Raw genomic sequence first — 55,694 nt, forward strand, 5'->3', positions numbered from 1 at the left:
AGATTGAGGACAGCTTCCTGGTCACCCGAACCATGATCTGGGTGCTGCCGATGCTGGGCTTTCTCGGAACCGTACTTGGCATCTCCGTCTCGATCGGTGGCTTCTCTGGCTTGCTGGCCAATGTGACGGATCTGACGAAGGTGAAGGCTGGCCTCACGCAGGTCACCGGTGGCCTCTCCACCGCCTTTGACACAACCCTTCTGGGGATTGTCTGCGCCGTCGGCTGCATGGTGTTGATGAGCCTGGCTGAGCGCTCGGAGTATCGGCTGGCCGGAGATCTCGAAGCAAGCATCAACGATTCCCTCTTCCCTCGATTGGCTCAAGATGAGACGTCCACGGCGAAGCTCTAGTACCGGAGTTGATCTGATCGGCTTCCTCGACATCCTCAGCGCGGTTATGGTGATCGTGCTGCTGGTGATTTCGGTGCTGGCCCTCTCGATCGGGGAGCAGGGAACAACCCAGGCTGCACCTGAACCGTTGCCAGCTGCGGCTTCAGAGTCCAGGACATCCCCCGCTCTCGTCGAGATCACCACGGTGGGTGGCCGTGATGTCACTGCGGCCACTTCCTTCCTGCTTTGCAAGGGAGAGAGCCTGGAGCAGTTCGATCCCGGAAACGGCGAGAGAATCAAGTCTTGGTCACTCGGCACCACCAGTGCTGCTGAGGTGGCTCGGGAACTGGCAGCCCCCAACGTTTACCTGGCGGTATCCGGTTCCTGCTTCCCCTCACTTGACTCTCTGGTAGAAGCCTTCCGGGCCAGCGGGTCGCAGCTTGGTTACGAGCCCACATCAGAGGAGGCCGTCTTGCCATGGCAGTAAATCAGAGAGGTCGTCGTCGCTCTGGTGCAGCCGAGCTGAGCTTCGACAGCTTGATCGATGTCTTCATGAACGTTCTGGGCGTTCTGATGATCACGGCTGTCGTGCTGGCACTCGCGGCTCCAGGGCGGGTCAGCAACCCACAGGCACCCACTCCACAACCACCAGTAGCCCCGCCACCCATTACACAGCCGGAGCGGCCAGCAGCTCGGCTCTCATTGCCACAGGTTGAAGAAGCCGCTACGCGTCCGCTCTATCTCCTGATCACTGGTGATGGCATCCGGCCATTTTCCGGGGATGACCTGGAGACGACCGGCAGGTTCTTTACTCTTACGGACCTGGGATCTGCTCTGCAGCTGCAGCCAATCTCAGGACGTGTGATGAGCGCGGGGGAGTTGCGTTTGTGGCTGAGGCAGTACGACCCAGGATTGCGGCATCTTTCAGCAGCAATCACATCCGATGGGACGGGATACTACAAGGAGGTGCGCACCATTACCGCAGAGGAAGGCTTCCGCTCCGGATGGCTGACACATGAAGGAAGTGCTGTTGTACTTGGCAGTGGAGGTCGTACAGGTTCTTTAGTCCAGTAGGCGCCATCCACCTAAAACTGCGCAGATACAATCACCTGAGTAGAGGCACTTTCTTGCAACATACCCCCCTTCTTGGCAATTCTGCTGCTGGGAACACTTGAACACAAGCTGGAGCATAGACAAGAATCATTCTCTAACTAGCCTGAATTGAGCGATGGGTGTGGAAATCCCCCGATCAGGGGATGTGGTGAGACGTGCGCCCAGGAGATGGTGAAGAGGTCAGGGGGAAGCAGATGCCCATACCCCCACCACCCACCACGACCACCGTTCATAGCCATGAACCGCTTCCTCACCTCCGCTGCTGCTGCTGCCATCGCGATCACCGCCTCACCGGCCTACGCACAGCCGACTCCCGCGATCGTCAAGCAATGCCAAACAGCTGCTGATTTTGCTGGTTGCGTCAAAGCTTTCACTACTCCAGCTGTCGTTAAAGACGAGGTTCAGCCTCTCCGCGATGCCATGAAGCAAGTTGCGGCGCGCCTGACCACAGGCACTAGCTTGGCTGACTCAACCAGCGTTTACCAGCCTGTCGTTGACCAACTGGCATTGGTAGAAAGCGCTCACGGCTCAGACCCAGCTGTAGTAGCAGCACGCAAGGCGACCAACATGTTTGGCGTTATGCGCTCGGCATGGGGATTGCGCATTCAAGCCGACGTCAGCCACAAGCTCAACAAGTCCAACGTGTACATCTGCCCGACACTCAAGGATACTGCTGACATTTTTGATCAGCAGTTTGAAACCAGCATCAACTTCAACTATTCCACTACTTGGGCGGGACGTCTGTTTGGTGTCAAGCTCTGCACTGTCGCCGACTATCAGCTGCCTGATTACTACATGCGAAGCGAGATAGTGCAGGTCTTAAACTCTGGCGCTACCCCCACAACGTCAATGGAGAAAGGAGCACCCTCCTCCACAAAAATCTTCCCACAGCCGGTAAGCGACTACTCATCCGGCTTTCGGTGAGTCGAGCTTTTCACATCATCCCACCACCCACCCACCACCACACCCGCACCATGAAGCGCTTCTTCGATATCGCCGCTGCTGCTGTCCTGCTCTTTGCCGCACCTGTTCACGCACAGAACACCACCGCCCCGTCTACCTGGCAGCTCAGTCAATTCTGCACGATGAGGTTTGACAAGAACAACAGCGCAAACTCCAAGGCAATCCGCAACATCGACACCACCAGGGAGCGCTGTCAGGGGATCTCTGTCTCCCAGAAGGAGAACATCAATGTTCACTTCTCCCCCGTACATCCGTCACTCAGCAAGCCGCTCATCAGTTATGCCCTTGTCGAGGGTCCATTCGTTGGTAAGCATCCAGTGCAAGCCGTAGTAATCGGCTTGGGAACCCAAGACCAGACGATCCTCCCCGTTCAAGGCGGATCATGTGAAGTTCGACCAGACTCGACCGTTGCGTGTTCAGCTTTTACGGAGTCGCTGGAAAATGGTGACTACTTGTCATTCATCAGCGTGGCCTCGTTCGAGGGTCTGGTCCCCGCTATCCGCACCGCCCTTCGCTGATAGTCCGCTCGCTGCCCCGATCGCATCGGTGCATTCACCATCCATCCCATCGTCTCCAGACCAACAGAAAAATGAAAAAGCTCATTCTAACCATTGCCATTTTGACAGCTACGGCATTACCCGCAATGGCTAAACACTGCCCGAGTCTTCCCCGGACAGAAACTAAAGAAATAAAACGTAGCGCCTATATTGTCGTTGACTCAGGCCCACCGATTCACTGCATCAAAGATTCACTTAGATCATTTGCAGAAATTGGAGGCCTTGATAAAGACACTTACCGATGCGGAGGCTTGACAATACAAAGAATCTCCCCATCGACTAACGCGCTTATAAGCAATGTCCTTAGACGCGACTGGGATTCGTGCTCAAGGTATCGCTATACCTTGTTTGATAAGCAAGGAAAAGAATTCCGCCTTAACGCCGAATGCCCTTCAGGAGCAATCTCTCCTGAAGTCTTAATTACAAGATGCATCAAAGATAACGTAACAACATTTAGCGGTAGAGCAAAGCTTACCAATGATTGGGCGGCTATCTACTTCCACACAGAGAGTGTCCACAAGCCCTTCCCTGTGAAAGGGCCAAGCCTTTAGTCACCACCGCCCGCCCCGAGCGCATCGGGCATCCTTCACCACCACCCCGCCATGAAATTTGATCTCTACAAAGCAGCCCGTGCAGCATCACGTGATGCACGCGAGGCATCCGGCTGCGCCCGCACGGTCTGGAGCCTTGCTTTGACCATCCAGACGATGTTCCGGTCAGCCGACGACGACGACTTACCCGTACCCAGCCATGATGTTGCGTTCGAGCTCGACCGTGCCATCAATGACGCAGGGTATGCCATGGCCTACATGCAGGCAACGCTAAATCAACTGCAGGCAATGCGGGGTGCACTTTGCTGCTAACTCGTCCCGTACAGGCTGCAATCCTCCGCCTGAAGATGACGGATGTAGTACTGCCGCTCTTGATGGTGTTGCGCGAGGAGGTCTGCCTTGTGACAGATCACCAGCGGGGACTGATCGACGAACGCCTCAGCCAGGTGCAGGGCGGCAGCGAGATCGAGAGCCATGCCGCCTATCTCTCTCACTGATTGAGCTGCTCAAGGAGTCGCCGAAGGTGCGGTTTAACGTGCTCAGCGAGGCGCGGTCACAAAAGTCTGCGGCTGTGCGAAGAAAGGGCTTGGCGCCTGATCGGCCAAATTCTGTGCGAATCTGAGTCCCTCAGGCCGGGCAGACAACTTCGCTAGCAAAGGGGTAATGCAAGCAGTTGACGTAACTTACAATATCTGACAGTTGATCCTAGACTGCGATGCATCTTGCTGAGTTTAGGTGCTATAGCCGTTCTCCCTGGACAAGAGTATTATGAGGACTTGGATTTTTCAAGGAAACCCTTCTATTTTTGATCTTGATGGGTTTCTGCAAAGCCATCCCGTTGATTTTTCCTGGCTTGCAAAGCAGCATCGTGACAAGATCATGCCAGGAGACGATGTATATGTTTGGAGATCCGCTGGAGATGCCCGTGGCACTGCCGGTATCGTAGCGAAGGCGACGGTGATATCTGAGCCATATGAGGGCCCCGATGATCAGGTCTCGGTGCCATACTGGAAGTATGCTTCAAATGCTACATCAGTACAATGTAGAGTTCGAATACGACTAGAAAAGTCTGCGAGTTCACGCGAGATAATTAAGAGAGACTGGTTGGTTGAAGATCCTATTTGCCATGACCTGTTAGTTATCCGGCAGCCAGCAGGGACAAACTATCCCGTTAACCAAGATCAAGCTGATCGACTTGGCCAGCTTTGGTTGCGTACAGGAGTGGACTGGAGTAGAGCAGAGTCGCTGGCTGCACTTCGAACTTACGGATATACGCTTAACCAAGAGATCTCTAGGAAGAGAGGCAGCCCAGTGGCAGAGCTTGCTCTCTTGACCGGTCGCTCCGTGAGTGGGGTATATAACAAGATCATGAACTTTCGAGCAATTGATCCAAGGGACCAGCGAGCTGGGCTCAAGGGAGGAAGCGATATAGACCGTGCAGTCTGGGCAGAGTTCTTCGACAGGACTAGCCGAGAACTTAATCAAAGTGCCATAGAGAAGGAGTTTCATTCACTATGGACGAACTCATGGATTCAGAAGTCGCTTGACACTCAATCTGAATCGCTCAAATCAAAAACATCAGCATTGGCCGCGTTGAGTCAGCAGGAATTATTGCAACGAATCGCCAAGCGGGCCACCTCAGACATTCCTCGATCTGGAACCATTACAACAACTATCTTTGATCGTGATCCTGCAGTGATCGTGTTTGCCAAGACTCGCGCACAGTTCCGATGCGAAGTCCCTGGCTGTCTGTACCAGCTATTTCTTAGGTCAGACGGAGAAGCATTCATCGAGGTCCATCATATTCGGACCCTGGCTAGTGGTGGTACAGACATCCCTGATAATGTTGCATGCCTGTGTCCCTCCCATCACAGGGAAATTCACTTTGGGATGGAAGGTGGGCGTCTAACCAACCTGCTGCTTGAGCTACGAAAAAGATCAGGCTAAACTGATATGTCAGAAGCCTCAACGGGGAGAGCGTTGTTGTAGAGGCAGGCTAGTGAGTGTCACACCTTCCAATGGATCAGGGCCCAGAGGTACCCCCTTAGGCGAGTCACCAGAATCCCTGAGAGGGTCCCAACCACTAAAGCTTTCACCACACCCTGAAGTTCGTCGACCCCACCATGCTCCTGCTGCGCTGCCAAACCACCCCATACCGCACTGCATCCAATGCGTGCTGCGCCGTTCCATCAGCTACTCGCTCACAATCTGTCGGGTGGCGGGGCAGCGTCGGCACCGTGGCCATCCAGCCCTGACATGCCTTGCTCCATAGGAGCCACGGTGTCTCCGGGTCACGACTTGCTGCCTGCAGCATCGTGCGGACCAAGGCTAGGCCGTTCGCTTCTCTCACCGAGAGCTTCCCGGCACGGCGAAACCGCACACCGGCATCTTGGAAGTCACCAGCCACTGAACCCCTCGGCCCGCCGGTCGCGTTGAACACGGCATCGTCCATCACGATCTGCAGATCCCTTGGCTCCAGTCCCCATCTGCTCAGCCATTCCTTGAGCGCCATGGCTTGCTCGGCATTGCTCATGTAGGAGCCACGGGTCCAATCCCGTTGCCCACCGCTGGTGCTGGCGCAGACGTACATCTCATCGATCAGCCACAGGCTGCCCTTGGGGGCGCTTGGTGGGTCCGGAATGGCCAGATAGAACACCGATGGGGCAGCACAGCCCCAGTCGCCCACCACGAAGGGCTTGTGGAGCCTCAGGTTGATCTCCCCAGGCTTCACTTCACGCATGGAGCGGCGCACCGAGAAGCTCGTCCCGAAGAACGCCCCGGCAATCTCCACGTCCAGCCGCCCTCTGAGCCAGGCATCTAGCAGCGCAGGGTCATCACCACATGCCACCCGCAGGCTGCGGATGTAAGCATCAAGGTCGATGTACTGGTTGCTGGCCGCAGTGGCACTGAAATAGACGCAGTGCTTCTCCAGGTCCTCGCTGTAGAACCGTGTGGGCTTGCCGGCTTCTGGATAGCCCGAAGGTATGCCGAATCTTGTCTGCAGCCACGCATGGCCAGCGCCTCCAGGGTTACCCAGCAGGATCACACGGGTCTGGATGCCTTCCGGTGCACGCAATGTGGCCCGTACGGTGTCGATGAAGTCACTGGTGGGATGGGTACCGACTTCGTCATGGATGTGGCAAACGTAGCTACGCCCCTGATAGCGGGAGAGTGATTTCTGCATCTCAACAGGCCCGTTGCCCACATAGCCCAGTTCCACTGAGCCGAAAGGAGCATCAGGCCCACCGAGCTTGAACAGCATCGTGGCGCCGCTCCAAGTGGTGCCTGGGAAGGCCCTGGCGTAATAGCGCCAAAGCAGGCCCTGCAGTTCAACAAGACCCTGGTAGGTCTGACGTGTGATCAGGCAACTGTACCTGCCCTTGAAGATACTGGCATCACGGGCGGTTATCAGCGGAATGGCATAGGACTTGCCAGTACCCCTTGCGGTTATGGCACAAACATCATCAGCCAGCGGGCAATCAAGCAGAATCCGCTGAGTCAGGTTTGCTTCACCAATCTCCGGGGCTGGTGCAGGCAGCCGTGGTGCGGTCTGAGTCATAGCCGGCGAGCATCCTTCCTCCAATCTAGTCGCGGCTCAATGCGCCACAGGACGGTGAAGATTGGGCGTCAAAATATTCAGCGCGGGTGAAGGTGATGAGGCGCAGATTGCCCCCCCTACCCGGGGTGGTGAATCTGGGGTGGTTGGCGCTCTGGGGAGTGAGTGGGAGACGAGACTGAAGGGTGGAGATTGCAACCATACCCCCATTCCTTATGCTTACTGGTGGACAAGGTAAGCATAGCCTACCTTGCCCAGAGACAGTATCAGCGGTCTGGATAGATCTCGCGGCATAGCTCTTGCGCTCCCCAGCTCATCGCCAGGTTCACATAAGCAGCGGTGAAATCGTCTGGGTCATCGATTGTCTGACCTTCCAATGCCTCCAGGGTAGACGTGCATCCGATGGCCTCGCAGTAGGCGTCAAACAGTGCACGAATGCTGTCTTCCTGCCGGCCCCAGCGTGCCAGCAGGTCTCGCGTGTAGCACTCCGCCAGGTTCACCCAGTCGCTGTGGTCGAAGTCTTGCAGCGACTCTGGGCAATCATCGAAGCGCTCGATGATGTCGTCGATCGCTGCGTTGTTCGGTGCGCTCCAGTTTGTATCGACCCAGCGGCTGCCGGCATCTTCCAGCATCTGGCGCAAGGTGGGCGGTTCTTGGTCGTCATCGTCGATGGGCCAGAAACCGAAGTCAGCGCCATCACCCGGATGGCTGCCGAAGAACCAGCCAGGATTGGCGGCACCGTCGAGCAGCTCAATCAGTTCTTCGATGATTTCGCTTGCGTCATCTGGCAGCTCGGGAGCAACGGGGCTCGATGCACTGCAAGCAAGCAGCTGAGCACGATCGATCAGACCATCTGGAGCACGGTCTGCGATTCGCAGATCATCGATGGTGCCAAGGAAGGAGTCAGCCAGCTGGTCGGGGCGCAATGTCCCAGCAGAAATGCTGCCGACGGCAAGAGCCGTGGAGGTGGTAGTCATGGATGGGGCTCTCAGGCGGGGGAGTTCGAAGGTCTCCGCCTGATCCCCACCACCATAACAGGCTGACGAACGTAGACGTGCTATAACAGGCGAAGAATTGATGAAGAGCTGTGGACCTTGTTGCCTATTACCGCGTCAGCACCCAGCGGCAAGGGCAGAGCGGGCTTGGGCTTGAAGCTCAAAAGGCTCGCGTGGAAGAGCTGGCACTTCAAAGAAATGCCAAGGTTGTGGCGGAATTCGTAGAGGTCGAGTCAGGGCGGAAGCCCGACAGACCACAGCTGGCTGCAGCTTTGGAGGAAGCCCGAAAGCAGCGAGCCGCCGTTGCGGTTGCAAAGCTTGACCGGTTAGCACGTGATGCTGAGCTGGTGCTTCGGCTGAGCCGTGAAGCGGAGGCCAACGGTCTGGCAGGCTTCTTGTTCTGCGATCTCCCCGACGTTGACGCCACCACCAGCGCTGGCCGGCTGATCCTGTCAGTGATGGCCAGCGTGGCTGAATTCGAATCGCGCCGGATCAGCGAGCGCACCAGGGACGCCTTGAATGCGGCCAAGGTGAAAGGCAAGGCGCTCGGTGCTCGACTTCCCAAGCAAGCTGCCGCCAATGCAGAACGTGCTGCCCAGGCTCAACAGGTGGCCGAGAAGCTGGCCGGCATCATTCGCCCCATGCGTGAACGCGGCGACTCCATGCAGACCATTGCCGAAGCTCTAACAGGCAGCGGGGTCCCCACTACCGGAGGCAAGGGCAAATGGAACGCTATGGGCGTCAAGCGTGTCCTCGCCCGTCTAGGCCTCTCTTGAATGGCAAAGCGAGAGCGTCTGAACTGGACCAATGAATGCACTCCCAGCTCCAGCGTCCTGAATTCCTTGTCGCATCAGCCACCTGCTGCAGGCCGATTCTCGTTGAATTGCTCGGTGGCAGGATCCACCATGCTCTTGGCCGGTGTCGGTGAAACTGTGGCCTCGATCTTGCGGGCCTGCTCGCTGGTCTGAATGGGCTCAACATCGAGAGTCCTCACCTCAGACGCACCAGCCCAGCGATTCTCGAAGCTGGCACCATCAGAAGGCAAATTGAGTTGAATGAAGTTGGTCTGATTGCTGCTCGTATCAGCACTGCCATCCATCAGGCCACAGAACTGAGCCCAGCGAACAAGGGAGCGTGACAACTCTCCTGCAGTGCGGGGGCTGATGCCGCGTGTGCGCCGTCTGCTGATGACATTGCCATCGGCATCAAGCTCCTCGGTGATCTGGCCATTGATGGACTGATAGCGGATATCAGCGGCCAGGGCGCCGAGCGTGTCATCGAACAGCTCGTTGATCTTGACCTTGACTGCATCACAATCAATGCCACGCTCTTTGGCGTACTTCTCGCCGCGATCAAGGGCACGCTTCAGCGCCATTGGGCTTGGATAGTCCATCTTTCGCTGTATTGATCTCCAAGAGACTCCACGCAGAGTTAGCTTGTAAGCCTCTATGTCGCGCTCGATCTTTTCTTCATCGCGCTCTTTTGGTGGCTTCCGATTAGGCTTGACTAGGGATTGTGACTGTGACACTTGATGCTAACATGTCGCTATCAATACTTTGCCATAGACTGCAGGCGATTTGCTACTTCTTTGCAGGAGATTGGCGAGGGCGGTGGTTTGTTGCCGTGGCCCAAATCGACAGGGCCGGGCCCGCCGGAGTCGACTTCGCCATCTGGTGCATCGCACCACCCCGCAGGTGCCAACTGCTCAGGAGGGGGGTGGAGCATCGGCTGGCTCCCGAGCCGCTGGCCGTCATCACCAGGCCACCGCTGGACCAGTTCACCGTGGTGTATCTGCGCCGCATGGCCCAGGCCATAGGGCTCACCCAGGTGGGTGGGGTGTGGACCTCGAAGGCCAAGCGTGCGGACCTGCTGCTGGCGCTGAAGCATGGCCTGCTGCCGTACACAACGGGTGAAACCAGCTTTAGGCTCTGGTGATCTTAGTCAGTCTTCGAGGCGCCCTTAAACCAGTGAGGTTAACTTATTTCTAATCCCCAAAGCCCGTGGAGCACATATTTTCTAGTAATTCAATGAATACAGACCCGTCATACTCTTCGGGATCGATGCAAATTTCTTCCCTGAATAAGTGCTCAAACTTTTTGAAGTATTCCTTAGGGTTAAATAGCATCTCATGACTCCTGCTGCTATGATTATCTTTGTATCTCGCGTCATAGTCTTCGTCTAAAGTGTATCCAGCATTGTCCGCGCTTTCTTCATTATCAAAGATTATAGCCACTAAAAGCGCTGTGAGCTGACCAGCTGAGATCCCCTGGATGCAATTCTCAACGCTCCCGATGAACGTTTCAGAAGTAGCACGTATCAACTGCCAAGTAGGATCCGACATTAGATGTTCATCCGCTTCCTGTAGGGCGTCAAGCAGATCCTGAACGTCCTGCTCTCCATCATATTCAGCTTCTCCAATGCGAAAGGAAGGCATGTCGCTGTTCCCTGCCTAGTCCATGGATAGCTAAGGATCTGCTCTCATGTCTCTCCCCTGCTTAAAGTTCCGTAATGGTCATACGGAAGCGCTCAGTGGGCATCGCCCCAGCTCTCGCCGACCTGGGCCGCGGCCTTCAGTGGGATGTCTCCCAGGTAGGTCTCCCGGAGCCGCGGGGATGTCATCACGGCCAGGGCCGCGGCCTTCACCTGCTCCAGCTGATCGCTGGGCACTTCGAGCAGGAACTCGTCATGGATCAGGCCGATCACCCTCACGCCAGGGTACTGATCCAGCTCCTGCCACAGGTCTCCAGCGGCATCGGCCAGCAGGTCCTTCCCTGAGCCCTGGATGGGGAAGTTCACGCCGTTCGTGCGGTAGATCGGGAAGGTGGGTCTGGTGCCGTCAGCGTTGGCGCCGTTGCCGACGTTGCGGATCCTGCGACCGCTGACGGTGCGGACCTGGTAGATGGTGCCGTCCGCGTACTGGGCCATCTCGCGGCTGATCTGGGGGTGGAACCGATGCCAGGCGTCGTAGACCTCCCTGGCCTTGTGCTCGGCCACGGGGACGCCCTGGGCGGCGCTCAGCAGCCCCTGCAGGCTCTTGGGGTAACAGCCGTAGGCCAGGGAGAAGTTGGCTGGCTTGGCGGCGATGCGCTGGGCTGTGGTGACGGCATCCTTCGTCACCAGGCCCTGGGGGCGTGGCAGATCGAACAGGGTGAGCGCCATCAGGGCGTGGGGGTCCACCCCATCCAGCAGCACCTGGCGGCAGCCGCTGTCGTTGTAGAGCCTGGGGCTGGCCTGCAGGGCGATCTCGATGCTGTCCCAATCCAGATCCAGCAGCACCGTGTCGGGGTTGCCTGTGACCAGAGCGGCCTTCGTGCGGCCCGTGAGCCCCTGGAAGTTGAAGCCGTACTGGGGGAGCTTCTCGGTCTTCCACTGGCCAGCCTTCTGGGCTGTGGGGCCATAGACCTCGGTGTCGGATGGAACGCGGCGCAGCTTGCTGCCCTCACCCAGCTGGGCGCTGGTGGTGGTCCTGCCCGTGTTGGCCCCCAGGATGCGGTAGCTGGGGTGGATGCGGCCATCACCCTGGGCGATGTCGCGGCGCAGCCAGGTGACCTCCTTCAGGGTGGCGTCCAGGTCGCGCACCTCCAGCAGCAGATCCACGGCGGGGATGCCGCGGTAGGGGGCCAGGGCCTGGGCGTCGGTGGTGGGTCGGTCCTCCCTCGCCCCCGTCTCCTTGTTCGTCTCCTTCTTCAGCAGCGGTGCACCGACCGCCGCGGCCAGGGCTGGGTGCAGCTGCTCCACCGAGCGGTAGTTCTCGATCCCCAGTAGCACGTGCAGACGTGCCACCTTCTCCGTGCGGGCCTCTCGGGCTAGCACCTCCAGACGTGCCAGTTCCTCCAGGTCCACGGCCAGGCCACGCACCTGTCCATCAGCGCAGGGGCCGATCATCTTGTTCTCCAGGTGCAGGGCCATCACCTGCCCAGTGGCCTTCAGGTGCCCCTGCAGGGCGTGCGCAAGGGGCCAGACCACCTTGGCATCGGTGGCGGCGTACTGCAGCTGCTCAGCGGTCAAGGCGTTCCCCCAGTCGCTGGTCTGGGCTTCCTTGTCCAGCTCCTCCCCCAGGTAGTGCCGCGCCACCGACGCCAGGCTGCTGCCCGCCAGGTCACCGATCAGCTGGGACGCCAGCATCGTGTCCCACCAGCCGCACAGGGGGCGGATCCCCGCGGCAATCAGGAAGGTGGCTTCGAACAGCAGGTTGTGGCCGCACAGGGTCCGCTGTGGGTTGCGCACCAGGGAGCGGAGCCACTCGATCGCAGGGGCGCCGATCACCGCCACATCCACCACCCAGGTGTGGCTGCCGTCGTGGATCTGCGCCAGGCGGATCTCACCACCCAGGGAGGGGAACAGGCCCGCCACGTGACGGTGGAGATCTGTGCGGCGGTTGAAGGTCTCCAGGTCGAAGCCGAGCCAGAGCGGCATGGCATCGGGGTCGGGGAGATCGGTGGACGCGGCCACGTAGGTGATGTCCTCAGGCAGCTCGCCCTCGAAGGGGGTGGGGATGGGGGCCGCCACCACGCGGGGTTCCACGGGGGTGGGGGCTGGCTTGGCCTTGATGACCCGCTTCTTCCTGGGGGGCTTGGGGGTGGGCACCAACTCCTGGCCCAGGGGGTCCGCTGCCGCGGGTAGGGGGGTGGAATCGTCCAGGGGTGGAGCCGAGTCGATTCCACCCTGGGGGCCTGAACGATTCCACCCCTCGCGCGGGGACGTGCGGGGGGTGGAATCGATGGAATCGTTCAGTGTTTGCAAGGGTTCTTCTGAACGATTCCACACCCCACCCTCCCTGGTCCCCCCGCATATAACGCTTGCGTCGATTCCATCGATTCCACCCTGGGTCTGTCCCCGCGCGAGGGGTGGAATCGTCCCCGCCCCATCCCCTGCGATCGGTGCCTCGGTGGCTTCCGCTTCACCCCCCACGGAGACGGCCACCACATCCACCACGGCGGGCGGCGGGTTGCCCTCACCCATGGGCCAGAACTGATCCGTGGGTGTCCCGTCAAGCGTCACCTTCAGGGACTGGACCAGGGACTTCCTCGCCAGCTGATCCAGGTTCCGCCAGACCGCCTTGTGTGCGCTCGATCCCTGGATGCCCAGAATCTCCACCACCTGCTTCACAGTGGTTCTCTCCCCCTGCTCCCGCCAGCGCAGACGCACCACGGAGAGAACATCGCCCTGGCGATCGGTCAGATCGTCCTCCACCTTCTGGCGGCGGTTGGCGGCCTCCACCGCGTCGGGGCTGCCGTGGCTGACCCATTGACCTGTGGCCTTCTCCCGCTCCACCAGGAGACGCACAGGGGCCCCGCCGCGGCCTTCGGTGACCAGAACCCTGCGGTCATCCAGGAACCAGTCCTCACCCCTTGCCGCAGGCGCCAGGTTGATGTTCTGGCTGCTCAGAGCTGGAAGGGCGGTGGTCCCCCTGGATGCGGTGCTGGCCGCCGAGTGGGAAAGCACCTTGCCGCTGTGGTGAACGATCACCGCACCCGCTCCGTGGGGGGCCAGGGCCTCCATCAGATCCGACGCTGGCTCGGCAAAGCTGGCGTCCTTCTCCTCCAACCCCAGACCGCGTGTCAGCTCGGCGTAGCTGTCACACAGAACAAGCAGGCCTGGGTGCTTCTCGGCGTAGGCCTCGATCTTCTCGATGCCGACGGTATCCAGGGTGAGCGGACGGCCCTTGTGGAACAGGCCAACGATCGGCCAGCCGAAGGTGTCGTCCTCGTTCAGCAGGCCGAAGCCGCTCAGCATCTCCACCCAGTCATTGGATGGCATATCCACCCCCACCAGCAGAACGGGCGGGCAGGGGCCGATCAGCGGCAAACCCAGGAACTCGGTGGCGCCACGGCTCCAGGCGGCGATCACTGCCACCAGAAGGCTGGTCTTCCCCGCCTTGGGGAGAGCCACCATCAGGTTCAGGCAGGCGGCCAACAGCACGCCCTCCCACAGCCAGCGGTCCTTGGTGCGGGTTAGCACCTCCCCAGGTGCCACGGCTTCGGTGTTGCCCCTTGCAGCCCGCTTGGCATCCCAGACGCACTGGAGAAGCTCCTGATCCTTCAGCAGGATGTCGAGATCACGGGCAAAGGCCCGCAGCAGGGGAACCCGCTCGGTGACGCGCACCTTCTCGGCCAGCAGGGTGGCGGCCTGCTGGCGCAGCTTGGCAATCTTCTCCGCGTGGGGCAGCTCGGTGGCGCTGGGGCGGGCTGGCAGCCTGCTGGGGGCATGGCGCAGCAGGTTCATGATCAGCCCTTGGCGCTCGTGGCCCTCGGCCACCCCCAGCACGTCATCCAGGCCCGCGGTGCCACCAGCACGGAGCAGCACGAAGCGCACCAGCAGGGCGCCAATCTCCTGGGCCAGAACGTCCGCCAGGTGATTAGCTGCCTCCCACACCCTGAGTTTGGTGGCCACGTCGGCATCGAAGGCCAGGAAGACGGTGCGGTCCTTGAGGGGGATCCGCTCCAAGCAGGGGATGGGCTTGCCGTTGCATCGCCACCCATCACAGCCGCTCACCCCCACGACGGCGACCTGGGCCCCAGCCAGAGCCGATGCCGCGGCCAGGTACTGCTTCGTACCTTCCACAATCACCAATGGCACGTCCGAGCGTGCCACCAGCTCCTGGTGACCAGGCGGCACCGCCAGCACCATCGACGCCTGGTTGGGCCAGCGGTACTCACCCTTGGGCTGGCCGTCCTTCTCCCCCTTCCACCTGACCTGATGGATTGCTGGACCGTCGAACGGCTGCCAGGTGAAAACCATGGGATCCAGCCCGCTCCCCACCAGCCAGCTGTACTTCTCAAACCCGCGCGGCAGATCCAACAGGGAGCTGATCGAGTGAACGGCGGTGGCCCTTAGGTCGTCGATTCCCGCCGCTAACAGAAAGGCCCTGTGCTCTTCAGACAGTCCCATCTGCCGCTCAGCTCCCCACGACGACTAGGGCGCTGATGAGCCAGGAACGTTCGACTAAAGCCAGCCTGCCCACCATGGAGGTGGAACATTCTTTGCAGCCAGCCATCAGCCCGCCCTCGTAGCACTCAGCTGCGATGCATGGGCAGCGTCATACGTCTCCGGTCGGCGCCGACGGGCCTGCTTTGCCGCAAGCTCCAGCAACGTTTCCCGAACACGGGGAACGCTGTAATAGAACCTGCCGCGCTTTGGCCCGACGGTGTAAAAGTGATGGCCGGGCTTGAGGATGCCCTGTTTTTTGTATTCAGCAAGCTGACGCTCAGAAGGCCCTACGGCCTCCGACAACTGTGTGATTGGCACCCAGGGGGCGCCCGCTTCTTGGGAAGACATGACATACCAGTCTGAATTGACTGGCTTCGTGCCACAAACGTGTATTACTGGTTTTTGCGTGCCTTGAACCAGGCCCGATCACGGCGTCGGCAGTAATCAACTGCTGCAAGGGCCATCTCGTAGATGACGAAATTCCCCTTGCTCCAGTCGTGCTGGCGCTGTGGTTTGCCTGGTGGCGGGTTGAACTCGTCCGCTGCCGCCATCATCTCCTGTGCGGAGAGCGTGGAGTCCTTAGGCATCTGGATGATTCCGACGCCGGACCTTCGTGAGTAGCGGTTGGGTTTGGGCACAACAAGCTCAGCAGTACAGCTTGCGGCAACCCCGACCCAATTCCTGACTGAGCGCCACCCCAGACGGCTCGGCTACGGACGCGGTTGCTAACGCTTCCACGCCATTCGGTTCTTGATGATGATCTTAATGGCTTCCTGCAGAGGGCCGCAGCAGCTTGCAGGCAAACTCGCGGACAACTCGGCTTGCAAGCGGCGTGGCGAGACGGCCTAGCAGGAAGGGTTGTCCGCGCTTTTGTCCGCGCCCCTTCTGTCTTATGGCTGAGAAGTCAATCGGGGCGACAGGATTCGAACCTGCGACCTAGTGCTCCCAAAGCACCCGCGCTACCAAGCTGCGCCACGCCCCGCCGTTATCGACCTTACCTACCGAGCTCCAGGCGAATGCGTCAATGCTTGGAAGCTCACTCGGCTCTGGTCAGGAGAGAGCGTTCATCCCTACACGCACCATCGAGCCCTGATCGCTGGAGAGCACCTCGATGCCGTCGCGGATCCGCTCCTTGAGGGCTCCCACGTGACTGATGATGCCGATCATGCGGCCGCCTTCCCGCAGCCGGTCGAGCTCGTCCATCGCCAGCTGGAGGTTGTCGGGATCTAGGGTGCCGAAGCCCTCGTCGATGAACAGGGCCTCGAGGTGCACCCCGCCTGAATGGGCCTCGACGGTGTCGGCCACGCCGAGGGCCAGGGCCAGGGAGGCCTGGAAGGTTTCGCCGCCCGAGAGGCTGCTCACTTCCCGCTCCTCGCCGGTGTAGGCATCGAGGACACGCAGGCCCAGGCCCGCCTGGCGGCCGCCGCGCCCCCCCTCATCGGTGAGCCGCAGCTGATAGCGGCCTGAGGTCATCAGCTCAAGTCGCTGGTTGGCGTAGCGGCAGATATCGCCCAGATAGGCGGAGAGCACCCAGCGCTGCAGGGATATGAAAGGAGCGGCCTTGCCAGAGCAGCGATCGGCCACGGCACTCAACAACTGTGCCCGCTCCCGCCGGGCGGCCAGCTCGCCTGCCCCGCTCCTGTGCTCAGAGCTGACCCGCTCGATCTCCGCCTGCGCTCCTCGGGCTTCGCTGTGGCGCTCGACGGCCGCCGTGCGGGCGGCATCAGCGGTGATCACCGCTTCCTGGGCAGCCGCGGTGTCTGGCCGCTCCACTGGCAGACCGGCCAGGTCGGATGAGGCCAGCAGTTCCCTCAGCCCGATCAACTCCGTCTCGTAGGCCTTGATCCGCTGGGCCCAGAGCTGGCGCACGTTCTCCTCTCTTAGAGCGGCAACGACGGCCAGGCCATCGGCAAACTCCGTTCCGGCCATATCCCTCGCCAGGCGGCCCGAAGCCTGCTCAAGCCGGGTCATGGCAGTGGTGATGGCTTGGCAGCATCCCGCCAGAGCTTTCAGTGCTTCCTCCAGGGGTTCGAAGGTCTTCAACGCCTGCAGTGGATCGACCCCCTCCCCAAGCTGGCTGGCGATGTCGGCGGTGAGGGTCTGCGCCCGTTGATTTTCGTCCGCGGCGCCCCTGGACTGCATGGCCAGCTCCGTGCTGGCCGACTGAAGGCTCGCTTGGAGTGCCTGGAGCTCCTGCTCGTGATCGTTGATCGCCTGCTCCAGGCCGGCCACTGTTTCGGCCAGGGCCTGCGCCGTGGCCAGGCTCTCCCTGGCCTGAAGAGCCGCAGTGCGCGCCGTCAACTTATCAAGGTTGGCGCCGCCGGCTTTCTCAAGGACCGCCGCCAGTTCTCCCTGTGACTTCTGCACACCAACCGCGGCTTGCTCGGCCGCCTTGGTTGCCGCGTTCAGCTGGCTCTCCGCCGCAGTGATCGCCTCATCACTGACGGCGTCCAGGGATGGCTGAGCTGGTGTCGGATGGTTCGCCGAACCGCAGACGGGGCAGGGGGCTCCAGATTCCAGTCCGGCGGCGAGCCGGGCCGCCATGCCGGCAATATGACGTCGCCGGTGATCGTTCAAAGCCGCCTTGGCCTGGCTGAGCCGACCATCGGCCCTGGTTTTCGCGGCCGTGGCCTCGTTCTCCTGCTGCTGGGCAGGGGCGATGGCCTCCACGGCTCGGGCGCGATCACGGGCCTCCTCTGCCGCCCGCTGCAACCCGTTGAGCTGGTCACGGGCCGAGCAGGCTTTGGTGAAGGCATCGGCGGCGGCCTGGCGCGCCTGTTGGCGGCTCTCTATGGCGGCTTTGCTGCTGGTAAGCCGCTCCTCCGCTCTGCTGGCCAGTCCAGCGGCGGCGGTGGCCCTGGCCCTTGCCTGGGCTGCCTCCATGGCTTGACTGGCCAGGCCCGTCAGCTCCACCCGTCGCGCCGCCAGGGCATTGCGCGCTTCGCTCAGCTCCTCGAGGCTTGGCGGTGCGATCAGATCGAGCAGGACCAGCGAAGCCGGCAGGGCCTGAGCGGCGTCCCTGGCCCGGTTAGCCCGCAGCAGCTCTGCCTTGATCCCGGCCTCAAGGCTGCTCAGGGCGTCACGGGCAGCCTGTTCAGCTTCCACGCTGGGGCGCAGCGCCTCGGCCTGCTCCGCCCTGCTCAGCCGCTGGCGGAAGTCGATGACCGCCTCCTGCTTGGCCTCCAGTTCGCTGAGTCGCGAGAGGGCCGCTGCGCGCCGATCCCAGCGGTCGGCCGTCTTCTCGATTGCCGCCATCGCATTGCGGGCGACCTCAAGGCTTGCGCCCGCCTGCTTCAGGCTGTCCTGGGTGCCCCCCACCACCACAGCGATCTGCTCCACCAGCAGGTCCAGGCCCTCCTGATCGTTGGGTACCTCCAAGGGCTGAAGGGCATAGGGGCTCCACTCATGGGCGGCCTGGTGGCACAGCACCTCCAGGGTCCGGTTCTGCTCGGCCACCTCGATGCGGGCGGTCTTGGCGCGCTCCTCCAGCCAGCTGCCTGCCTGCTCGTAGATCACCGTGTCGAAGAGGGTTTTCAGCAGCGCCTCCCGCTCCTCAGCCCTGGCCCGCAGCACTTCGGCGAACTTGCCCTGGGGCAGCAGGATCACCTGACGGAACTGGGCGGCATCGAGACCCACCAGCCCCTGCACCTCGCGGGTGACCTCCGTGGTGCGGCTGGCGATCGGCTGCCACTCGTCGCCGACCAGCCGGAACAGCACCGCCTGCGGCGCCTTCTCGGTGGTTCCCTCACCCCGGGTCTTGGGGGCGGTGTAAGCGGGCGATCGCTCCACGCGGTAGCGGGCCCCGCCGCTGGAGAACTCCAGGCTCACCCGCGGCACGGCTGAGGGCTCGGCGTGATCCGATTTCAGCGCCTTGACGCTGCGATCCCCCGACACCTCGCCGTAGAGCGCGAAGCAGAGGGCATCGAGCAGGAAGGTCTTGCCGGCACCGGTGCTGCCGTGGATCAGGAACAGTCCCTCCTGGCTAAGCGCGTCGAAGCCGATCTCCACGGGCTCGGCATAGGGCCCGAAAGCCTCGATCCTGAGCTGGTGTGGTTTCAGCGCTCCCCTCCCTTCGCGGCCGCCTCGAGCGCCTCCCGCAGCAGATCGCCCTCGGCCTGATTGGCGGCTCTCCCCTGCTGATCCGCGAAGAATGCCGAGGTCAGCTCAAACGGTGAAGCGGCCTGCCGCACCTGCTGGTTGCGCTCGCTGGCCGTGGAGCGCAGCACCTCCGGCGGACGGTGGCGCAGTTCGGCCACATGGGGGAAGCGCCGGCGCAGTCGGGCCATGGCCTGCAGGGGCAGCACCTCGTCGGTGAGGATCACCCGCACCCATGCTTTGACGGCCGACTCAAACTGCGGATCACGGCAGAGCTGGTCGATGCCTCCTTCAATGGTGCAGAGCGATCGGCCCACCCGCAGCGGCACAAGCTCAACCGTTGGCTGGCCTGCCGCGTCGAGCTCCACAATCCGCACCGACTTGGTGTGGTGCTGCTCGGAGAAGGAATAGGGCAGGGGGGTGCCGGAATAAGCCAGCCGGGGGCCATCCAGCTGCTGGGAGCCGTGCAGATGGCCCAGGGCCACGTAGTCGAAGCCGGCGAAGGCCTCCACGCTCACCCGATCGACGTTGCCGACCGTGAGCTCCCGCTCCGACTCCGAGCTCTCCCCACCAGCGACGAAGGTGTGGGCCACGAGCACAGAGCGGTGCTTCGGCCGCCCCTGGAGATCCCGGCGGATCCGCCCCAGCGCCAGCCGCGTCACCTCGTCATGGCGCAGGCGCACCGGCAGCACCTCCTCCTCCAGCGCACTGATCAGGCCAGGCCCATCCACCGCCGGCTCCAGGTAGGGGAGCGGGTAGATCGCCACCGGAGGCCCCCCCAGCCGTGGGCTCACCAGCACCGGCTGATGGGCCCGGCGCACGTCCCCGCGGATCGTCACCCCGAAGCAGGCCAGCAGGGGGTCGTACACCGACACCCGTACGTGGGAATCGTGGTTGCCGGCGATCGCCACCACGGCGGCACCGCACTGCCGCAACTGGGCCAAAGTGTCGTTGAACAGCTGCACGGCCTCGGACGGCGGGATCGCCCTGTCGTAGAGGTCGCCGGCGATCAGGACCGCATCAACAGCCCCCTCCCTGGTCAGCTCCACGATCCGCGCCAGCGCTGCCGCCTGCTCATCAAGCAGAGAGGCGCCGTGGAAAGTTCGCCCAAGGTGCCAGTCGGAGGTGTGAAGCAGGCGCATCAGCGGCAGTCTGCGCAGGGCCTTCTTCAGCTAGACGCTAAGTGGCCATCGACACCCGGCGGCGGGGGCAACCGTGATCAAGGCGATCGCAGAACTGCCTGACTGCTCAGGTCAATGGCCCGCTGAGTGGGAACGAATCAGGGCGCCCAGCCTCAGTGGTTGCCGGGGTAGCGCAGCGTCCGCCAGTCGCCGCCGGGGGTGCTCACTTCGACGCCGATGCCGATCGCGTCCTCAAGGCCGTTGCTGTTCTGCTGCCACCACTCCTGGGCTGCGTCCCAGGCGGCATCCATTGAATCGAAATGGTCGTCGAGGACGGGATGGGGGCAGCAGCGCTGGTCGACCAACCGGTACAGCCGCGCAACTTGGGCCTGCTTGCCGGTGGAGACGGTACGGAAGGAAGAAAACGCCATGGCCCCACATCGACAACCTCCCTATGGTGGTGGGTGTGACAGCTGTTGACTGTCACCTTCATTACAAGACACGGATCTCAAAGGATGCGCGCTGTGGTAGCAACGACATGGGTGACGGCTCAGCCGGTGACCACCAGCCTTCAGCTCAGCAGGGCGATGCAGTCGATTTCGACCAGGGCCCCCTTCGGCAGTGCCGCCACCTGAACGCAGGCCCGAGCCGGCGAGACCCCAGCGGAGAACACCTGCGCGTAGAGGGCATTGACCCGGGAGAAGTCGGCCAGGTCGGTGAGGAACACCGTGGTGCGCACCACCTGTTGGGCCGTGCAGCCCGCCGCGCTCAGCACCGCCTGAAGATTGGTGAGCACCTGCCTGGTTTCGGCCTCCACATCCCCGTCGCCCACCAGCACGCCCGTGGCTGGATCCAGGGCGATCTGGCCGGAGCAGAACAGCAGCCCCCCCGCCTTGACCGCCTGGTTGTAGGGACCCACCGGTGCTGGAGCAGCGGCCGTGGTGATCGCCTCGGCTGGAGTACCCATGCCCCTGGCAGGTGAAAATGGAAATCGAGTGTACGGACCAGGCTCCATCGCCCCTCCCTCCCCAGTCCCGTTGGTTGTCTCCACCGCATTCCAGGCGGATGAGCGACCAGATCCGGTGCGGCTGGAGAACGTCTGGCACCGCTACCCCAGTTCCCGTGGCGCCACCGACGCCGGCAATCCACAGAACTGGACCCTGCAGGGGGTGAACCTGCAGCTGCATCAGGGGGAATTGGTGGGTTTGCTGGGCCCTTCCGGTTGCGGAAAGACCACCCTGCTGCGCCTGATCGCCGGCTTCGAGCGTCCGGCCCGCGGCCGGGTGCTGATCCACGGCCACGAGGTGGCAGGCCCCCACGGCTGGCTGGCACCTGAGCGTCGTGGGGTGGGCATGGTCTTCCAGGACTACGCCCTCTTCCCCCATCTCGATGCCTGGAGCAATGTCTGTTTCGGGCTCAAGCCCCGCCAGGATCGCAGCCGGGCCGCCTGGCTGCTGGAGCTGCTGGGGCTGACGGGGCTGGAGCGCCGCTACCCCCACGAACTCTCGGGCGGTCAGCGCCAGCGCCTGGCCCTGGCTCGGGCCCTCGCCCCTGGGCCAACTCTGCTGCTGCTGGATGAGCCCTTCTCGAACCTGGATGTGGAGGTGCGGCTGAGGCTGCGGGCCGAGCTCCCCGGCGTGCTCAGCCGCTGCCAGGCCAGCGGCCTGATCGTGACCCACGATCCCGAGGAGGCCCTGGCCATCTGCGACCGGGTCGCGGTGCTGCAGGGGGGGCACCTGCATCAATGCAGCAGTCCGCGGGAGATGGTGCGAGCCCCCGCCTCAGCCTTCGTGGGCCGCTTCGTGTTGCAGGGAAACCTGCTCGAGGCCCATTGGAGCGGCGACCAGCTGCTCACGCCCCTCGGTGCCTTGCACCCGGAGCCGAGCGAATCCATCCCAAGCGCTGATGCCCCTGGCCCCTGGCAGGTGCTGCTGAGTCCATCGGCCTTTGATCTCAACGTCGATCCCAGTGGCCCCGCCGAGGTGGTGGCACGCGAGTTTCTCGGGCGTGAGTGGCTCTACCAGGTGCGGCTCGATGCCCTGGGCTCCGCTGCCCCGGTTGATCTCCGCTTTCGACTGCCCCTCGAGCGCGACTACCCACTCGGCCTGCGCTGCCGCCCGTGGTTGCGGCCCGGCGAGCCCGCCCGTCTCTTCCCCACAGGCCAGAGCCTCTGGCCGTCGGAGTCCCCCAGCCCCAGGGCGGCCTGATCAGCCCTGCCAGTGGTCCTTGCTGCGGCGACGGCTTGCGAACGTTTCCACATCGCTGGCCCTGAGCATCAGGTTCGTGGCCCGCTCCAGGGCGATCGTGCTGGGGATGGTGGGTTGATTCCGCCGCCGCCTCTCCTCCACGGCCGCGAGCCGCTCCTGGATCGCCTGACGCTCCGCCCCCGGCTCCGGACAGTTCGCCGCTGCCCAGCGCAGGTTGTCAAGGGTGTACTCGTGGGCGCACCAGACGCGGGTGTCCCCGGGCAGGGCCCCCAGCCGCTGCAGCGACTTGTGCATCTCCGTGGGGCTTCCTTCGAACAGCCGCCCGCAACCCGCGGCAAAGAGGGTGTCGCCGCAGAACAGCTCTCCCTTGCCATCCGCAAGCGGCGGGAGATAGAAGGCCAGGTGCCAGCGGGTGTGCCCGGGCACCGCCAGGACATTCACGCAGCGCCCCAGCAGCTCCAGCTGGTCACCGTCCTGCAGGGCCACGGTCTGAAAGGGAATGCGCGCCCGGTCGGCGCCTGAAGCCATCACAGCTGCACCAGGCCAGCGGCGCAGCAGTCCAGGGGTGCCGTCGATGTGGTCCCGGTGGTGGTGGGTCTGCAGCACCGACACCAGCTCAAGACCCTTCCGCTCCAGCCAGGTGATCACCGGCTCGGCCACGCCCGGGTCCACCACCACCGCCCGTGCACCGTCGTGGAGCACGACGACGTAGTTGTCGTGCAGAACCGGGATCAGCTCCACCTCGCTCTGACTCGCGTCCATCGGTAAAGTTCAGGTTGCGGTGTAAGTCCATGATCACCGTCGCGCTAGCCAAAGGGGCTCTGCTGAAGGATTCGGTGCGCTGCTTCGCCGCCGCCGGGCTTGATTTCAGCGCCCTGCTCGATGCCGACAATCGCCAGCTGATGGTGCCCAGTCCCTGCGGCCGGGCGAGGGCCCTGCTGGTGCGTAATGGCGATGTGCCTGTCTACGTGGCCTATGGCCAGGCACAGCTGGGTGTGGTGGGCGATGACGTGCTGCGCGAGCACCAGTTGCCGGTGGCACCACTGCTGGATCTGGGCTTCGGCGGCTGCCGCATGGCCGTGGCCGTGAAGGAAAACAGCGGCTACACCCGGGCGGCTGAGCTGCCGGCTCACTGCCGGGTGGCCAGCAAGTTCGTGCGCTGCGCCGAAACCTTTTTTGCAGGGCTTGATCTGCCCGTGGAACTGATCCATCTCACCGGCTCGGTGGAGCTGGGTCCGATCACCGGCATTTCCGAGGCGATCGTGGATCTGGTGGCCACCGGCCGCACCTTGCGCGACAACGGCCTGGTGGCTCTTGATGAGTTGTTCCACAGCACCGCCCGCCTGATCGGCAATCCCCTGGCACTGCGCTTCGATCTCGGCGAGCTGCAGCACATCGTCGACAGGGTCGCCACCTCCAGCTGCGCGACCACCACGTCCGCCTCCATCCCATCCCAGCGCTGATGGCCGCCCTCGACCGCCAGCGACTCGGCCGGCTGCTGCCCTACCTGCGCTACGACCGGCGCCGTCTGATCCTGGTGGTGCTGCTGCTGATCCCCGTGGCCCTGGCCGCTGCGATCCAGCCCCTGTTGATCGGTCAGGCCATCGCCGTCCTGCGTGGTGAGCCCAGGGCCGCCTGGCTGGCGGGGCAGAGCGTGTCGCAGGCGATCCGCACCCTGGTGTTGATTCTCTTCGGGGCGGTCCTGCTGCGACTGGCTTTGCAGGGGGCCCAGTCCTACAGCGTCCAGGCGGTGGGCCAGCGGCTCACGGCCCGCATTCGCGATGACCTCTTCCGCCACGCCCTGGCCCTCTCGCTGCGCTTCCACGACCGCACGCCGGTGGGCAAGCTGCTCACCCGCCTCACCAGCGATGTCGATGCCCTGGCCGAGGTGTTCGGCAGCGGCGCCGTGGGTGTGCTGGCCGATCTGGTCAGCCTGCTGGTGATCGGCGTCACGATGATCAGCATCGAACCTCGCCTCGGTTCCCTGCTGCTGGCCACTCAGGTGCCGGCCACCCTGGTGATCCTCTGGCTGCAGGGCCGTTACCGCAAGGCCAATTACCGGGTGCGTGAAGAGCTGAGCCAGCTCAACGCCGATCTGCAGGAGAACCTGCAGGGGCTTGAGGTGGTGCAGATGTTCCGGCGTGAGGCCACCAACAGTGCCCGCTTCGCCGTCACCACCAACGCCTACCGCCGCGCCGTCACCGGCACGATTTTTTATGAAAGTGGCGTCTCGGCCTTCATCGAATGGGTGGCTCTCACCGCCGTGGCCGTGGTGCTGGCCATTGGGGGCTGGATGGTGATCGCCGGCACCATCGGCCTGGGCACCCTCACCACCTTCATCCTCTTTTCCCAGCGCCTGTTCGACCCCCTGCGCCAGCTGGCGGAGCGCTTCACTCAGATCCAGGGAGGACTCACGGCGGTGGAGCGCATCGGTGAGCTGATGGAGCAGCCGATCGAGATCGCCGACCTGGAGCAGGGCCTGCGCAGCAGTGCCGCCCAGCGCTCGGGACTGCTGCGAGCCAGCGCCGGGGAGGTGATCTTCGAGGCGGTGAGCTTCGCCTACCGCCCGGATGATCCGATCCTCACCGACCTGAGCTTCCGCATCGCCCCGGGGGAGAAGGTGGCCCTGGTGGGTCCCACCGGCTCCGGCAAGACCACCATCATCCGACTGCTCTGCCGGCTCTATGAGCCCCAGAGCGGCCGGATCCTGCTCGATGGCATCGACATCCGCGAGCTGCCCAGTGCCACCTTGCGCCAGCGGCTGGGTGTGGTCCTGCAGGACACGTTCCTGTTCAGCGGCAACGTGGCAGACAACCTTCGCCTCGATGCGCCGATCCCCCAGGCCGACCTGGAGCGGATCTGCGCCGAGCTGGGTCTTGATCCCCTGCTGCGTCGCCTGCCTGACGGCCTGGCCACTGAATTGCGTGAGCGGGGCGGGAACCTCTCCTCGGGTGAGCGCCAGCTGCTGTCGGTGGCCCGGGTGGCGATGCGGGATCCCTCCGTGCTGGTGATGGATGAGGCCACCGCCTTCATGGATCCCTCAACCGAGGCCACGCTCCAGCGCGATCTGGAGCGGCTGCTCACCGGCCGCACCGCCATCGTCATCGCCCACCGCCTGGCTACGGTGGAGGCTGCCGACCGCATCCTGGTGCTGCGTCGGGGGCGGCTGATCGAGCAGGGCACCCACCGGGAGCTGCGGGCGGCCGGTGGCCTCTATGCCGAGCTGGCGGACCTGCAGGAGCGGGGTCTGGCCCGCCTTTAGGACTCAGGGCAGCCGCTCCAGCCAGGCGTCGATCAGGGCGGCCAGCTGGCGGGGACACTGCCGCATCGGCAAGTGGCCGCAGTCGGGGATGACGGCCAGTTCATGGCCTGGGGCATAGCCCGCCAGGTGGCGTACGTAGCGGGGAGCCATCACCTGGTCCTGGCTGCCCGCGATCCAGAGGCTCGGCACCTGCAGGGCGGCGGTGAGTGAGGGCAGCTGGCTGACGGCGCCGCGGTTGGTGCTGCAGGCCAGCAGTCCCCGGGCCGCGCGCGCCTCAGCCACCAGCGGACTGCGGATTGCCTCGGTGCCTGGCAGCCGCGCTAGCCATCCAGGGCGGTAGCGCAGGAACAGGGAACCCCCTTGCCGCACCCGGGCGAAGGCCCTGGGCTGATAGACCCCGCCGCCGGCGGCGATCTGGATCACCCCCCGCAGCCGTGGCCCCAGGAACCCGGCCGCATGCAGGGCGATGCTGCCCCCCAGGGAGTGGCCCATCAACACGATGGGTGAGTCGGGATCGATCCGGTTGCAGGCCTCGCTGACCCAGCGCCCATAGCTGGCCAGGCTCGGCTGCAGTCCAGCCGGACGCGGTTCCGCTCCGAAGCCCGGCAGATCAGGGCACCACAGTCGCCAGCGGTTCTGCAGTTCAGCCGCCAGCGGGTCCCACAGCCGGCCGGAGAGCATCCAGCCGTGCAGAGCGATCAGCAGCAGCCCAGGCTGGTGGGGTTCCAAGGCCTTGCAGCGAGCAACCAATCACTTCTGGGGGTCTGCCACCAGCCTGCCCTGTAACGCCCTCGATCGGCCAGGATCGTGCCAATGCGTTGCCTCGGCCGTCTGGTTTGGACACAGACCCGCTCCTTTCGAGCATTTACGGCCCCGGCTGGCGCCACTGCCCCAGTCCGAACCCCCAGCTGGAGCTGGTGCTCAGCCTGGAGCGGGAGATCGATCTGGTGGAACTCGAGCAGCTCTGTGATGCCGTCGGCTGGAGCCGCCGTCCGATCAGGCGAGTGCGCAAAGCCCTGCAGAACAGCCTGCTGAGGGTGGGGCTCTGGCGCCATGACCCGCGGGTGCCGCGCCTGGTGGGCTTCGCCCGCTGCACCGGCGATGGGGTGATGGAGGCCACGGTCTGGGATGTGGCCGTCCACCCCCTGTATCAGGGCGCTGGCCTGGGGCGACAGCTGATGGACTACGTGCTCGAGCAGCTCAGGCTGATGGAGGTAGACCGGGTCAGCCTGTTCGCCGATCCCGAAGTGGTGGGGTTCTATCAGTCGCAGGGGTGGGAGCTGGAACCTCACCAGCGGCGCTGTGCCTTCTGGTATTCACCCTGACCCTCCTGAGGTCCAGCCGGCCTGCTCACAGCTGGTAGTACCGGGCTGCCAGGGCCGCGGGATCAACACCGCGGCGCCAGTCGCGCCGTAACCGGGCATTGCGCCAGGCCGTGCCCCAGACCCCCAGGCGCCGCCAGCGCCGTCCATCCACCTGCACAGGCAGCCCGAGGTCGTGGATCGGGCCCAGCTGGCGCAGCCGCAGGATCAGATCGAGATCTTCCATCAGGGGCAGGGCCCGCAGGCCGCCGGCGCGCTCCAGCAGGCGCCGCGGCAGCAGCAGCCCCTGGTCGCCATAGGGCAGCTGGCCGAGGCCGCTGCGCATCCGCACGCCCAACTCCACCAGGCGCAGGACAGGACCTGCCCCCTGGATCTGCAGGCGGAAACACCAGGCGGCCTCAGGGGCGGCCATGGCCCGCTGCACCGCCGAGCACCATCCTGGCGCCAGACGCAGGTCGCCATGCAGCAACAGCAACCAGGCGGCACGGCTGCGGGCGACTCCCGCCGCCAGCTGACAGCCCCGTCCGCCTGGCGCCTGCATCACCCGTGCTCCCGCCAGGCCCGAGAGGCTGGGGCTGCCATCACTGCTGCCCCCATCCACCACCAGGCAGCTCTCGATCAGGCCGGCGGGAGCCATGGCCAGATCCGCCAGCAGGGCAGGCAAGTGCCCCGCCTCGTTCAGGGCAGGGATCACCACCGCAAGGGGGGCGCCGACGGCAGATGGTGCAGCCGTTGTTGCCCTCACCCCAGCCAGGGCTCCAGGTCCCCGGGGCGGTCCAGGTCGCTGTGAACCGCAAGCAGAGCTGGATCCAGCTCCTCAAAGGCGGCCCGCTCCAGGGTGCGGCGGAGCACGTCGTTGCTGCCCCATGGAATTCCGCTGAGCAGGCTGGAGCGGCGCGCAGTGAGCCCGATCAGCCAGTAGCCCCCATCGCTGGCCGGTCCGAGCACCAGGGGGCTTTGGGCGAACGCGGCGAAGGCCGCTTCGAGATCCGCGCTGCTCAGCAGGGGCAGGTCGGTGCCGATCAGCAGCACCTGCTGGGCACCCTCGCCGAAAGCGCGCGCCAGCTGCCTGGCCATCCGGCTGCCCAGGCCACCGATCCCCTGCGGTACGGCGCGGTGGGCGCCGAGGCTTTGGCCCCAGCGCCGGGCGCCCCGCGGGCCCAGGCCGCTCACCGCCAGCACCAGGTCGATGCCGCCCAGCTGGCGAGCTGCAGCCATGGTGTGCTCACTCAGCCGGCTTTGGATACGGGCGGCTGCCTCGGGGCCGATGCCGGCCGCCAGACGGCTTTTGCAACGCCCCGCTGCTGGCCAACGGGCCATCACCACCAGCTGCCTCCTGGGACGGATCAGCGTCAGCGGGCTCACTCGCCGGAGCGCAGCTCCGCCGGCTCGAGGGTGACGCTGCGGCTGCTGTTCCCTCGTCTGATGCTGATCGACAGGGGCTGGCCCACCTTGCCCTGATCAACGGCCACCTGCACTTCGGAAGGATTCTTCACCGCCTTGCCACCAACGGTCTCGATCAGGTCGCAGGGCTTCAGGCCCGCCTTGGCTGCCGGGCTGTCCTTGAGCACCTCCACCACCACGACCCCATCGGTTTCCGGCAGGCGGCATTCGCTGGAGGTGGCATTGATTTCCCGTGCCAGTCGAGGAGTGAGCGCCTGCAGGCGCACTCCGATATAAGGGTGTGAGGCGCGTCCCTTCTCCAGGATCTGGGCGGCGATCTGCTTACCCAGGTTGATCGGGATCGCGAAGCTCAGACCCGCCCCAGGCGCCTGGCGGATGGCGGTGTTCACCCCGATCACCTGACCGCGGTCGTTGATCAGGGGGCCGCCGCTGTTGCCGGGGTTCACCGCCGCATCGGTCTGGATGTAGGGCACCCGCTGGCCTTCGCCGATGGCATTGGTGCGCTGAATCGCGCTGATGATGCCCGCCGTCACGGTGTTGTCGAGGCCAAGGGGGTTGCCGATGGCGATTGCCCATTCACCAGGACGCACCTGACTGGAATCCCCCAGGGGCGCCACCGGCAGCTTCTGGGCGACCACCCGGACCACAGCGATGTCGGTGAGGGGATCGGCCCCAAGCACCTTGCCGTTGAAGCTGCGCCCATCCGGCAGGGTCACCGACACTTCATTGGCACCTTCCACCACGTGGGCGTTGGTGAGGATCACCCCGTCGGAGCGGGTGATGAAGCCCGACCCCTGGCCCTGCTGCTGCTGGATCGAGGGTCCCCCGCCGAACAGGCCCCCGAGGGGATTGATCACCCGTTTGACCGTGTCGATGCGGACCACAGCGGGACCGACCTTCTCGACCGCCTTGACGATGAAGTTGCTGCCCACCTGAAGCGGTGCGGCTGGCGGGGCGTCACTCACGCGCGGACCCGGGGCGGTGGGGCCACCCCTGGGCAGCCCAGGGATGTTCGGCAGCGGGATTGCGCAGCTGGCCAGGAGGAATCCACAGAGGCCGGTGGCGGCCAGGACCCGGCGACGGGGGGTCAGGAGGCCAGAGGCGCGTTGGGGAGTCATGGCTGGGGAGCGGAGCGGGGCCGCGAAGCCGAGCGGGTCCGCGAAGCGCTTCATTAAAGACGGTGCAGGTCGGGGGAGCTGCCTATATTCGGCCACTGGCTGAGTGAGGGTTGGACGGTGCAGCAGGGTCAGGAGCTGTGGCACCAAGTCCAGGAGGCACTGCAGGCCAACCTCAGCAAGCCCACTTTTGAAACCTGGATCCGGCCGGCCCGCTGCACGGGCTACGCCGACGGCCAGCTCCTGCTGGAGGCTCCCAACAGCTTTGCCAGCGGCTGGTTGCGCAAGAACTACCTGGTGATGATCGCCGCGGTGGCCACCGATCTCGCCGGCCACGCCATTCAGGTGGAAGTCGGCACCGCCGCCGTGCAGGAGCTGGATGGGGCCCTGAATGGCTCCACCCCGGCCGAGCGCCCGGGTACTGGCCAGCAGACGGCGGCCGGTGCCTCACCGGGGGCTGTGCTGCGGGCCACAGAGGGCCCCAGCGGACCCACCGCCAGCGGCGAGACACCCCGCCGTCCGGCTCCGGGGCTCAACCCCCGCTATGTCTTCAACCGCTTCGTGGTGGGACCGAACAGCCGCATGGCCCACGCGGCGGCTCTGGCGGTGGCAGAAGCGCCAGGCCGTGAATTCAATCCCCTTTTCCTCTGCGGCGGCGTCGGGCTGGGCAAGACCCACCTGATGCAGGCGATCGGCCACTACCGCCTGGAGATCGATCCGGAGGCCCGGGTCTTTTACGTCTCCACCGAAACCTTCACTAACGACCTGATCCAGGCCATCCGCAAGGACGGCATGCAGAAGTTCCGCGATCGCTATCGCGCCGCTGACCTGATCCTGGTGGACGACATCCAGTTCATCGAGGGCAAGGAGTACACCCAGGAGGAGTTCTTCCACACCTTCAACGCCCTGCACGAGGCCGGTCGCCAGATCGTGATCGCCAGCGACCGCCCCCCCAGCCAGATCCCCCGCCTTCAGGAGCGTCTGATTTCACGTTTCTCCATGGGTCTGATCGCCGACATCCAGACGCCCGACCTGGAAACGCGCATGGCGATCCTTCACAAGAAGGCGGAACAGGAGCGCATGATTCTCCCCCGCGACCTGATTCAGTACCTGGCGGGGCGATTCACCTCCAACATCCGCGAACTGGAGGGTGCCCTGACCCGGGCGGTGGCCTTCGCCTCGATCACCGGCCTGCCGATGACGGTGGAATCGGTGGCGCCGATGCTTGATCCCGTGGGCAATGAGGTGCCGGTCACCCCCCAGCAGGTGGTGGACAAGGTGTCCGAGGTGTTCGGGGTCAGCGCCGAGGAGATGCGCAGCAGCAGCCGCAAACGGGCGGTGAGCCAGGCACGCCAGGTGGGCATGTATCTGCTGCGCCAGAGCACCGACCTGAGCCTGCCCCGCATCGGCGATGTCTTCGGCGGCAAGGACCACAGCACCGTGATGTACGCGGTGGAGCAGGTGGAGAAGAAACTGGCGATGGACCCCTCCCTGGCCCGCCAGTTGCAACAGGTACGAGATCTGCTCCAGATCGACAGCCGTCGCCGTCGCTGAGATGGCAGGTCAGGTGAGCGGCAGGCTGGGATCGAGCCCTTCCACTTCCCCCTGAAACACGCGGCTGGCGGTGATGTCCTCGGCCTGGATCGTGATCAGGTCCAGCTTGGTCAGACCCCGCCCCATGTGGTTGAAGAGCCGGTTGGCCTGACGCATGCGTGCCCGGTCGATGGCATTGCGGATAGAGCGGCCATTGGCGAAGAAGGGCAGCTGCATACGCCGCTTGATATATTCGTAGAAGGCGGCTTGGGCCTCATCGCCGAAGCGGTAACTCTCGGCAGCCAGAATCAACTGGGCGATAGCCAGCAATTCTGCGGCGGTATAATCAGGGAAATCAATGTGATTGGCCACCCGTGAGGAGAGGCCAGGATTCGACTGGTAGAAGATATCCATCTTATCTTTGTAGCCTGCGAAGATCACAACCAGGTCGTCGCGATTGTTCTCCATCACCTGAAGCAGGATCTCTATAGCTTCGGCGCCATAGTCCCGTTCGTTCTCAGGGCGGTAGAGATAGTAGGCCTCATCAATGAAAAGCACACCGCCCATTGCCTTCTTGAGCATGTCACGGGTCTTGGGCGCGGTGTGCCCGATGTACTGGCCCACCAGATCATCCCGGGTTGCGGTCACGAGATGGCCCTTGCGCACGTATCCCAGCCGGTGCAGGATCTCGGAAATTCGCTCAGCCACAGTGGTCTTGCCGGTACCGGGGCGGCCCGTGAACGACATGTGCAGACTCGGCGCTGCCGTGGCCAGGCCCACTTGCTTGCGCGCCCGCTCCACCACCAGCAGCGCCGCGATCTCGCGGATGCGCGTTTTCACCGGCTTGAGCCCGATCAGGTCGGCATCGAGTTGGTCGAGCACTTCCTGCACATTGGCGGCCTCGTAGGCCTCCTGCAGGTTGACCGGGGCATCGAGGTCAGAGGGAGCGTTGCCGGCTTCGGGCTCAGGCAAGGAGGTCATCGATGGCCGCAGCGAAGGCGTGGTCGGCGGAGGCGATCGGGCTGTCGTCGCCGTCGGAGCGCAGGGTGATGTTCACGTAGGTGCGTCCGAAGCTGATATCTGGGTAGCGGCCCTGCTGTACGCACAGGTCGTTGAGGCGGTCAAGGAAGGACCGGTTGCTGGCGTAATCGGCGAATTCGATACGCCGCTCGAGCCGCTCGGCTTGTTCGGGTTTTGGGCGCGGGGTCCAGGGCTGCTCCATGGGATCCAAGCTACGGCAGGGGGTCGAGGCAGTCGGTTCGGGCTGCCGCCAGTCGGGCGGCCCAGGCGGCGGCATAGGCACGGTTGGCCTCACGGGCCGCCGGTTCGGGGCTGTTCAGGGGATGGGGGAAAGTGCCACGGATGGCTGCGTTGGTGACGCAGAACATCGACTTCTGGAAGCTCATGCAGATCTTCACGCGTACGTCGCCCTCACCCCGGGTGCGCTTGCGGTAGAGCCCATCCAGCCGTTGCGGCAGGTGACGGAACATGTCCTGCATCAACAGGCTGGGGGGTATGCCGGCTCCCATCGTGGGAAGTGGATCGGCGAACAGGGCTCCGTAGGCGAACTTGGCCTGATCCGGGGAGATCTGCTGAGCCTGGGCATTGAAGCTCACAGTGCCCAGGAACGGCAAACCTCGCAAGAAAACCGCCTCCACGTAGGGCACCGCCACATCCACCAGGAAGGTGAGCCCCGCCTCCGGTGGCAGCACCCAGAGGTTCTCACCCGCCACCTCCACCCCGTAGGTGATCGGGTTGGCGGCGGCGGCCACCAGGCCGTCCTTGATGAACTCCACCACCGCCTCGATCGAAGCCACGCTGCCGTCGGCTTCAGCGCGGGCAAGATCGAGGAACAGATCGCTCATCACCCGCCAGAACTGGCCCAGGGCGTGGGTCGTGGCCGCCGTGCGGATCATCTCGATCAGGAAGCCCGAAAACAGCGGATGCAGCAGGGCCAGCAACGGATCGCGCCGGGTCTTGCGGCGGATGATCACGGCGCAGTTCTCGGCGAAAGCCGCAGAATCAAGGTATGCATCGAGGCCGCCGGTGCCGTGCCAGAGCATCGCCTTCATGCAGTATTCGGCGTACTCGAAATTGATCCGATCGTGGTTGAGGTGGCGCCAGATCTTCGCGGGGCTCTTCTCGCCATCGAGGTACTTGAACAGCGGCACTGGCACCAGAAACTGATGTTCGGCCTGGAAGATCAGGTTGGTGCTGTAGGCATCGAGCACCTCCCCGTAGCTTTTGAGCACATCCACCACTTCGATTAGATGCTCGCGGGTGTCGGCCAGCAACGTCTGCCCCGCCAGCAGTTTCGCCTCCAGCTCAGCGGCGGTGGGCATGCCACCGCTGTGCACCAGCTCGGCCGGGATGATCGGCATCAGCCCAGTCCTCCAGGCTGAAGTCCCCATAACGGCGCTGCCGCGAGCTGAAGCGCCGACACCAGGGCAGGCAGCTGGGCGATCGCCGTGCTCGTGCTCTCACTCAGGCGCCCCAGGCCCGCGGGCAGCAGGCCGATCGCCACCACAGCCATGGCCAGTCCCGTCGCCGGAATCGTTTCCCGGGGTGCCACAGGCGCAAGCCGCACATCAAGACGACCGTGGGCCACAGGGTCAGTCGCTGGGGTGATCGCCAGCCGGCCGAAGAAGGCGCGGTTCACCAGCAGCAGGAAGTAAACCGCCGTCAGACCCGAGCCCAGCATCGAGAGCAGCGTGGCCAGCGGGTAGGCGCTGATGCTGCCGCGGAACACCATGAACTCGGAGATGAAGCCCGCCATGCCCGGCATGCCGGCGCTGGCCATGACCCCAAGGATCATCAGCGTGCCGGTGAACGGCAGGCCCCGCTCCGGGTTGAGCAGCCCGTGCAGCACCGTCAGGTCGCGGGTGCCGGTCTTGCGGTAAACGATCCCCACCAGCAGGAATAGCAGAGCCGAGATCAGCCCGTGGCTCACCATCTGGAACACCGCCCCGAGAATCGCAACCGGTGTGGCCGCCGCCGCCGCCAGCAGGATGTAGCCCATGTGGCCCACCGAGCTGTAGGCCACCATCCGCTTCATGTCCTTCTGGGCAATCGCCGCCAGCGAACCGAACAACACTGAAACCGCCGCCCAGATCGCCAGCCCTGGTGCCAGCTGCGCCCAGGCCTCCGGGAACAGTCCCAGGCAGAAGCGCAGCAGGCCATAGGTGCCGAGCTTCAGCAGCACCCCAGCCAGCAGAACCGACACCGGCGTGGATGCCTGGGTGTGGGCGTCCGGCAGCCAGTTGTGGAAAGGGAACAGCGGCACCTTGATGCCGAAGCCGATCAACAGCGCTCCAAGCAGCAACAATTGGCTGCCCATCGCCAGCTGCTCGCTGCTGACCGGTGTGAGGCTGAAATCGACCGTGCCGGTGGCCAGGGCCAACCCCAGGAAGGCACCCAGGATCAGTATTCCCGACACCGCCGTGAAGATAAGGAACTTGGTGGCCGCATAAGCACGGTTGGCACCGCCCCAGATGCTGATCAGGGCCCAGAGCGGGATCAGCTCAAGCTCATAAAAGAGAAAGAAGAGCAGCAGGTTCTCAGCCAGGAAGGCGCCGTTCACAGCGCCACTGATCACCAACAACAGGGCGAAGTAGATGCGCGGCCGCTGGCTGATGTCTCGCGTGCAGATCGCCGACACCAGCGTCAGCGCGCCGTTGATCAGCACCAGCGGCATCGACAGGCCGTCGACGCCGAGCCTGTACTCGAGCCCGAGGCCGCTCACCCAGGGCAGCGCCTCCTGCAGCTGCATGGCGCTGCTGGTGGGATCAAAGCGGGCGAGGACGATCAGGCTCCAGGCCAGTTGCAGGCCGAGCACCACCAAGGCAACCGCCCGTAGCCGTCCTGGGGGCAGCTGGCCGGGCCAGAGCACGAGGGCCAGAGCGCCGGCGAAGGGGATCAGCAGCAGGATGCTCAGCATGGGCATGGGTGGCTCCACCAGCAGCTCGGGCTATCCATGCAGCCACTCCAGCCACTGCAGCGAGGCAAGCAGCAGCACGATCGCCAGCACCACCGTGAGCAGGTAGCTCTGCAGCTGGCCGCTGACGCCGAGCTTGAGGCCATCGGCACTGGCCAGAGACAGCCGTCCGATTCCGTTCACCAGGCCGTTCACCACCCTGCTGTCGAGCCAGTCGCTCAGCCTGGCCAGGCCGGCCACCGCCGCGACGATCGTGGCCCGGTAGATGCGATCGGTGTAGAAGTCGGAGGCGAGCAGATCCTGCAGCACTCGCAGCGGCTGGAGCAAAGAGCGCGACCAGAACTTGTGAAGCGGCGCCACAGCGCCGCCGGCCACCCCAACCAGCCCGCTGGAGACAACCGCAATGGCCACCGGCAGGGAGAAGGAGGCGATGCCCGGAACAGGATCGAGGCGGCCCATCAGCGCCGGCATCAGTGCCACCAGCACCGTCAGGCTCACCATCGGCAGCGCCATCAGCCAGTTCACCTCCGGGGCGCGCTTGGTTTTGGGCATCGACGGGCCAAGGAACACGTGCCGGTAGACGCGGGTGAGGTTGAAGGCGGTGAGGGCATTAGTGAGCAGGCACACGGCCGCGAAGAAGGGCTGCTGGTGGGCAAAGGTCTCGACCAGCAGCCCAAAGCACCAGAAGCAGCCCAGGGGCAGCAGGCCTACCAGGCCGGCCGAGCCCACCAGGTAGGCGCTGGTGGTGGCGGGCATGCGTGAGCCGAGACCTCCCAGTTCGGTGAGGTCCTGGCAGTTGGTGGTGGCGATGATGCTGCCCACGCTCATGAACAGCAAGGCCTTGGAGAGGCCGTGGGCAAACAGCAGCAGCAGCGCGATCGCCGGTTGCTGCAGAGCAATCGCGATGAACACCAGCCCCAGGTAGGAGGTCGTGGAATACGAGAAGGCCCGTTTGATGTCCACCTGGGCGATGGCCACCAGGGCGCCGGCGAGGGCGCTGATCGTGCCCACCACCAGCAGCACGGTGGTGGCCAGGGGGGAGAAGCGCAGCAGTGGCATCACCTTCATCAGCACCAGGGCGCCGGCGGTGACGACCACCGAGTTGCGCAGGATCGAGGCCGGATTCGGCCCCTCCATCGCCTCATCGAGCCAGAGGTGCATCGGGAACTGGGCGCACTTGCCCATCGGTCCGGCAATCATCCCCAGCCCGAGCAGCGTGCCGGCAAGGGGCGTGAGCGCACCGCTGGCGTCGGCCTCAGCGGCCCAGACGTAGAGATCCTGGAACTCCATTGAGCCCGCCCAGGCCGAGAGTGCCACCATCCCCATCAGCAGCAGCACATCGCCCACCCGCTTGGTGAGGAAGGCGTCGCGCGCGGCCGTGACCACCAAGGGCTGGGCATACCAGAACCCCACCAGCAGATAGGTGGAGAGGGTGAGCATCTCCAGCAGGAAATAGCTCATGAACAGGCTGCTGCTCAGCACCACGCCGGCCAGAGCTCCTTCAAAGAAACCAACCAGCGCGTAGAACCGCGCCAGCGACCATTCCTTGTCGAGGTAGCCGAGGGCGTACACCTGGCCCAGCAGGCTCAAGCCCGTCACCAGCTCAAGCGCCGCCAGGTTGGTGAGCGAGAGGTCGAAGCCGATGCGCAGGTCGAGGTCGGCGGCCTGGAACCAGGGGAACTCCAGGTGCTGGGGGCCGAGCTGCCACACCTGCTGCAGGATCAGGCTGCCGTGGATCACCGCCAGCAGCGTGACCAGCAGATTCAGGTAAGCAGCTGGGCGTGGGCCGTTGCGCTTGAACCAGCCCGCCGCCCACGGCAGCGACAGCAGCATGCCGCTGAATCCGTAGAGAGGAATGATCCAGACCAGCTGGATCGGCAGGGACAGGGAGGAGGCGGACAAATGGGGGGCGCAGAGGGCCTTGCCTAGAAGGTTGCGCGCTCAAGCAGGCGGGCCGGGCCGGCGTTGAGAACGGCAAGCCATTGGTTGAGTTCCTCGCCGTGTTGTCGTTCCTCACTCCATAAATCCTGAAAGAAGGTGGAGTTGGCTTCATCACCGATCAGCAGGCAGAAGCGACTGGCCTCGGCATACAGCTCAATCAGTTCGTCCTCCAGCACGATATTCAGTTGCAGCAGCCCGAACAGGTCGCGGGCGATGCTCACCGGCTTCAGCTGGGACGCGGCAGGCGCTACGCCGAGCCGAAGCATCTGTTGCACCAGCCGCTCGGCATGCTGCATCTCCTCGACCGTTTCCTGGCGGAACCGGTCGGCGGAACCGCCATCGCCCCAGAGGGCGAGCAGGGAGGCCTGGGTCATGTACTGCTGAACCGCGGACAGTTCCAGGCTCAGAGTTCGTCCCAGATAGCCCAGCACCCGAGGGTGAACGGTCTGCATGGTGATCAGCTCCTGCGCTCAGCGCCGCTGAAGGCAAGGATCGGCTCCAGTTCGCTGTGGGGGCGGGCAATGATGTGGGCGGCCACAAGACCATCTCCCACACGCTCGCAGGCATCGGCCCCGGCGCGCACGGCGGCGTTGACTGCACCGGTTTCGCCGCGCACCATCACGGTCACGTAACCGCCACCCACGAATTCACGGGAGATCATCGTCACTTCAGCGGCCTTGGTCATGGCGTCAGCCGCCTCGATCGCGGGTACGAGGCCGCGGGTCTCGATCATGCCGAGAGCAATGCCGTGCGGAGTAGATGCCATGGCTTTGGAGGGGGAGGAGGGGGACTTGGGGGGAGGTGTGGTGCCACCGGAGCGGCCGCGGCTGGCGGCTGCCGGGGTGCTGCCGCTGGCCTTGGCCGGTGGGCTGGGGGCCGCTGCTGCGGGGGCTGAGGCAGGGGTGCTGCCACTGGTTGCGGATGAACCTTGGGCTGGAGGCGGGTCCACGGCTTTGTCCGCAGGGGAGGGGGATGAGGGTGTGGTCGAGGCGGGAAGTGCCTTGGCGGAGGCAGCTCGGCTCACACCGCTGCTGGCGCTGGTGCGCCGGGAGGAGGGCTGGCGGGAGGAGGGTGTGGCCATGGAACGAGCTGGGCTGACGGCAGGAAGGAGGTGGAGGGAGGGAGGATCAACCGTCTGGATCCCAGAGATCAATGATCCCAGCAATCGTGAGGTCGGTCTGGGTATCAGGAACGCCGGTGGCAAAGCGAGCGGCGGAGCCACTGGCGGTGAACACCCAGTTGCCTGGTGCGGCGCCCACCGGGTCGACGGCCACCATCAACTTGCCTTTGGTGGAGCGCAGGATGCGGAGTTGCCAGTGGAGCAGGCCTTCCACCCGTTGGCTGCAGACGAGGGAGCCGGTGACTTGCATGATTTCCATCAGGCTGCTCCAGAACGTGGCTGCGGAACAGGTAAGCCAGCATCCGGGTCCCAGTGGTCGATGATCCCCACGATCGTGAGGTCGCTGGGATAGGACTTGCTCCCGGCGGCTTCACGGGCGGCTGAACTGCCCACACAGATCACCCAGTCGCCGGGGATGCAGCCAACGGCGTCGACGGCCACCTTCTGGGAACTGCCATCCAGCACCACCTGGAGATGTTTGTGCTCGAATTCGGGGATTCGGTTGGTGGACACCAGGGGCTTGAGGACTTTGCAGATCAGCATCTCAATGGCCTCCAGCTTGTTCCAGCTTGATCGACGACCCGACCGTTTCGGCGGGAACGTGACGATCGCGGTCGCGCACGCTCAGCAACGTGTGCAGAAGACCGCTGCCCATCAGATCGGGATAGCGGTTGCGAATGGCGTCATCCGTCCGCTGGCAGTAGAGCACGGCCCGTTCGCGGGCCCCCGGCACACTGCCGTGGTAATCGAAACGAATCACCACCGGAATCGGCAGCCCGCGGGACACGTTCAGTCCCTTGAAGATCTTCACTCCCACGTCGAGATCGGCAGCCCCTTCTTCGACAGTGTCCATGTGGGCGAAGTAAGTGAGATTGCGCAGATGAATCTCCTTGAAACCGATGCCGACTCCGATGAAGCGCTCGGCATGGCCCGCATCGGCGTAGGCCCCATCGTGATAGGTACGCACGAAATCGATCTGGGAGATGTTGTGCTCAATCAGGCGGGCGATCAGCCGCCCCATCCCCGGATCAACGGCCCCGTCGGGAACGCCGTCCCCGTTGCCTGAGCGGGCGCCCAGCACCAGGGCCAGCACCCTGTCCCGGGCAGCCTCGGCAGGGAGATCCTGGGTGGCGCTGTACACGTCAAGGGCATCGAGCCAGCGCTCCTGATCAGTGTGGCCGCTCACATCGGGCACATGGACACGGATGGCATCGGTGTCGGTGTCCAGCCCGACCAGGAGCAGGTCAACGGAGGCCCCGCAGCAGAAGCTGTTCTCCACCGCCTGCTGGAACTCCTGCAGGCGAAGCAGTCCCCCGGCAGCGGCGGCGGAATCGTTGGAGCCATGGGCCGCACACCCCTCGTGCCTGGGGTCCCTTGAGCTGAAGTGATACACCACCACCTTCAGGTAGCGGGTTGGCTCATGGGCGCCATTGGGCCGAGCTTCCCGATAGCGCAGATGCTCGGTGCGCACCCAGCGGTCGACGGTGTTCTCCACATCGAACATCGCGCCGGCATGGGGACGGCGGCGGACTGATCCGAAGGGCAGACGCAGGGCATAGGCGATGGCATGGGCCAGACGACCATCCGCGCAGGGGCTCACATCCAGCAGATGAAACCCGCAGGAGAGCAGAAAGGCATTGAAGGCTTCGGCGCTCTCGCTTCCTTCCTGACCCTGGAGCGGATCGTCGCGGAAGAAGCTGGCACTGACCTGCTCATAGGCCTCGTACAGGCACCACGCGAACAGGCTGCGCATGTCGAGTTGGTTGACCCAGGCCGACTCCAGAATCGTGGCGGGCAACGCATGGCCGAGCTCTCTGAGGGCATGGCGCTGGGCCTGCTCCACAAAGTCATCGTCGTGTTGCAGGGCTGAGAGGCGCTTGAGCACGGGCACAATCCGGTCGAACGACTGCTTCACCTGGCTGTCGTAGGCCTGGAGGCGTTCGTTGGCCGCTGCATCGCTGAGCGGATGACGGTTCCGGACCGCGGTGATGCGGCTAGCTCTCCCCAGCGCTGAGCCGGAAAGAGAGGGGCTGGTAGCGGGACGGCGGGCTGGGGCCGTGGGAGCCAGGGGCCTCTCGGCTGAGCCGTAGCGGCGGGGGCGGGGCAAGGTTCAGTGCTGCGACAGGGAGGAACGTGGAGAGAGACTCAACCTCGGGCACCGCCTGAAACGGTGATCAGTGAGCCTTTGTCGGTGTTGCCACTGGAGCCGGTGACGCGGCTGACCGGTTGCACCACTTCGTCATTGCGCTTGAGGGGGATGGCGGCCATTGCCGTCATTGGCCCGGTGCGGGTGGGATTGCGGCGTCGGGCTGATACACCCTCGGTGCCGGTAACGCGCTTGCCCCGATCCCAGTCGTCACCGGTGATGTTCAGACCGGCGGAAATGCCTTCCCCTGTGACTCGGCTGGTGGGCCGCACGTCTTCATCAAGGCTGACCGGCGCACTGGGAAGAGGCGCCGCAGCCTGGGGGCGGGGTGGCAGCACCGAGGTCTGACGCCGCATCGGGGGAAGCGGCTGCGGCTCGGGGCTGCGCTGGTCGAAACGTGCCTGTTCGGTGCCGGTGACCTTGCCACCGGCCAGATCAAAAGGGCCGGTGATCCTGGCGCTGGTTTCGTAGCGGGTGCCGGTGACAGCGGAGCCGCGCTCCCGCTGCTGATGGGCAGCCCTTGCTGGGGATTGCACGCTGAACTCCTGCCAGGGCTGGGGGTCCAACGGTTGGGGGAAATCGGCTTCGTGACCCTGGGCGGCGCTGCAGGCTTCGTTGTATTGATCGACGCCGATGTACGGGGTGCCGGAGATGGTTTCACAGGCACCTTTGGAGGCCCCGGTCATCACCCCGCCGATACCCGGTTGCAGGCCGCTCATGCGCGGTCCGGGGGTGCCGGCGCGGGCTGGAGTCCGCTGGCGGATGCCGCGAACCGAGGAGGAATCGCACCAGGCGCTGGCTTGCTCGAGTCCGGCGTAGGGCGTGCCGGTGACGGCCTTGCAGGTACCGGGCTCATCACCGGTGACCTTGGATGAGCGACCGGTGCTGGTGCCTGAGACGATCAGCTGTTTGTTGGTGAGGCTGAACCCGACCTTTGCCGCTTCGGGCTCAGGGCGAGCACCGCAGAAATTCTGGTACTGCTGGCTGCCGATGTATTCATCGCCGGTGACACGGCGGCAGCTGCCAGGTTCATCACCGGTGACCTTGTCACTGCGACCGACAAGAGTGCCGGTGATACCGGTGCCCCTGAGGGTCTGGACGCTGGCCACCTTTGGCGGAGCCTGGCCAGGCGTGCTGATCGAATCGGAGCCCAGGTACTGGGTGCCGGTGGGCTGGATGCCTGCACCGTGCTCATCGCCGGTGACCCGCTCAGAGCGTCCCACCATCACACCCGAGACCGGCCGCCCGGCAACGGTCTGGCTGAGTCCCACCTTGCGGGGACTGACGGAGGTGATGCCGCAGTAGGCCGCCGCCTGATTCGCTGAGATGTACTCGGTACCGGTGATGGATTTGCAGGTGCCGGGTTCATCTCCGGTGACCTTTTCGGAGCGACCCACCTCATTGCCGGTGACCCGGTTGCCGTGGCTGGTGGCCGTGACGCGCACCTTGGCGGGTTGAAGGGGGGAGGGCTCGTTCTGACAGAAGCTGCGGAAAATCTCAGCTCCCATGTATTCGGTCCCGGTGATGGGACGGCAGGTGCTGGCCTCGTTACCGGTCGTCTTCTCGGAACGGTTGGCCTGGGTGCCGGTGACCACCTGACCGCGCAGGGTTTCACTGGCGCTCACCTTCCAGCTTGCGTCCTGGGCACCTTCAGGCTTGTTGGGCCCGCGGCGGGGACCCGTGGGCCGGGTGACTCCTGTGCCGCGGCTGACGGCACCCGCGCCGTTCTTGCTCTTGAGATCGCGGATGCGGTGGGCCAGTTCCCGGCTGCTGATGTCGGGGTTCGACTGGCGCACAACGGCCGCGGTGCCGCTGGAGCTGTTGGTTGAGGCCGACTTGCCGCGCTTGGAGAGAGCTTCCCGGCGGGCCATCACAATGGCGCGGCTGGGATTGAACTGGGCGGAGCGCTTCGAGGTCGGCCGGGTGCCGTTGCTGCGGCGATCGCCGAGAGAACTGGAAGGAGTGGAGCTCAAGGAGAAAGCGGGCCGGCTGACCGCTGGCGGCTGCGGGCTCACGGGCTCTGGGGTTGGGGTGGAAACGGCGCGCAACGAGCTGCCATCACGACTGCGATCCTTGCTTGTGTCAGCCCGCTTGCCGCGTTTGCTGAGGGCCTCACGCCTTGCCAGGACCAGATCCCGGCTCGGGTTGCTGATGGCGGCGCGGTTGACCGAGCGGGATGGGCTGGTGGAACCATGACCGCCGCTGCTGAACAACGGCTTGGAGGGCGCACTGACCTCGTGGCTGACGGCCGGTGCCACCGGGGTGATCGAGCGGGTGGGGCGGGCCTCAGCGGCGCTGCGGGTTCGGTTGGCGCTGTTGGCGTACCGCTTCTCCGCCGATTTCCCGGCTGTGGAGAGCGCCATCCGGCGCGCAAGGGCCGCTTCGCGACTGGATTGAGATGCCATGTCCGCCCTGTGAAGAAACAACCTGGAAGGAGACAGCTGGAAAGAACTGGTGAAGGGAGGACCCATGACCTGCCGTTCACCAGCCCCTCACGAGCTGTCGGAAGAATGAATAGTGAGGGCAGCAGGTTCCGGGTATGAGGCCGGAACCTGCTGGAGTGATCAGCGTGCTTCGAAGACCACGAAGCAGGAACCCTGACTCTGGGTGTAGGCGTCGTAGCCGACCAGACGGACGTGATGGTCGGGGTAGGCGCGGTGGCAGCCTTCGAGCTCACTGACGATCACGCCCAAATCCTTCTCACCGAAGAAGGGCAGTTTCCAGTACGACCAATAGGTCGACATCGAACGGCTGGGGTGGACGTGCTCGACAAGCGGGCTCCATCCCTGGGCAATGATGTAAGCGATCTGGTCGTAGATCTCGTCCTGTGACATCGGCGGGAGGAAGCCGAATGTCTCCAGGGTGGCGACTGTTTGGTAGTCACCCACGGTGCTCTTGAAGGGCATGGGGATCCTTGTGGGGAATCAGGTGAATGCAGGCAAACCGGATGTGACCGAAGGGAAGGAGTTTCTCCCTCCCTTAGGTCAACAGCCCCGATCAGTTGACGTCAAGTTTGTCGACGGTGTCGAACTCGAACTTGATTTCCTTCCAGGTCTCGAGCGCGATGGCGAGCTCGGGGCTGTGCTTCGCGGCTTCCATGAGGATGTCGCGGCTCTCCTTCTCGATCTCACGACCGGCGTTGCGGGCCTTGACGCAGGCTTCCAGGGCCACACGGTTGGCGGCGGCGCCAGCGGCGGAACCCCAGGGGTGACCGTGGGTACCACCACCGAACTGCAGCACGGAGTCGTCGCCGAAGATCGCCACCAGCGCGGGCATGTGCCACACGTGGATACCGCCGGAGGCCACAGCGAAGACGCCGGGCATCGAACCCCAATCCTGGTCGAAGAAGTTGCCGCGGCTGCGGTCTTCGGGAACGAAGGATTCACGCAGTTGGTCGATGAAGCCGAGGGTGGTCTGGCGATCACCTTCCAGCTTGCCCACCACGGTGCCGGTGTGGAGCTGGTCACCACCGGAGAGGCGCAGGCACTTGGCCAACACCCGGAAGTGGATGCCGTGCTTGGGGTGACGGTCGATCACCGCGTGCATGGCACGGTGAATGTGCAGCAACATGCCGTTCTTGCGGCACCACTTCGACAAGCCGGTGTTGGCCGTGAAGCCACCGGTGATGTAGTCGTGCATGATGATGGGCTGGCCCAGTTCTTTCGCGAACTCGGCACGCTCATACATCTCCTCGGGAGTGGCGGCGGTGCAGTTGAGGTAGTGCCCCTTCTTCTCGCCGGTTTCTTCCTGAGCCAGCTGTACAGCTTCGGCCACGAACTCGAAGCGGTTCTGCCAGCGCTGGAAGGGCTGGGAGTTGATGTTTTCGTCGTCCTTGGTGAAATCGAGACCACCGCGGAGGCATTCGTACACCACCCGGCCGTAGTTCTTGCCGGAGAGGCCGAGTTTCGGCTTGATCGTGCAACCCAGCAGGGGACGGCCGTACTTGTTCATCCGGTCGCGCTCGACGCAGATTCCGTTCGGCGGGCCGGGGCAGGTCTTGATGAAGGCCATCGGGAAGCGGATGTCTTCCAGACGGAGGTGGCGCAGGGCCTTGAAGCCGAACACGTTGCCCACCAGGGAGGTGAGCACGTTGGTGATCGAGCCTTCCTCGAACAGATCGAGCGGATAGGCGATGAAGGCGTAGAACGACTCCTTGTCACCGGGAACGTCTTCAATCCGGTAGCAACGGCCCTTGTAGAAGTCGAGATCGGTGAGGAGCTCGGACCACACGGTGGACCAGGTACCGGTCGAGGATTCGGCAGCCACGGCAGCGGCCACTTCTTCCTTGGGAACGCCTTCCTGACCAGTGACCTTGAAACAGGCCAGCAGGTCAGTGTCGAGGGGAACGTAGTCGGGAGTCCAGTAAGTGTCCCTGTACTCCTTGACCCCAGCGTCGTACTTCTTGCTCATGGGGAAAATCTCCTTGTTGGTCGGGTGGGAAAGATGAGAGTGCTGCGCTCCGTCAGGGGCGCGTCAGACCTCAGTCCTTGGAACCCAGACCGAAGTTGCTGTTCAGGGCCGGCTCGACTTCACGGTGGGGGCGGGCGATGATGTGGGCAGCCACCAGGCCGTCGCCCACGCGCTCACAGGCATCGGCACCGGCACGCACAGCCGCATTGACGGCCCCGGTTTCACCGCGGACCAGAACGGTCACGTAGCCGCCACCCACGAACTCACGGCCGATCAAACGCACTTCGGCGGCCTTGGTCATGGCGTCGGCCGCTTCGATTGCCGGCACGAGGCCGCGCGTTTCGATCATGCCGAGGGCGATGCCCATGGTTTCATTCGCCATTGCCTACTCCGGAAAAGGGGGGGAGGTTCGCTTAGGACCATGCTCCGCTGCATACCCCCCCGTCAAGCGATTCGGGTGCTTTGAACGATCACGGTGCCTGGGGCGGTTGATAAGCCCTGCTCATACTCGGCTACTGGCCATTAAGACGTGTTACGAGGCGCCGCCTGCGGCCTGTTAAGTATTGGATTTGCCCCCTGATCCCGAAGACTTGTCAACAGCTGACGTTTTCTGCGGCCAGGTTGGCTAGTCCGTAATGGATCAACGGTTCTCGCCCATGGCCCAGACGTCCGTCCTCCCACCCGTGCTGCGCGAAAGCGGACAGCGGGAGGTGTTCTGCGGCCTGACCTCGATTGTCTGGCTGCACAGGCGCATGCCCGATGCCTTCTTTCTGGTGGTGGGCTCGCGCACCTGTGCCCACCTGATCCAGTCGGCCGCCGGGGTCATGATCTTTGCGGAACCCCGCTTCGGCACAGCGATCCTGGGAGAGCGTGACCTGGCCGGCCTGGCGGACGCCAACGAGGAACTCGACCGGCTGGTGGGCGATCTGCTGGCCAGGCGGCCGGAGATCCGCACCCTCTTCCTGGTGGGTTCCTGCCCCTCGGAGGTGATCAAGCTTGACCTGGCCAAGGCTGCCGAGCGCATCAACACCCGCATGCAGGGGCGGGTGCGGGTTGTGAATTATTCCGGCAGCGGCATCGAAACCACCTTCACCCAGGGGGAGGACGGTGCCCTGACCTCCCTGGTCCCGCTCCTGCCCAGCAATCCTGAGCCGCAGTTGCTGATCGTGGGCACCCTGGCCGATGGGGTGGAGGAACGTTTCCTCTCCCTGTTTGCGCGCATGGGCCTCGAGACGGTTCGCACCCTGCCGCCCCGCCAGTCAACTGACCTGCCGCCGGTGGGCCCTGGCACCCGTCTGCTGCTGGCCCAGCCCTTTGTGGCCGACACGGTGCGCGCACTGGAGCGCCGCGGTGCCCAGCGGATCGCTGCTCCCTACCCGCTCGGGGTAGAGGGGAGCTGTGCCTGGATGGCGGCGGCGGCGGCGGCTTTCGGCATCGATCCCGAGCGGGTGGCTGCGGTGCTCGACCCCCTGGCCGAGCGGGGCCGGCGTGCCCTGGAGCCACTGCGACGCAAACTCGAAGGCAAACGCCTCTTCCTTTTGCCCGATTCCCAGCTGGAAATCCCCCTGGCCCGTTTCCTGCATCGGGAGTGCGGTATGGAGCTGGTGGAGGTGGGTACCCCCTACCTCGACCGCCAGCTGATGGCCGAGGAACTGCCCCTGCTGCCCGAGGGCACCCAGCTCAGTGAAGGCCAGGATGTGGAGAAGCAGCTGGAACGTGTTCGTGCCAGCCGCCCCGATCTGGTGGTCTGCGGCATGGGTCTGGCCAATCCACTCGAAGCGGAAGGCTTCGCCACCAAGTGGTCGATCGAGCTGGTCTTCAGCCCGATTCACGGCTGTGACCAAGCCGCTGACCTGGCTGAACTGTTCGCCCGTCCCCTCAATCGCCGGGAGTTGCTGCAATGGAACTGACCCTCTGGACCTACGAAGGCCCCCCCCATGTGGGAGCCATGCGCATCGCCGCTTCGATGGAGGGTGTTCACTACGTGCTGCATGCCCCGCAGGGCGACACCTACGCCGATCTGCTGTTCACGATGATCGAGCGGCGTGATCGCCGACCCCCTGTCACCTACACCACCTTCCAGGCAAGGGATCTGGGCGGTGACACGGCCGAGCTGGTGAAGCGCTCGATCCAGCAGGCGGTGGACCGGTTCAAGCCCGAGGCCCTTCTGGTGGGGGAAAGCTGCACGGCCGAGCTGATCCAGGACCAGCCGGGCTCCCTCGCCTGTGGCATGGATCTGGGGGTGCCTGTGGTGAGTCTGGAATTGCCGGCCTATTCCAAAAAAGAAAACTGGGGGGCGGCTGAGACCCTTTACCAGCTCTGCCGCGGACTGCTCAAAAGCCAGGTTCCTGCTCCCGGGACAGACAGGCCCGGGCCCGAGCGCTGGAAGGAGGAGAACCGCCGCCCTCGGGTCAATCTGCTGGGCCCGAGCCTTCTGGGCTTCCGCTGTCGCGACGATGTGCGCGAACTGCGCGGCCTTCTGGCTGATCACGGCATCGACGTGAATGTGGTGGCTCCCCTGGGAGCCAGGCCGGCCGACCTGATCCGCCTGCCCCAGGCCGACGCCAACCTCTGCCTTTATCCCGAGGTGGCCGGTCCGCTGTGCAGCTGGCTGGAGCGCAACTTCGGCACCCCGGTGGTGCGCACTGTTCCGATCGGGATCGGTGCCACAGCCCAGTTCCTTCGCGAACTCTGCGCTCTGCTGGGCCTGGAGCCACCGGAACTGCGGGAGGCTGACCAGCGCTCCAGATTGCCCTGGTATTCGAAATCGGTGGATTCCACCTATCTCACCGGCAAGCGAGTGTTCATTTTCGCCGACGCCACCCATGCGATTGCAGCGGCCCGGATTGCCTCGCGGGAACTGGGCTTCACGGTGGTGGGGCTGGGCAGCTACAGCCGCGAACAGGCCCGTGAGGTGCGGGCCGCCGCCAAGGAGCTGGGCCTGGAGGCCCTGATCTCCGACGACTATCTGGAAGTGGAGCAGGCCATGGCTCAGGCGGCTCCGGAGCTGGTCCTCGGCACCCAGATGGAGCGCCACAGCGCCAAGCGTCTGGGGATTCCCTGCGCCGTGATCAGTGCCCCGCTGCATGTGCAGGATGTGCCAGCCCGTTATGCCCCCCAGATGGGATGGGAAGGGGCCAATGTCATTTTTGATTCCTGGGTGCACCCCCTGATGATGGGCCTGGAGGAACATCTGATCGGCATGTTCCGCCATGATTTTGAGTTTGTTGATGGCCATCTCAGCCATCTCGGGGGTGCTGCCGCGCCTGCGGCCCAGCCGATGGCCGCCCCTGTCAACGAGGAGACTGAAGTGACACCACTTTCAGCCACCCCTGAGGGGGGTAGCCTGCGCTGGACTGCCTCCGGTGAAGCCGAACTCTCCCGCATTCCCTTCTTCGTGCGAGGCAAAGTGCGGCGCAATACCGAAGCCTATGCCAACGAACGTGGCGTGGCGGAGATCACCGAGGAAACGCTCTATGAAGCCAAGGCCCATTTCAGCCGATGAAACGCCAAACCGGTGATCGCTGAAGCCAGTCCAATCTCCCCACGAATCAGGCAGCCTGGCCGTCGTCCGACGAGCTAGGTCTTCATACCCATGTCATCCGGCGTAATCCTGGGCTGGCCAAGTGGTTGTCCAGAGCCAAGCCGCGGGGGTTCACGCGGCTTGAGTGAGCATTCCAAGATCCTGATCGTCTTGATGTTTCGGTTTGAGCCAGACCCGGCATCTGCCTGCCCGGCTGCACTTTGATAAGGGCAATGCCGATGTCGACTCGGCCAAGGAAGCGTTATGACCACCACTCTGCCGCCCAAGCAGACAGCAGCTACGGCCAAAGGTGCCGCCAACGGCCATGAGGATGGCGAGGGCAGCCTCCAGTTCCATCAGGACGCCTCCATGAACATTGAGGCAGGCGCCTTGGTGATTGCTGTCTATGGCAAGGGGGGAATTGGCAAGTCCACCACCTCATCCAACCTGTCGGCGGCGTTCTCCAAGCTGGGCAAGCGTGTGCTGCAGATCGGCTGTGATCCCAAGCACGACAGCACCTTCACCCTCACCAAGAAGATGGTGCCCACGGTGATCGACATTCTCGAGACCGTGGACTTCCACACCGAGGAACTCCGACCCGAAGACTTCGTATTCGAGGGCTTCAATGGCGTGATGTGCGTGGAATCCGGCGGTCCGCCGGCGGGCACTGGATGCGGTGGCTATGTAACCGGCCAGACAGTGAAGCTGCTCAAGGAGCACCATCTGCTTGAAGACACTGATGTGGTGATCTTCGATGTGCTGGGCGATGTGGTCTGCGGTGGTTTTGCCGCGCCGCTGCAGCATGCCGACTACTGCCTGATCGTTACCGCCAATGATTTTGATTCAATCTTTGCGATGAATCGGATCATGCAGGCGATCAATGCCAAGGCCAAGAACTACAAAGTGCGGCTGGGCGGTGTCATTGCCAACCGTTCGGAAGACACCGATCAGATCGACAAGTTCAATGAGCGCACCGGCTTGCGCACCATGGCCCACTTCAAGACCGTGGATGCGATCCGCCGCTCCCGCCTGAAGAAGTGCACCATCTTCGAGATGGAGCCGAGTCCCGAGGTCGAAGCTGTTCAGCAGGAGTATCTCAGCCTGGCGCAGAAGATGCTCAGCGATGTGGAGCCCCTTGAGGCCGAATCCCTCAAGGATCGTGAGATCTTCGATCTGCTCGGGTTCGACTGAAGCCGGCCGCCTCGCTCCATCTTCCCGCCCGCGATCAGAGTTGGCGAGCTCTGAAGGTGTCGCAGCTGTTCATGTTGCCGCTGCGGAAGCCATCTGATGTGCCCAAACGCCGGCAAGATAGTCAGCCATGACCTCCATGCGCACCGAGAGCTGGTTGTACTGGGCTGTGGCAAGCCCGTGCTGGGCCTTCCTCAGCTGGCGTTCGATACCAAGCTGCTTGTGAACGTGGTGGCCCACCTCATGGGCGATCACATAGGCCTGGGCGAAATCGCCGGGTGCTCCGAACTGCTGCCGCAACCGGCGCTAGAAAGCGAGGTTGATGTACACCTTCTCATCGTGGGGGCAATCAAACGAAGCCATGGCGGCCTGGGCATCAAATTTCGGCGGCAGCTCGCTCCACCAGCCGTCGTGCTACGGCCTGCACGCCGGTGTGGGCGTAGGTGTCGGTGAAGGCATCCAGAAAGGCGGCCAGCTGATCCATCCGCCCCTGCCAGGGTCCGAGCGTGGATTCAAGCGCCTGGACGGCCCTCTGGCCGGTGAGACCCAGCTGACTGACGAATCCGCCGGCCCATCCGAGCCACTGGTCGACACCGCGGCGCAGAAAATTCATGTGCTCCGAGTCGCTGCGGCCTGGAATCAGCGCGGCCATCCGTCCGTAGGCCGGCAACTTGCGCAGATCGCCGCTGCCGGCCGCACCCAGCAGCCCATCGAGACGGGAGAGGGCCTGATCCCCGAGCGGTAGCAGCCCGTCGAAGCAGACCAGGGCCGCCATCCGCACCCTGGCTTCGCCGGCGTAGTCCGCCAGGGCGGCGCCGAAGTCGGCGAAGCTGTCGCCAGGGAGTCCGTTCACCTGGGTGAAGGCCAGCAGCTCGGCCCCCACCTTCAGGCTCAGATCCACCGCCTGGAGGGTGTCACCAGGTGGGGTGACGCTGGCTATCCGCTTGAGCAGCGGCACTCCTGCTGTGACGTTGGCCAGCACCCGCAGCCCGCCGGTGGCGTGCTGGGAGCGATTCACGGCGTCGTAGAGGCTCAGGGCCCGCTCGTAACCCTCATGACGGGCGAGGCTTAGCTGATCGGCGCGTGCCCGCACCTGGCGCACCAGTTCGGGATCATCGCTGCCGATCACCTCGCGGATCAGCCTGTCAGCGCTGGTGAGGTTGCTCCAGCCGCCGGGCACAAGGGTACTGATGCCCTTGAGGGACAGCACAGTGAGATCACGGCGGGGAAGGCGCTCTAGGCGCTCGAGGACGGTGCGGCTCATGAGGCTGGCTGGGGAGCGGCGGACTTGAGTTCGAGCTGGGGCAGCTGCTCACCGCTGGCGGGGGGCAGGCGGCGGGGCTCAGCGGCCTTGGCGAGCCGCCCGCGGGATGCGGCGGCGGGCTGAAGTGCCGCCAGGGCCTGGAGATCAAAAGCGCCCAGCAACTCATGCCGGCGCTCGGGTTCTAGCCCTGATCCCTGCCCGATCACTTTGACCTGGAAGCGGTCGGCCACGAGAAGGGCGCTGGCCTGGGCCCCCTGATCCACCAGAGGCCACCCCTTTAGCCGGGTCTGGACGGCTGCGAACTTGGTGCGGGCCTCCGGTGCCGTGACTGTGTCGGAGATGGCCAGCAATGCCGTCACCTGACCGTCGTGCTTGAGCTTGGCCTCACTGAATCCCCGCTTCTCCTGGGTGAAGACCACCGACTCTCCGGCCGCTGCACTGGGGAACAGCGCATTGAACTCCGTGCCGTTGACCACCTCACGGGTGGAGATCTCGGCAACGGTGCCCCCTGGCAGCCAGGTGGAGAATGGCAGGAGCAGGATCGCCCCACCAATCAGTGTCACAGCAATGGTGATCCCGATCACCCAGCGCAGAAGGCGCGACATGCGATCTCCTTCAATCCTCTGAATCAGCCCATCACTAGCAAGGCTGGAGCGCAGGACTCAACCCAGCCCAACAAGCTTCATAGAGAGATCCCACGTCTTAGCAGCGGTTTCGGGATCGCTCGCCTTCTCCGACAGTTCCTGGATGAACTGTTGACCATTGGCCTTCTGACGATTGCCCCAGCTCCAGTGCGCACCCGACACGGCGAAGGCCGGATCGGCCACCACCTGAGCCACCCGTTCACCGGCCAGTTCCTGACTCACATAACCACCGGTGATGTTCTTCTGGAACCAGGGGAAGATGGTCTGGAAGGCCTTCGGGGTGTTGCGAAACAGGAGTGTATCGGCGACGCAGCCGGGGTAGAGCGAGCTGAAGATGATGCCGGTGGAGTCGTGCAGTCGGCGGTGCAGCTCCTGGGTCGTGATCATGTTGCAGAGCTTGCTGTCTTTGTAGGCCTTGCCAGGTTTGAAGACCTTGCCATTGGCCATGCTGATGGGCGCCTTGAAGCCCGCCTCGAAGCCCGAAAGGTCGCCCAGATCGGCGGGGGCCGGGATCGGAATCTTGCCGCCCAGCTCCTTGGAGTTGGCAGTGACGGTTCCCAGAATCACCAGCCGCCGCGAAGGATGGCTTGACTTCTTCAGGTCGTCGAGCAGGGCATGGATCAGTAGGAAATGCCCGAAATGGTTGGTGGCCATCGAGATCTCGTAGCCCTGGGGCGAACGCTCGGGTTGCTTCAGCCGTGGCTTGTACACAGCGGCGTTGCAGACCAGCGCGTCGAGGCTGCGACCGGTGGAGTGGAACGCAGCCACGAGCCGACGCACACTCTCAAGATCACCCAGATCCACCTGCAGGTGGGTGAGGGAGCTCTCGGGGATCTCCAGGGAATGGGCCGCCGCTCTGGCCTTGGCAAGATCCCGGCAGGCCATCACCACGTGCCAGCCACGCTGGGCCATGGCTTTGGCGGCGTATAGGCCCACCCCGGAGGAAGCTCCGGTGATCATCACAGTTCCGCTTTGGCCACCACTGCCCGTGCCAGGGCTGGAGGGGGTAGACGGGGTGGGTGAACTGAAAGCAGACGCCATCGGGGCGCGTCGGGTCGGGGGGCCTCAACCTACGGACAAGGCCAGCTGCCAGCGCCGAGTGCGGGGCGAAGTTCAACACAAGGTCACGTTCAACCCAGGAAGCCACGATGTCCCCCCGTCGTGATGCTGGATGCCGAGCCTGAAGTTGCTTGAAGCTTGGTTGCCCCAAGGCTTGGAGTTTCAAGAGGCGCAGTTTCTAAAGGCGAGCGGTTATAAGTGCCGCAGTTTGCCTATGGGCAGAGTTTGGTCGCTCTCTCTCAGCGAAACCGCACAGGAAGCGCAGCTTGGAGAGGCTGTCTCAGCGGAGGATTGGGCGTCAACACCATGAGCGCAGATGTCAAAGACTTGGTACGAAGAGCTGAGCTCAGCGCTGAACCTGGGCCGGCAATGGTTGGGTGCTGATCAAGGGTCTGCCGGACGCGGCCGTGCCAGGCCTGGCTTCGGCTGGTTCATTCCAGACAACCCGCAGTCGGTTGGGAGCGATCCACTGATCCTGTTCGCGGATCAACTGTTGCTCACCAGTGGTGACGAAGAGTTGATCGAAACGCTTCTGAGCCTTCTGTAATTTGGCTTTCTCGATCTGAAGGATTGCACTCAGTTCATCATGCTGGTTTAACCGCTGCTGGTAGGCAGCAGCTAAATGGACCAGGCTGAGGCCCGCCAAGAGAGTTACACCCAGCTTGACGCTGAGGCCAATCACGCTGCAAAGCAATTCCTGCCGATCGGTCGATCCCTGGTGAATTGCAACCACAGTCGCTGCACTGACTGGTATTGCGGCGGCGGGCCGGGATGCTGGCCGTCGCCCGGATGCCGTCTGACGCTTCGGGGCGGATACGGGCCTGAGCTGCTGCGCGGCGGACAAGGGGGGGAAGGAGAAGATCTTGCCCGCTTCTAGCAGTTCAGGCCATACATGCCAAGGGCGAGCCCTCGATTCAGGCCCGGTAAAGGCTGACGCAGAGACGAATCGCCAGAACGCCGGCATGTGCGGCGACCACCAGGGCGATCAGAACCTCTGCCTGGGTGAGTGTTGTGACCATGGACAACGAAGGGGTACAGGTGTCGCCACCATTGTTCGGCTCCCTTCTGCCCGGTGTCACAGGATGGCATCGTGCTGTCACAGCTCTTGATGGCTCAACCTCCTTCCAGTCTTTCTGTTTCCGCCGAGAGCGTCCGCGCTCTTGATCTTTCGCCGCTTCAACCCTGGGGCGCGTGCGCTCCAGCTGATCTACTCGCGTGTGCTGGAGCTTTGGGCCTCGACTTTGACTGGCCCCTTCAGCCAGGCGATCCACGCGAGCTCTCAGAACTGCCTGAACTACGCCTGTGGAGTCTGAGGGCCGATGCGCTTAACCCCTGGCTACCGCTGGTGCTCGACCGCAGCAGCGGCCAGCTTTGCCGCCATGTGGCCATGCTTCTGCCCCATCGCTTCAGCCGCAATGAGGGGATCCGTTTTGCGCCGGAGAGCCTCGAGCTCTGGATCACCCACCGTTTCTTCCTGCTGGATCACTGGAGCAATGAGCGAGGCCTGAATTGCCGTCAGGGGCTCGCTCAGATGGCCGCGGTGCTGGGTTTCGAGCTCGATCCCAGCTTCTGGGAGCCGATCAGCCGATCAGCAGGCTGAAGGCCCGCCGGCCGCTGTCGAGGGCCAACAGGCCAGTGAGCCCCCGCAGCAGCTGAACCAGGACGGTCTCCGGAACTCTCTCCAGTCGTGCCGCCGACCAGCGGGCCGCCACTGAGGCCGATCCCCCCAGGATCAGGGCCATTTCCCACTGGGCCTTCGCACCGATCAGGAAGATCACCGACGCTGCCGACGCGGAGCACAACACGGCCAGGGTGCTCAGGCGTATCGACTCACGTACGGGCAATCGCAGGCACCTGATCATGAGGGGGACCATCAGCAGGCCGCCACCCACCCCCAGCAGCCCACCTGCAAACCCTGCGACGCTCCCCACCAAGGCCAGAGCCGCCAGCAGCGTCGGTCCTGGAGACGGCTCCCTCTCATTGTCTTGGCGAGGGGAGATCGTCAGAGTCAGGGTCAGGTACATCAGGGCCTGCAGTCCCAGCAGCTGCCAGCCGCTGAGCAGTCCCCCCAGGCGGCTGAACAGCAGCCCGCTCAGGGCGGCACTCACGCCGATGGTCAGGCCCATCGCCGGCACCACCCGACCCTGACGCAGGTGCACCCAGGTCCCCCCCAGGGTGGTGGGCACGATCGCCAGGGTGCTGGTGGCCAAGGCCTGATGGGGCGCGAGGCCCACCATCAGCAGCATTGGCGAGAACACCAGACCGCCACCGATGCCCAGCAGACCCGAGAGCAGCCCAGCCACCACACCAAGGGGCACCAACACCAGCAGATCGCTGAGCATGATCGGGATTGAGTGGCGGCCGTACGGTGGCACCAGCATCTTCTGCTGACACCCCTTTCCCGCCAAGCTGGCGCTGGATCCCGCCCCTTTGCCTGCGCGGCGACTGGCAGATGGCCATCGACGACTGGCTGCTGGATCAGCTGCCGTTCAAGCCAGGGCAGGGAGTCTTGCGCGTTTACACCTGGAGCACCCCGACTCTGTCGCTCGGCCACCACCAGAAGGTCATCGACCCGTCCTGGAGAAGCGCGAGCCGACAAGGCCGCCTGGCCCTGGCGCGCCGACCCAGCGGCGGTGGCGCCGTGCTCCATGCCGGCTGCCTCACCTATGCACTGCTCTGGCCCAATCCTCCCCGCCAGCGCCAGCAGGCCTACGGCCTGGTTGCCGCCTGGCTGGCGCAGGCTCTGGCTTGCCTGGGGCTGCCCCTCAGTCCAGGCCAGGATGAGATCACGGCGCCGGCCTCCAACTGTTTCGCCAGCAGCACCGCCGCTGATCTGGTGGGCATCGATCGCCAGAAGCGGGTGGGCAGTGCCCAGCTCTGGCGCAGGCGCCAGTTGCTGCAGCACGGCAGCGTGCTGGTCGCCCCTCCGGCCGCCCTGTGGCAGGAATTGTTCGGTTCACCCCTCAAGGCTCCAGCCACAGCTCCGGGGCTCTCTGTGGCTGCTCTGGAGCAACAGCTGCGGCTTGCGGCGATCAGGAGTCTGGGGGGAGGACCGCTGCTGGTTGAACCACTGAGCCCAGAGGAATGGGCTGCGGTCGATCGCCGTCGACACAGGTTTCGCATTTCCTGAGGAACTGCCAGAGCGCGAGGGTCAAGCCTCGCCGCTCTCGGCGATCCCCCGTGCCACCTGGGCCAGGGCCAACCCAAGCGGGTAAGTGCCCTGGCGCCGGGCGGCCTCCAGCAATGGCTGGGGCAGCCGCAGCCCCAGGCGGGCCAGCACCACTTCAGAGAGTTCCGGGCGCTCCAGGGTGCCGGTTGGCAGGCCAGCCGAACCCAGCACCAGCAGTCGATCGACACCTGGCTCGTCGAGCTGCAGGGCGGCCTGCCAGAGCGGCGCATCGTGCTGGATGCT

At 64.2% G+C, this 55,694-nt stretch carries 57 protein-coding genes and 1 tRNA gene (1 of these 58 running past the window's edge); 20 read left to right on the forward strand and 38 right to left on the reverse strand.

All coding sequences use genetic code 11. From position 1 onward, the window contains the following. Positions 1-32 precede the first annotated feature (32 nt). The 8 genes from CJZ82_RS03420 to CJZ82_RS19525 all read left to right on the forward strand — a co-directional run bounded on the left by CJZ82_RS03420 (position 33) and on the right by CJZ82_RS19525 (position 5,460). Complete coding sequence (locus tag CJZ82_RS03420; RefSeq protein ID WP_158218480.1) at positions 33-350, forward strand: MotA/TolQ/ExbB proton channel family protein; 318 nt, start codon at positions 33-35, stop codon at positions 348-350. Further along, entirely contained in the window at positions 325-816 is a 492-nt protein-coding gene (locus CJZ82_RS03425) for a hypothetical protein (protein WP_143593525.1), read from the forward strand. The genes CJZ82_RS03420 and CJZ82_RS03425 overlap by 26 nt, the downstream gene beginning before the upstream one ends. Beyond that, positions 807-1,403, forward strand: a complete 597-nt coding sequence (locus CJZ82_RS17660; protein ID WP_233130013.1) for a hypothetical protein — start codon at positions 807-809, stop codon at positions 1,401-1,403. Before CJZ82_RS03425 ends, CJZ82_RS17660 begins: the two co-directional genes overlap by 10 nt. Before the next feature lie 276 nt (positions 1,404-1,679). Beyond that, positions 1,680-2,366 (forward strand): hypothetical protein, encoded by a 687-nt coding sequence (locus CJZ82_RS03430; protein ID WP_094554420.1) that lies wholly within the window; start codon positions 1,680-1,682, stop codon positions 2,364-2,366. A gap of 50 nt (positions 2,367-2,416) precedes the next feature. After that, positions 2,417-2,923, forward strand: coding sequence for a hypothetical protein (locus CJZ82_RS03435; RefSeq protein WP_094554421.1), 507 nt, complete (start codon positions 2,417-2,419; stop codon positions 2,921-2,923). 641 nt (positions 2,924-3,564) lie between these two features. After that, positions 3,565-3,825 (forward strand): hypothetical protein, encoded by a 261-nt coding sequence (locus tag CJZ82_RS17665; RefSeq protein ID WP_143593527.1) that lies wholly within the window; start codon positions 3,565-3,567, stop codon positions 3,823-3,825. A 35-nt stretch (positions 3,826-3,860) separates the two neighbouring features. Continuing rightward, complete coding sequence (locus tag CJZ82_RS18230; RefSeq protein ID WP_158218481.1) at positions 3,861-4,010, forward strand: hypothetical protein; 150 nt, start codon at positions 3,861-3,863, stop codon at positions 4,008-4,010. A 271-nt stretch (positions 4,011-4,281) separates the two neighbouring features. Continuing rightward, positions 4,282-5,460 carry an EVE domain-containing protein gene (locus CJZ82_RS19525; RefSeq protein WP_094554422.1) on the forward strand — a complete coding sequence of 393 codons (1,179 nt, stop codon included), beginning with the start codon at positions 4,282-4,284 and terminating at the stop codon, positions 5,458-5,460. Positions 5,461-5,605: 145 nt separating this feature from the next. Here the strand turns inward: CJZ82_RS19525 and CJZ82_RS03445 are convergent, their stop codons facing one another. Together CJZ82_RS03445 and CJZ82_RS03450 are read right to left on the reverse strand one after the other, a co-directional pair. Beyond that, positions 5,606-6,775 carry a hypothetical protein gene (locus CJZ82_RS03445; RefSeq protein ID WP_143593528.1) on the reverse strand — a complete coding sequence of 390 codons (1,170 nt, stop codon included), beginning with the start codon at positions 6,773-6,775 and terminating at the stop codon, positions 5,606-5,608. 560 nt (positions 6,776-7,335) lie between these two features. After that, positions 7,336-8,046 (reverse strand): hypothetical protein, encoded by a 711-nt coding sequence (locus CJZ82_RS03450; RefSeq protein WP_143593529.1) that lies wholly within the window; start codon positions 8,044-8,046, stop codon positions 7,336-7,338. A gap of 110 nt (positions 8,047-8,156) precedes the next feature. On the opposite strand from CJZ82_RS03450, the gene CJZ82_RS03455 reads away from it, so the two are divergent. After that, entirely contained in the window at positions 8,157-8,840 is a 684-nt protein-coding gene (locus tag CJZ82_RS03455; protein ID WP_094554425.1) for a recombinase family protein, read from the forward strand. Positions 8,841-8,914: 74 nt separating this feature from the next. Here the strand turns inward: CJZ82_RS03455 and CJZ82_RS03460 are convergent, their stop codons facing one another. Beyond that, positions 8,915-9,592, reverse strand: a complete 678-nt coding sequence (locus CJZ82_RS03460) for a hypothetical protein (RefSeq protein ID WP_143593530.1) — start codon at positions 9,590-9,592, stop codon at positions 8,915-8,917. A 95-nt stretch (positions 9,593-9,687) separates the two neighbouring features. Between CJZ82_RS03460 and CJZ82_RS03465 the strand changes: the two genes are divergently transcribed. Then, a complete protein-coding gene (locus CJZ82_RS03465) occupies positions 9,688-9,999 on the forward strand; it encodes a hypothetical protein (RefSeq protein WP_143593531.1) in 312 nt (103 codons plus the stop codon). 49 nt (positions 10,000-10,048) lie between these two features. Here CJZ82_RS03465 and CJZ82_RS03470 read toward each other — a convergent pair whose 3' ends face one another. The 8 genes from CJZ82_RS03470 to CJZ82_RS03505 form a co-directional block, all read right to left on the reverse strand. Beyond that, the gene (locus tag CJZ82_RS03470; protein ID WP_094554428.1) at positions 10,049-10,498 is read right to left on the reverse strand and encodes a hypothetical protein; all 450 of its coding nucleotides are present in this window, start codon (positions 10,496-10,498) and stop codon (positions 10,049-10,051) included. A gap of 92 nt (positions 10,499-10,590) precedes the next feature. Then, positions 10,591-14,955 carry a DNA polymerase gene (locus CJZ82_RS03475; RefSeq protein WP_094554429.1) on the reverse strand — a complete coding sequence of 1,455 codons (4,365 nt, stop codon included), beginning with the start codon at positions 14,953-14,955 and terminating at the stop codon, positions 10,591-10,593. 431 nt (positions 14,956-15,386) lie between these two features. Next, entirely contained in the window at positions 15,387-15,581 is a 195-nt protein-coding gene (locus CJZ82_RS03480; protein ID WP_094554430.1) for a hypothetical protein, read from the reverse strand. A 321-nt stretch (positions 15,582-15,902) separates the two neighbouring features. Continuing rightward, positions 15,903-15,976: transfer RNA gene (locus CJZ82_RS03485), tRNA-Pro, on the reverse strand. A gap of 68 nt (positions 15,977-16,044) precedes the next feature. Next, positions 16,045-19,053: an AAA family ATPase gene (locus CJZ82_RS03490; protein WP_094554431.1), complete on the reverse strand. Its 3,009-nt coding sequence runs from the start codon at positions 19,051-19,053 to the stop codon at positions 16,045-16,047. Then, a complete protein-coding gene (locus CJZ82_RS03495) occupies positions 19,050-20,231 on the reverse strand; it encodes an exonuclease SbcCD subunit D (protein WP_094554432.1) in 1,182 nt (393 codons plus the stop codon). The genes CJZ82_RS03490 and CJZ82_RS03495 overlap by 4 nt, the downstream gene beginning before the upstream one ends. 152 nt (positions 20,232-20,383) lie before the next feature. Beyond that, on the reverse strand, positions 20,384-20,641 hold the full coding sequence (locus tag CJZ82_RS03500) for a hypothetical protein (RefSeq protein WP_094554433.1): 258 nt from the start codon (positions 20,639-20,641) through the stop codon (positions 20,384-20,386). A 140-nt stretch (positions 20,642-20,781) separates the two neighbouring features. Then, positions 20,782-21,177: a Rid family detoxifying hydrolase gene (locus CJZ82_RS03505; RefSeq protein ID WP_094554434.1), complete on the reverse strand. Its 396-nt coding sequence runs from the start codon at positions 21,175-21,177 to the stop codon at positions 20,782-20,784. Positions 21,178-21,247: 70 nt separating this feature from the next. Between CJZ82_RS03505 and CJZ82_RS03510 the strand changes: the two genes are divergently transcribed. Next, complete coding sequence (locus CJZ82_RS03510; RefSeq protein WP_094554435.1) at positions 21,248-22,417, forward strand: ABC transporter ATP-binding protein; 1,170 nt, start codon at positions 21,248-21,250, stop codon at positions 22,415-22,417. Here CJZ82_RS03510 and gloB read toward each other — a convergent pair whose 3' ends face one another. Continuing rightward, a complete protein-coding gene (gene gloB, locus CJZ82_RS03515) occupies positions 22,418-23,179 on the reverse strand; it encodes a hydroxyacylglutathione hydrolase (protein ID WP_094554436.1) in 762 nt (253 codons plus the stop codon). Positions 23,180-23,208: 29 nt separating this feature from the next. On the opposite strand from gloB, the gene hisG reads away from it, so the two are divergent. Next, positions 23,209-23,880 carry an ATP phosphoribosyltransferase gene (gene hisG, locus CJZ82_RS03520; protein ID WP_094554437.1) on the forward strand — a complete coding sequence of 224 codons (672 nt, stop codon included), beginning with the start codon at positions 23,209-23,211 and terminating at the stop codon, positions 23,878-23,880. Next, positions 23,880-25,679 carry an ABC transporter ATP-binding protein gene (locus CJZ82_RS03525; RefSeq protein ID WP_094554438.1) on the forward strand — a complete coding sequence of 600 codons (1,800 nt, stop codon included), beginning with the start codon at positions 23,880-23,882 and terminating at the stop codon, positions 25,677-25,679. Before hisG ends, CJZ82_RS03525 begins: the two co-directional genes overlap by 1 nt. 3 nt (positions 25,680-25,682) lie before the next feature. Here CJZ82_RS03525 and CJZ82_RS03530 read toward each other — a convergent pair whose 3' ends face one another. Next, positions 25,683-26,408, reverse strand: a complete 726-nt coding sequence (locus tag CJZ82_RS03530) for an alpha/beta fold hydrolase (RefSeq protein ID WP_233130015.1) — start codon at positions 26,406-26,408, stop codon at positions 25,683-25,685. Positions 26,409-26,515: 107 nt separating this feature from the next. Here CJZ82_RS03530 and CJZ82_RS03535 point away from each other — a divergent pair, with 107 nt between their 5' ends. Further along, the gene (locus tag CJZ82_RS03535; protein WP_094554439.1) at positions 26,516-27,004 is read left to right on the forward strand and encodes a GNAT family N-acetyltransferase; all 489 of its coding nucleotides are present in this window, start codon (positions 26,516-26,518) and stop codon (positions 27,002-27,004) included. A gap of 25 nt (positions 27,005-27,029) precedes the next feature. Here the strand turns inward: CJZ82_RS03535 and CJZ82_RS03540 are convergent, their stop codons facing one another. Genes CJZ82_RS03540 through CJZ82_RS03550 form a run of 3 tightly spaced genes read right to left on the reverse strand, consistent with a single transcriptional unit; the run spans position 27,030 to position 29,523 of the window. Further along, a complete protein-coding gene (locus CJZ82_RS03540) occupies positions 27,030-27,698 on the reverse strand; it encodes a TIGR04283 family arsenosugar biosynthesis glycosyltransferase (protein WP_233130016.1) in 669 nt (222 codons plus the stop codon). A gap of 44 nt (positions 27,699-27,742) precedes the next feature. Next, entirely contained in the window at positions 27,743-28,366 is a 624-nt protein-coding gene (locus CJZ82_RS03545) for a TIGR04282 family arsenosugar biosynthesis glycosyltransferase (RefSeq protein ID WP_233130017.1), read from the reverse strand. Further along, on the reverse strand, positions 28,363-29,523 hold the full coding sequence (locus CJZ82_RS03550; RefSeq protein ID WP_233130018.1) for a trypsin-like peptidase domain-containing protein: 1,161 nt from the start codon (positions 29,521-29,523) through the stop codon (positions 28,363-28,365). Before CJZ82_RS03550 ends, CJZ82_RS03545 begins: the two co-directional genes overlap by 4 nt. A 117-nt stretch (positions 29,524-29,640) precedes the next feature. On the opposite strand from CJZ82_RS03550, the gene dnaA reads away from it, so the two are divergent. Next, positions 29,641-31,074, forward strand: a complete 1,434-nt coding sequence (dnaA, locus tag CJZ82_RS03555; protein WP_094554440.1) for a chromosomal replication initiator protein DnaA — start codon at positions 29,641-29,643, stop codon at positions 31,072-31,074. Between the two features lie 9 nt (positions 31,075-31,083). Here dnaA and cbbX read toward each other — a convergent pair whose 3' ends face one another. From cbbX to CJZ82_RS03625, 14 genes are all read right to left on the reverse strand, one after another. Then, positions 31,084-32,034 carry a CbbX protein gene (cbbX, locus tag CJZ82_RS03560; protein WP_094554441.1) on the reverse strand — a complete coding sequence of 317 codons (951 nt, stop codon included), beginning with the start codon at positions 32,032-32,034 and terminating at the stop codon, positions 31,084-31,086. Further along, the gene (locus CJZ82_RS03565) at positions 32,018-32,275 is read right to left on the reverse strand and encodes a 4a-hydroxytetrahydrobiopterin dehydratase (protein ID WP_094554588.1); all 258 of its coding nucleotides are present in this window, start codon (positions 32,273-32,275) and stop codon (positions 32,018-32,020) included. Before CJZ82_RS03565 ends, cbbX begins: the two co-directional genes overlap by 17 nt. Positions 32,276-32,285: 10 nt before the next feature. Further along, positions 32,286-33,434 (reverse strand): CO2 hydration protein, encoded by a 1,149-nt coding sequence (locus tag CJZ82_RS03570; RefSeq protein ID WP_094554442.1) that lies wholly within the window; start codon positions 33,432-33,434, stop codon positions 32,286-32,288. Further along, the gene (locus CJZ82_RS03575; RefSeq protein WP_094554443.1) at positions 33,434-34,990 is read right to left on the reverse strand and encodes an NADH-quinone oxidoreductase subunit M; all 1,557 of its coding nucleotides are present in this window, start codon (positions 34,988-34,990) and stop codon (positions 33,434-33,436) included. Before CJZ82_RS03575 ends, CJZ82_RS03570 begins: the two co-directional genes overlap by 1 nt. 30 nt (positions 34,991-35,020) lie before the next feature. Further along, the gene (locus tag CJZ82_RS03580; protein WP_255380773.1) at positions 35,021-36,889 is read right to left on the reverse strand and encodes an NAD(P)H-quinone oxidoreductase subunit F; all 1,869 of its coding nucleotides are present in this window, start codon (positions 36,887-36,889) and stop codon (positions 35,021-35,023) included. 23 nt (positions 36,890-36,912) lie between these two features. After that, positions 36,913-37,380 (reverse strand): ferritin-like domain-containing protein, encoded by a 468-nt coding sequence (locus tag CJZ82_RS03585; RefSeq protein WP_094554444.1) that lies wholly within the window; start codon positions 37,378-37,380, stop codon positions 36,913-36,915. 5 nt (positions 37,381-37,385) lie between these two features. Next, positions 37,386-38,009, reverse strand: a complete 624-nt coding sequence (locus tag CJZ82_RS19455; protein ID WP_094554445.1) for a BMC domain-containing protein — start codon at positions 38,007-38,009, stop codon at positions 37,386-37,388. A 46-nt stretch (positions 38,010-38,055) separates the two neighbouring features. Further along, a complete protein-coding gene (locus tag CJZ82_RS03595) occupies positions 38,056-38,307 on the reverse strand; it encodes a carboxysome peptide B (RefSeq protein WP_094554446.1) in 252 nt (83 codons plus the stop codon). Continuing rightward, positions 38,307-38,591 (reverse strand): carboxysome peptide A, encoded by a 285-nt coding sequence (locus CJZ82_RS03600; RefSeq protein ID WP_094554447.1) that lies wholly within the window; start codon positions 38,589-38,591, stop codon positions 38,307-38,309. The genes CJZ82_RS03595 and CJZ82_RS03600 overlap by 1 nt, the downstream gene beginning before the upstream one ends. A 1-nt stretch (position 38,592) precedes the next feature. Then, positions 38,593-40,155: a carboxysome shell carbonic anhydrase gene (locus CJZ82_RS03605; protein ID WP_094554448.1), complete on the reverse strand. Its 1,563-nt coding sequence runs from the start codon at positions 40,153-40,155 to the stop codon at positions 38,593-38,595. Positions 40,156-40,193: 38 nt separating this feature from the next. Further along, a complete protein-coding gene (locus tag CJZ82_RS03610) occupies positions 40,194-42,557 on the reverse strand; it encodes a CsoS2 family carboxysome shell protein (RefSeq protein ID WP_094554449.1) in 2,364 nt (787 codons plus the stop codon). A gap of 201 nt (positions 42,558-42,758) precedes the next feature. After that, positions 42,759-43,100 carry a ribulose bisphosphate carboxylase small subunit gene (locus CJZ82_RS03615; protein WP_094554450.1) on the reverse strand — a complete coding sequence of 114 codons (342 nt, stop codon included), beginning with the start codon at positions 43,098-43,100 and terminating at the stop codon, positions 42,759-42,761. Positions 43,101-43,191: 91 nt separating this feature from the next. Beyond that, a complete protein-coding gene (locus CJZ82_RS03620) occupies positions 43,192-44,604 on the reverse strand; it encodes a form I ribulose bisphosphate carboxylase large subunit (protein ID WP_094554451.1) in 1,413 nt (470 codons plus the stop codon). A gap of 70 nt (positions 44,605-44,674) precedes the next feature. Further along, on the reverse strand, positions 44,675-44,986 hold the full coding sequence (locus tag CJZ82_RS03625) for a BMC domain-containing protein (protein ID WP_035828781.1): 312 nt from the start codon (positions 44,984-44,986) through the stop codon (positions 44,675-44,677). Positions 44,987-45,260: 274 nt separating this feature from the next. Between CJZ82_RS03625 and CJZ82_RS03630 the strand changes: the two genes are divergently transcribed. The 3 genes from CJZ82_RS03630 to bchL all read left to right on the forward strand — a co-directional run bounded on the left by CJZ82_RS03630 (position 45,261) and on the right by bchL (position 49,318). Further along, positions 45,261-46,514 (forward strand): ferredoxin:protochlorophyllide reductase (ATP-dependent) subunit N, encoded by a 1,254-nt coding sequence (locus tag CJZ82_RS03630; protein ID WP_094554452.1) that lies wholly within the window; start codon positions 45,261-45,263, stop codon positions 46,512-46,514. After that, positions 46,505-48,109 (forward strand): ferredoxin:protochlorophyllide reductase (ATP-dependent) subunit B, encoded by a 1,605-nt coding sequence (locus CJZ82_RS03635; RefSeq protein ID WP_094554453.1) that lies wholly within the window; start codon positions 46,505-46,507, stop codon positions 48,107-48,109. Before CJZ82_RS03630 ends, CJZ82_RS03635 begins: the two co-directional genes overlap by 10 nt. A gap of 282 nt (positions 48,110-48,391) precedes the next feature. Then, on the forward strand, positions 48,392-49,318 hold the full coding sequence (gene bchL / locus CJZ82_RS03640; protein WP_233130019.1) for a ferredoxin:protochlorophyllide reductase (ATP-dependent) iron-sulfur ATP-binding protein: 927 nt from the start codon (positions 48,392-48,394) through the stop codon (positions 49,316-49,318). A 69-nt stretch (positions 49,319-49,387) separates the two neighbouring features. Here bchL and CJZ82_RS03645 read toward each other — a convergent pair whose 3' ends face one another. The 6 genes from CJZ82_RS03645 to psaM form a co-directional block, all read right to left on the reverse strand. Next, positions 49,388-49,615: a neutral zinc metallopeptidase gene (locus tag CJZ82_RS03645; RefSeq protein WP_198949644.1), complete on the reverse strand. Its 228-nt coding sequence runs from the start codon at positions 49,613-49,615 to the stop codon at positions 49,388-49,390. Positions 49,616-49,691: 76 nt separating this feature from the next. Continuing rightward, on the reverse strand, positions 49,692-50,579 hold the full coding sequence (locus CJZ82_RS03650) for a hypothetical protein (RefSeq protein ID WP_094554454.1): 888 nt from the start codon (positions 50,577-50,579) through the stop codon (positions 49,692-49,694). Then, positions 50,576-51,184 carry a hypothetical protein gene (locus CJZ82_RS03655; protein ID WP_198949645.1) on the reverse strand — a complete coding sequence of 203 codons (609 nt, stop codon included), beginning with the start codon at positions 51,182-51,184 and terminating at the stop codon, positions 50,576-50,578. The genes CJZ82_RS03650 and CJZ82_RS03655 overlap by 4 nt, the downstream gene beginning before the upstream one ends. Positions 51,185-51,241: 57 nt before the next feature. After that, positions 51,242-52,183, reverse strand: a complete 942-nt coding sequence (locus CJZ82_RS03660; protein ID WP_094554591.1) for a protochlorophyllide reductase — start codon at positions 52,181-52,183, stop codon at positions 51,242-51,244. Positions 52,184-52,628: 445 nt separating this feature from the next. Continuing rightward, on the reverse strand, positions 52,629-53,246 hold the full coding sequence (locus CJZ82_RS03665) for a hypothetical protein (protein WP_233130020.1): 618 nt from the start codon (positions 53,244-53,246) through the stop codon (positions 52,629-52,631). Then, positions 53,197-53,301 carry a photosystem I reaction center subunit XII gene (gene psaM, locus CJZ82_RS03670; RefSeq protein WP_094554455.1) on the reverse strand — a complete coding sequence of 35 codons (105 nt, stop codon included), beginning with the start codon at positions 53,299-53,301 and terminating at the stop codon, positions 53,197-53,199. The genes CJZ82_RS03665 and psaM overlap by 50 nt, the downstream gene beginning before the upstream one ends. Positions 53,302-53,390: 89 nt before the next feature. Between psaM and CJZ82_RS03675 the strand changes: the two genes are divergently transcribed. Then, complete coding sequence (locus CJZ82_RS03675) at positions 53,391-53,882, forward strand: CRR6 family NdhI maturation factor (protein WP_094554594.1); 492 nt, start codon at positions 53,391-53,393, stop codon at positions 53,880-53,882. Here the strand turns inward: CJZ82_RS03675 and CJZ82_RS03680 are convergent. Further along, positions 53,863-54,663, reverse strand: a complete 801-nt coding sequence (locus CJZ82_RS03680; RefSeq protein ID WP_233130021.1) for a sulfite exporter TauE/SafE family protein — start codon at positions 54,661-54,663, stop codon at positions 53,863-53,865. The two genes, CJZ82_RS03675 and CJZ82_RS03680, sit on opposite strands and share 20 nt — an antisense overlap. Positions 54,664-54,734: 71 nt before the next feature. Here CJZ82_RS03680 and CJZ82_RS03685 point away from each other — a divergent pair, with 71 nt between their 5' ends. After that, positions 54,735-55,412: a hypothetical protein gene (locus tag CJZ82_RS03685; protein WP_094554456.1), complete on the forward strand. Its 678-nt coding sequence runs from the start codon at positions 54,735-54,737 to the stop codon at positions 55,410-55,412. A 21-nt stretch (positions 55,413-55,433) separates the two neighbouring features. Here the strand turns inward: CJZ82_RS03685 and CJZ82_RS03690 are convergent, their stop codons facing one another. Then, on the reverse strand, positions 55,434-55,694 hold the 3' end of the coding sequence (locus CJZ82_RS03690) for a site-2 protease family protein (RefSeq protein ID WP_094554457.1). It continues 966 nt past the right edge of the window; 261 of the gene's 1,227 nt are visible here — the last part of the coding sequence; its start codon lies off the right edge, out of view — the gene reads right to left on this strand; the stop codon is at positions 55,434-55,436.

Origin of the sequence: Synechococcus sp. 1G10, assembly GCF_002252625.1 — a bacterium.
Classification (GTDB): domain Bacteria; phylum Cyanobacteriota; class Cyanobacteriia; order PCC-6307; family Cyanobiaceae; genus Regnicoccus_A.

Coding starts and splice junctions, on each gene's coding strand:
- CJZ82_RS03610 (WP_094554449.1), bottom strand. CDS start 42,557: ATGGCGCTCTCCACAGCCGGGAAATCGGCGGAGAAGCGGTACGCCAAC.
- hisG (WP_094554437.1), top strand. CDS start 23,209: ATGATCACCGTCGCGCTAGCCAAAGGGGCTCTGCTGAAGGATTCGGTG.
- CJZ82_RS03420 (WP_158218480.1), top strand. CDS start 33: ATGATCTGGGTGCTGCCGATGCTGGGCTTTCTCGGAACCGTACTTGGC.
- CJZ82_RS18230 (WP_158218481.1), top strand. CDS start 3,861: ATGACGGATGTAGTACTGCCGCTCTTGATGGTGTTGCGCGAGGAGGTC.
- gloB (WP_094554436.1), bottom strand. CDS start 23,179: ATGGACGCGAGTCAGAGCGAGGTGGAGCTGATCCCGGTTCTGCACGAC.
- CJZ82_RS03660 (WP_094554591.1), bottom strand. CDS start 52,183: ATGATCACCGGAGCTTCCTCCGGGGTGGGCCTATACGCCGCCAAAGCC.
- CJZ82_RS03675 (WP_094554594.1), top strand. CDS start 53,391: ATGGCTCAACCTCCTTCCAGTCTTTCTGTTTCCGCCGAGAGCGTCCGC.
- CJZ82_RS03595 (WP_094554446.1), bottom strand. CDS start 38,307: ATGGAAATCATGCAAGTCACCGGCTCCCTCGTCTGCAGCCAACGGGTG.
- cbbX (WP_094554441.1), bottom strand. CDS start 32,034: ATGACCTCCTTGCCTGAGCCCGAAGCCGGCAACGCTCCCTCTGACCTC.
- CJZ82_RS03620 (WP_094554451.1), bottom strand. CDS start 44,604: ATGAGCAAGAAGTACGACGCTGGGGTCAAGGAGTACAGGGACACTTAC.
- CJZ82_RS03470 (WP_094554428.1), bottom strand. CDS start 10,498: ATGCCTTCCTTTCGCATTGGAGAAGCTGAATATGATGGAGAGCAGGAC.
- CJZ82_RS03635 (WP_094554453.1), top strand. CDS start 46,505: ATGGAACTGACCCTCTGGACCTACGAAGGCCCCCCCCATGTGGGAGCC.
- CJZ82_RS17660 (WP_233130013.1), top strand. CDS start 807: ATGGCAGTAAATCAGAGAGGTCGTCGTCGCTCTGGTGCAGCCGAGCTG.
- CJZ82_RS03500 (WP_094554433.1), bottom strand. CDS start 20,641: ATGGCGTTTTCTTCCTTCCGTACCGTCTCCACCGGCAAGCAGGCCCAA.
- CJZ82_RS03630 (WP_094554452.1), top strand. CDS start 45,261: ATGGCCCAGACGTCCGTCCTCCCACCCGTGCTGCGCGAAAGCGGACAG.
- CJZ82_RS03665 (WP_233130020.1), bottom strand. CDS start 53,246: ATGCCGGCGTTCTGGCGATTCGTCTCTGCGTCAGCCTTTACCGGGCCT.
- CJZ82_RS03495 (WP_094554432.1), bottom strand. CDS start 20,231: ATGCGCCTGCTTCACACCTCCGACTGGCACCTTGGGCGAACTTTCCAC.
- CJZ82_RS03570 (WP_094554442.1), bottom strand. CDS start 33,434: ATGCCGATCATCCCGGCCGAGCTGGTGCACAGCGGTGGCATGCCCACC.
- CJZ82_RS03550 (WP_233130018.1), bottom strand. CDS start 29,523: ATGACTCCCCAACGCGCCTCTGGCCTCCTGACCCCCCGTCGCCGGGTC.
- CJZ82_RS03600 (WP_094554447.1), bottom strand. CDS start 38,591: ATGCTGATCTGCAAAGTCCTCAAGCCCCTGGTGTCCACCAACCGAATC.
- CJZ82_RS03505 (WP_094554434.1), bottom strand. CDS start 21,177: ATGGGTACTCCAGCCGAGGCGATCACCACGGCCGCTGCTCCAGCACCG.
- CJZ82_RS03655 (WP_198949645.1), bottom strand. CDS start 51,184: ATGTCGCGCCTTCTGCGCTGGGTGATCGGGATCACCATTGCTGTGACA.
- CJZ82_RS03680 (WP_233130021.1), bottom strand. CDS start 54,663: ATGCTGGTGCCACCGTACGGCCGCCACTCAATCCCGATCATGCTCAGC.
- CJZ82_RS03425 (WP_143593525.1), top strand. CDS start 325: ATGAGACGTCCACGGCGAAGCTCTAGTACCGGAGTTGATCTGATCGGC.
- CJZ82_RS03480 (WP_094554430.1), bottom strand. CDS start 15,581: ATGCCTAAGGACTCCACGCTCTCCGCACAGGAGATGATGGCGGCAGCG.
- CJZ82_RS03475 (WP_094554429.1), bottom strand. CDS start 14,955: ATGGGACTGTCTGAAGAGCACAGGGCCTTTCTGTTAGCGGCGGGAATC.
- CJZ82_RS03445 (WP_143593528.1), bottom strand. CDS start 6,775: ATGCTGTTCAAGCTCGGTGGGCCTGATGCTCCTTTCGGCTCAGTGGAA.
- CJZ82_RS03575 (WP_094554443.1), bottom strand. CDS start 34,990: ATGCTGAGCATCCTGCTGCTGATCCCCTTCGCCGGCGCTCTGGCCCTC.
- psaM (WP_094554455.1), bottom strand. CDS start 53,301: ATGGTCACAACACTCACCCAGGCAGAGGTTCTGATCGCCCTGGTGGTC.
- CJZ82_RS03650 (WP_094554454.1), bottom strand. CDS start 50,579: ATGAGCCGCACCGTCCTCGAGCGCCTAGAGCGCCTTCCCCGCCGTGAT.
- CJZ82_RS03435 (WP_094554421.1), top strand. CDS start 2,417: ATGAAGCGCTTCTTCGATATCGCCGCTGCTGCTGTCCTGCTCTTTGCC.
- CJZ82_RS17665 (WP_143593527.1), top strand. CDS start 3,565: ATGAAATTTGATCTCTACAAAGCAGCCCGTGCAGCATCACGTGATGCA.
- CJZ82_RS19455 (WP_094554445.1), bottom strand. CDS start 38,009: ATGGCCACACCCTCCTCCCGCCAGCCCTCCTCCCGGCGCACCAGCGCC.
- CJZ82_RS03450 (WP_143593529.1), bottom strand. CDS start 8,046: ATGACTACCACCTCCACGGCTCTTGCCGTCGGCAGCATTTCTGCTGGG.
- CJZ82_RS03430 (WP_094554420.1), top strand. CDS start 1,680: ATGAACCGCTTCCTCACCTCCGCTGCTGCTGCTGCCATCGCGATCACC.
- CJZ82_RS19525 (WP_094554422.1), top strand. CDS start 4,282: ATGAGGACTTGGATTTTTCAAGGAAACCCTTCTATTTTTGATCTTGAT.
- CJZ82_RS03525 (WP_094554438.1), top strand. CDS start 23,880: ATGGCCGCCCTCGACCGCCAGCGACTCGGCCGGCTGCTGCCCTACCTG.
- CJZ82_RS03625 (WP_035828781.1), bottom strand. CDS start 44,986: ATGGCGAATGAAACCATGGGCATCGCCCTCGGCATGATCGAAACGCGC.
- CJZ82_RS03565 (WP_094554588.1), bottom strand. CDS start 32,275: ATGGAGCAGCCCTGGACCCCGCGCCCAAAACCCGAACAAGCCGAGCGG.
- CJZ82_RS03615 (WP_094554450.1), bottom strand. CDS start 43,100: ATGCCCTTCAAGAGCACCGTGGGTGACTACCAAACAGTCGCCACCCTG.
- CJZ82_RS03685 (WP_094554456.1), top strand. CDS start 54,735: ATGGCCATCGACGACTGGCTGCTGGATCAGCTGCCGTTCAAGCCAGGG.
- bchL (WP_233130019.1), top strand. CDS start 48,392: ATGACCACCACTCTGCCGCCCAAGCAGACAGCAGCTACGGCCAAAGGT.
- CJZ82_RS03585 (WP_094554444.1), bottom strand. CDS start 37,380: ATGCAGACCGTTCACCCTCGGGTGCTGGGCTATCTGGGACGAACTCTG.